At 52.0% G+C, this 57,671-nt stretch carries 45 protein-coding genes and 1 tRNA gene (2 of these 46 cut by a window edge); 14 read left to right on the forward strand and 32 right to left on the reverse strand.

Going from position 1 to position 57,671, the window contains the following annotated elements:
- A protein-coding gene (locus ACYVAM_RS04330) for an alpha-2-macroglobulin family protein (protein WP_461064309.1) crosses the window boundary here: on the forward strand, nucleotides 1-7 show its end. The gene continues 6,455 nt to the left of window position 1, outside the view; the window shows 7 of its 6,462 coding nt (coding positions 6,456-6,462); its start codon lies off the left edge, out of view; the stop codon is at nucleotides 5-7.
- Between the two features lie 15 nt (nucleotides 8-22).
- Here the strand turns inward: ACYVAM_RS04330 and ACYVAM_RS04335 are convergent, their stop codons facing one another.
- From ACYVAM_RS04335 to ACYVAM_RS04420, 18 genes are all read right to left on the reverse strand, one after another.
- Nucleotides 23-397 (reverse strand): RidA family protein, encoded by a 375-nt coding sequence (locus ACYVAM_RS04335; RefSeq protein ID WP_461064311.1) that lies wholly within the window; start codon nucleotides 395-397, stop codon nucleotides 23-25.
- An 85-nt stretch (nucleotides 398-482) separates the two neighbouring features.
- Nucleotides 483-818, reverse strand: a complete 336-nt coding sequence (locus ACYVAM_RS04340) for a phage holin family protein (RefSeq protein ID WP_461064313.1) — start codon at nucleotides 816-818, stop codon at nucleotides 483-485.
- A gap of 96 nt (nucleotides 819-914) precedes the next feature.
- Nucleotides 915-1,523, reverse strand: coding sequence for a bifunctional phosphoribosyl-AMP cyclohydrolase/phosphoribosyl-ATP diphosphatase HisIE (gene hisIE, locus ACYVAM_RS04345; protein WP_461064315.1), 609 nt, complete (start codon nucleotides 1,521-1,523; stop codon nucleotides 915-917).
- Between the two features lie 16 nt (nucleotides 1,524-1,539).
- Entirely contained in the window at nucleotides 1,540-2,379 is an 840-nt protein-coding gene (gene trpA, locus ACYVAM_RS04350) for a tryptophan synthase subunit alpha (protein WP_461064317.1), read from the reverse strand.
- A 118-nt stretch (nucleotides 2,380-2,497) separates the two neighbouring features.
- Nucleotides 2,498-3,697, reverse strand: a complete 1,200-nt coding sequence (gene trpB / locus ACYVAM_RS04355) for a tryptophan synthase subunit beta (protein WP_461064319.1) — start codon at nucleotides 3,695-3,697, stop codon at nucleotides 2,498-2,500.
- Between the two features lie 79 nt (nucleotides 3,698-3,776).
- Nucleotides 3,777-3,965 carry a hypothetical protein gene (locus ACYVAM_RS04360; RefSeq protein WP_461064321.1) on the reverse strand — a complete coding sequence of 63 codons (189 nt, stop codon included), beginning with the start codon at nucleotides 3,963-3,965 and terminating at the stop codon, nucleotides 3,777-3,779.
- A gap of 223 nt (nucleotides 3,966-4,188) precedes the next feature.
- Nucleotides 4,189-4,320 carry a hypothetical protein gene (locus ACYVAM_RS04365; RefSeq protein ID WP_461064323.1) on the reverse strand — a complete coding sequence of 44 codons (132 nt, stop codon included), beginning with the start codon at nucleotides 4,318-4,320 and terminating at the stop codon, nucleotides 4,189-4,191.
- A gap of 52 nt (nucleotides 4,321-4,372) precedes the next feature.
- Nucleotides 4,373-5,014 (reverse strand): phosphoribosylanthranilate isomerase, encoded by a 642-nt coding sequence (locus ACYVAM_RS04370; protein WP_461064324.1) that lies wholly within the window; start codon nucleotides 5,012-5,014, stop codon nucleotides 4,373-4,375.
- Nucleotides 5,015-5,025: 11 nt separating this feature from the next.
- On the reverse strand, nucleotides 5,026-5,835 hold the full coding sequence (trpC, locus tag ACYVAM_RS04375) for an indole-3-glycerol phosphate synthase TrpC (protein WP_461064326.1): 810 nt from the start codon (nucleotides 5,833-5,835) through the stop codon (nucleotides 5,026-5,028).
- Nucleotides 5,832-6,818 carry an anthranilate phosphoribosyltransferase gene (gene trpD, locus ACYVAM_RS04380; RefSeq protein ID WP_461064328.1) on the reverse strand — a complete coding sequence of 329 codons (987 nt, stop codon included), beginning with the start codon at nucleotides 6,816-6,818 and terminating at the stop codon, nucleotides 5,832-5,834. The genes trpC and trpD overlap by 4 nt, the downstream gene beginning before the upstream one ends.
- Before the next feature lie 81 nt (nucleotides 6,819-6,899).
- Entirely contained in the window at nucleotides 6,900-7,466 is a 567-nt protein-coding gene (locus ACYVAM_RS04385) for an anthranilate synthase component II (protein WP_461064330.1), read from the reverse strand.
- Between the two features lie 89 nt (nucleotides 7,467-7,555).
- On the reverse strand, nucleotides 7,556-8,989 hold the full coding sequence (locus ACYVAM_RS04390) for an anthranilate synthase component I family protein (RefSeq protein ID WP_461064332.1): 1,434 nt from the start codon (nucleotides 8,987-8,989) through the stop codon (nucleotides 7,556-7,558).
- A gap of 213 nt (nucleotides 8,990-9,202) precedes the next feature.
- Nucleotides 9,203-9,276, reverse strand: a tRNA-Pro gene (locus ACYVAM_RS04395).
- Between the two features lie 8 nt (nucleotides 9,277-9,284).
- Nucleotides 9,285-10,088 (reverse strand): alpha/beta fold hydrolase, encoded by an 804-nt coding sequence (locus tag ACYVAM_RS04400; RefSeq protein ID WP_461064334.1) that lies wholly within the window; start codon nucleotides 10,086-10,088, stop codon nucleotides 9,285-9,287.
- A complete protein-coding gene (locus tag ACYVAM_RS04405) occupies nucleotides 10,088-11,419 on the reverse strand; it encodes a family 1 glycosylhydrolase (RefSeq protein WP_461064336.1) in 1,332 nt (443 codons plus the stop codon). Before ACYVAM_RS04405 ends, ACYVAM_RS04400 begins: the two co-directional genes overlap by 1 nt.
- A gap of 71 nt (nucleotides 11,420-11,490) precedes the next feature.
- Nucleotides 11,491-13,077: a GMC family oxidoreductase gene (locus tag ACYVAM_RS04410; protein WP_461064338.1), complete on the reverse strand. Its 1,587-nt coding sequence runs from the start codon at nucleotides 13,075-13,077 to the stop codon at nucleotides 11,491-11,493.
- Nucleotides 13,078-13,154: 77 nt separating this feature from the next.
- Nucleotides 13,155-13,751, reverse strand: coding sequence for a gluconate 2-dehydrogenase subunit 3 family protein (locus ACYVAM_RS04415; RefSeq protein WP_461064340.1), 597 nt, complete (start codon nucleotides 13,749-13,751; stop codon nucleotides 13,155-13,157).
- A 74-nt stretch (nucleotides 13,752-13,825) separates the two neighbouring features.
- Nucleotides 13,826-14,692: an SDR family oxidoreductase gene (locus ACYVAM_RS04420; protein WP_461064342.1), complete on the reverse strand. Its 867-nt coding sequence runs from the start codon at nucleotides 14,690-14,692 to the stop codon at nucleotides 13,826-13,828.
- A 396-nt stretch (nucleotides 14,693-15,088) separates the two neighbouring features.
- Here ACYVAM_RS04420 and ACYVAM_RS04425 point away from each other — a divergent pair, with 396 nt between their 5' ends.
- Nucleotides 15,089-18,652, forward strand: a complete 3,564-nt coding sequence (locus ACYVAM_RS04425) for an SNF2-related protein (protein WP_461064344.1) — start codon at nucleotides 15,089-15,091, stop codon at nucleotides 18,650-18,652.
- 149 nt (nucleotides 18,653-18,801) lie between these two features.
- Here ACYVAM_RS04425 and ACYVAM_RS04430 read toward each other — a convergent pair whose 3' ends face one another.
- From ACYVAM_RS04430 to ACYVAM_RS04445, 4 genes are all read right to left on the reverse strand, one after another.
- On the reverse strand, nucleotides 18,802-20,178 hold the full coding sequence (locus ACYVAM_RS04430) for a Gfo/Idh/MocA family protein (protein ID WP_461064346.1): 1,377 nt from the start codon (nucleotides 20,176-20,178) through the stop codon (nucleotides 18,802-18,804).
- Nucleotides 20,179-20,316: 138 nt separating this feature from the next.
- Entirely contained in the window at nucleotides 20,317-21,483 is a 1,167-nt protein-coding gene (locus tag ACYVAM_RS04435) for an alpha/beta hydrolase family protein (protein WP_461064348.1), read from the reverse strand.
- 34 nt (nucleotides 21,484-21,517) lie between these two features.
- Entirely contained in the window at nucleotides 21,518-23,857 is a 2,340-nt protein-coding gene (locus ACYVAM_RS04440) for a DUF7133 domain-containing protein (protein WP_461064350.1), read from the reverse strand.
- A gap of 258 nt (nucleotides 23,858-24,115) precedes the next feature.
- Nucleotides 24,116-25,162 carry a LacI family DNA-binding transcriptional regulator gene (locus ACYVAM_RS04445; protein ID WP_461064352.1) on the reverse strand — a complete coding sequence of 349 codons (1,047 nt, stop codon included), beginning with the start codon at nucleotides 25,160-25,162 and terminating at the stop codon, nucleotides 24,116-24,118.
- A gap of 343 nt (nucleotides 25,163-25,505) precedes the next feature.
- Between ACYVAM_RS04445 and ACYVAM_RS04450 the strand changes: the two genes are divergently transcribed.
- From ACYVAM_RS04450 to ACYVAM_RS04475, 6 genes are all read left to right on the forward strand, one after another.
- On the forward strand, nucleotides 25,506-28,559 hold the full coding sequence (locus ACYVAM_RS04450) for a SusC/RagA family TonB-linked outer membrane protein (RefSeq protein WP_461064354.1): 3,054 nt from the start codon (nucleotides 25,506-25,508) through the stop codon (nucleotides 28,557-28,559).
- Between the two features lie 116 nt (nucleotides 28,560-28,675).
- Nucleotides 28,676-30,154, forward strand: coding sequence for a RagB/SusD family nutrient uptake outer membrane protein (locus ACYVAM_RS04455; RefSeq protein ID WP_461064356.1), 1,479 nt, complete (start codon nucleotides 28,676-28,678; stop codon nucleotides 30,152-30,154).
- Nucleotides 30,155-30,239: 85 nt separating this feature from the next.
- Nucleotides 30,240-32,813 (forward strand): glycoside hydrolase family protein, encoded by a 2,574-nt coding sequence (locus ACYVAM_RS04460; protein ID WP_461064358.1) that lies wholly within the window; start codon nucleotides 30,240-30,242, stop codon nucleotides 32,811-32,813.
- A gap of 216 nt (nucleotides 32,814-33,029) precedes the next feature.
- Nucleotides 33,030-34,757 carry a sodium:solute symporter family protein gene (locus ACYVAM_RS04465; protein WP_461064360.1) on the forward strand — a complete coding sequence of 576 codons (1,728 nt, stop codon included), beginning with the start codon at nucleotides 33,030-33,032 and terminating at the stop codon, nucleotides 34,755-34,757.
- A gap of 77 nt (nucleotides 34,758-34,834) precedes the next feature.
- Nucleotides 34,835-36,898, forward strand: a complete 2,064-nt coding sequence (locus ACYVAM_RS04470; protein WP_461064362.1) for a glycoside hydrolase family 2 protein — start codon at nucleotides 34,835-34,837, stop codon at nucleotides 36,896-36,898.
- The gene (locus ACYVAM_RS04475; RefSeq protein ID WP_461064364.1) at nucleotides 36,873-39,167 is read left to right on the forward strand and encodes an FAD-dependent oxidoreductase; all 2,295 of its coding nucleotides are present in this window, start codon (nucleotides 36,873-36,875) and stop codon (nucleotides 39,165-39,167) included. Before ACYVAM_RS04470 ends, ACYVAM_RS04475 begins: the two co-directional genes overlap by 26 nt.
- A gap of 12 nt (nucleotides 39,168-39,179) precedes the next feature.
- Here ACYVAM_RS04475 and ACYVAM_RS04480 read toward each other — a convergent pair whose 3' ends face one another.
- Both ACYVAM_RS04480 and msrB read right to left on the reverse strand, forming a co-directional pair.
- Nucleotides 39,180-41,819: a T9SS type A sorting domain-containing protein gene (locus ACYVAM_RS04480; protein WP_461064366.1), complete on the reverse strand. Its 2,640-nt coding sequence runs from the start codon at nucleotides 41,817-41,819 to the stop codon at nucleotides 39,180-39,182.
- 243 nt (nucleotides 41,820-42,062) lie between these two features.
- Complete coding sequence (gene msrB / locus ACYVAM_RS04485) at nucleotides 42,063-42,470, reverse strand: peptide-methionine (R)-S-oxide reductase MsrB (RefSeq protein WP_461064368.1); 408 nt, start codon at nucleotides 42,468-42,470, stop codon at nucleotides 42,063-42,065.
- 242 nt (nucleotides 42,471-42,712) lie between these two features.
- Between msrB and ACYVAM_RS04490 the strand changes: the two genes are divergently transcribed.
- Nucleotides 42,713-44,641 carry a RecQ family ATP-dependent DNA helicase gene (locus tag ACYVAM_RS04490; protein ID WP_461064370.1) on the forward strand — a complete coding sequence of 643 codons (1,929 nt, stop codon included), beginning with the start codon at nucleotides 42,713-42,715 and terminating at the stop codon, nucleotides 44,639-44,641.
- A 75-nt stretch (nucleotides 44,642-44,716) separates the two neighbouring features.
- On the opposite strand, the gene ACYVAM_RS04495 is transcribed toward ACYVAM_RS04490, so the two are convergent.
- Complete coding sequence (locus tag ACYVAM_RS04495) at nucleotides 44,717-44,866, reverse strand: hypothetical protein (RefSeq protein WP_461064372.1); 150 nt, start codon at nucleotides 44,864-44,866, stop codon at nucleotides 44,717-44,719.
- Nucleotides 44,867-44,981: 115 nt separating this feature from the next.
- Here ACYVAM_RS04495 and ACYVAM_RS04500 point away from each other — a divergent pair, with 115 nt between their 5' ends.
- The 3 genes from ACYVAM_RS04500 to ACYVAM_RS04510 all read left to right on the forward strand — a co-directional run bounded on the left by ACYVAM_RS04500 (nucleotide 44,982) and on the right by ACYVAM_RS04510 (nucleotide 48,153).
- Entirely contained in the window at nucleotides 44,982-46,241 is a 1,260-nt protein-coding gene (locus tag ACYVAM_RS04500) for an anthranilate phosphoribosyltransferase (protein ID WP_461064374.1), read from the forward strand.
- A 129-nt stretch (nucleotides 46,242-46,370) separates the two neighbouring features.
- Complete coding sequence (gene lhgO, locus ACYVAM_RS04505) at nucleotides 46,371-47,567, forward strand: L-2-hydroxyglutarate oxidase (protein WP_461065670.1); 1,197 nt, start codon at nucleotides 46,371-46,373, stop codon at nucleotides 47,565-47,567.
- Nucleotides 47,568-47,646: 79 nt separating this feature from the next.
- Complete coding sequence (locus tag ACYVAM_RS04510) at nucleotides 47,647-48,153, forward strand: Dps family protein (RefSeq protein WP_461064376.1); 507 nt, start codon at nucleotides 47,647-47,649, stop codon at nucleotides 48,151-48,153.
- A gap of 84 nt (nucleotides 48,154-48,237) precedes the next feature.
- Here ACYVAM_RS04510 and serS read toward each other — a convergent pair whose 3' ends face one another.
- From serS to ACYVAM_RS04535, 5 genes are all read right to left on the reverse strand, one after another.
- Entirely contained in the window at nucleotides 48,238-49,509 is a 1,272-nt protein-coding gene (gene serS / locus ACYVAM_RS04515; protein ID WP_461064377.1) for a serine--tRNA ligase, read from the reverse strand.
- A gap of 140 nt (nucleotides 49,510-49,649) precedes the next feature.
- The gene (locus tag ACYVAM_RS04520; protein ID WP_461064379.1) at nucleotides 49,650-50,975 is read right to left on the reverse strand and encodes an aspartate kinase; all 1,326 of its coding nucleotides are present in this window, start codon (nucleotides 50,973-50,975) and stop codon (nucleotides 49,650-49,652) included.
- Between the two features lie 98 nt (nucleotides 50,976-51,073).
- Entirely contained in the window at nucleotides 51,074-51,574 is a 501-nt protein-coding gene (ribH, locus tag ACYVAM_RS04525) for a 6,7-dimethyl-8-ribityllumazine synthase (RefSeq protein WP_461064381.1), read from the reverse strand.
- A gap of 230 nt (nucleotides 51,575-51,804) precedes the next feature.
- Nucleotides 51,805-52,500: a tetratricopeptide repeat protein gene (locus ACYVAM_RS04530; RefSeq protein WP_461064383.1), complete on the reverse strand. Its 696-nt coding sequence runs from the start codon at nucleotides 52,498-52,500 to the stop codon at nucleotides 51,805-51,807.
- A gap of 79 nt (nucleotides 52,501-52,579) precedes the next feature.
- Nucleotides 52,580-52,810, reverse strand: coding sequence for a DUF4926 domain-containing protein (locus ACYVAM_RS04535; RefSeq protein ID WP_461064385.1), 231 nt, complete (start codon nucleotides 52,808-52,810; stop codon nucleotides 52,580-52,582).
- 252 nt (nucleotides 52,811-53,062) lie between these two features.
- Here ACYVAM_RS04535 and ACYVAM_RS04540 point away from each other — a divergent pair, with 252 nt between their 5' ends.
- On the forward strand, nucleotides 53,063-55,444 hold the full coding sequence (locus ACYVAM_RS04540; protein WP_461064387.1) for a TonB-dependent receptor: 2,382 nt from the start codon (nucleotides 53,063-53,065) through the stop codon (nucleotides 55,442-55,444).
- 179 nt (nucleotides 55,445-55,623) lie between these two features.
- Here ACYVAM_RS04540 and ACYVAM_RS04545 read toward each other — a convergent pair whose 3' ends face one another.
- Complete coding sequence (locus tag ACYVAM_RS04545; RefSeq protein WP_461064389.1) at nucleotides 55,624-56,763, reverse strand: cystathionine gamma-synthase; 1,140 nt, start codon at nucleotides 56,761-56,763, stop codon at nucleotides 55,624-55,626.
- 87 nt (nucleotides 56,764-56,850) lie between these two features.
- Between ACYVAM_RS04545 and ACYVAM_RS04550 the strand changes: the two genes are divergently transcribed.
- On the forward strand, nucleotides 56,851-57,522 hold the full coding sequence (locus ACYVAM_RS04550; RefSeq protein WP_461064391.1) for a TVP38/TMEM64 family protein: 672 nt from the start codon (nucleotides 56,851-56,853) through the stop codon (nucleotides 57,520-57,522).
- 20 nt (nucleotides 57,523-57,542) lie between these two features.
- Here the strand turns inward: ACYVAM_RS04550 and ACYVAM_RS04555 are convergent, their stop codons facing one another.
- Nucleotides 57,543-57,671: the 3' portion of an alpha/beta hydrolase gene (locus tag ACYVAM_RS04555; RefSeq protein WP_461064393.1), read on the reverse strand. The gene runs 672 nt beyond the window's last position; only the last 129 of its 801 coding nucleotides appear in the window; its start codon lies off the right edge, out of view; it ends in the stop codon at nucleotides 57,543-57,545.

Genomic DNA, 57,671 nt, shown 5'->3' on the forward strand with positions numbered 1-57,671 from the left:
GAAGTAAGACAGACCGTTTGTGCTACACAACCGCAATGGCTTCCAGCTCAATGCCAAAGCCATAGTGTAGTGGTGAGCAGGGCACGACAGAGCGGGCAGGCTGGTGGTCGCCAAAGAATCGGGCATAGACTTGATTGACCGTACTCCAGGCCGAAATATCGGAAATGAAAACGGTTACTTTCAGGACCTTGTCGCGTTGACTACCGGCCGCCTGTAGAATAGCGTCGAGATTGGCCAGAATCTGTTCTGTTTGTTCGGCAATGGTGGCAGTGCTTAGTTTTTCGCCGGTTGGTGTAATGGGCAAAATACCCGACAGATAAATTTGTCCATTATGAACAACGGCTTGCGAATAATGGCCACCCGGTACGGGCGCATTCGGGGTATCGATGAATGTCATGGGCGTTTAGTTATGATATGCGTAAAACGACAAACGCTATATCCTGAGATACAGCGTTTGTTGATTCTGGATAAATATGTCTGTCTTAGACAATGGCATCGATCAGAGCCGTTACCACGGAAACGACGATACTGAAAAGCAAGGCGGCAATAAAGCCACTGACGTGAAAGTTAGGAATCAGATAAGCTGTCAGATAAACCATTAATACGTTAAGAACCAGCAGGAACAGGCCGAGCGTAATAATGGTAATCGGAATGGTCAGAACCGTAAGAATGGGCTTGATAAAGGCGTTTAAAAAGCCTAACACAATGGCCACGATGATATAGGTACCGGCTCCGCCCGAGACAGACACGCCCGGAATGAAATACGCGGCTACCCAAACGGCCACTGCACTGATAAGAATACGGATAATAAGTCCCATAAATGATAGGTTTAAATGGTCAATGATGAATGCTACCTGTGGCAGAACAGCCTGCGTTTAACAGAGAACACGGAATCTTGAACATGAAACCCGATTCTATTGTTTGACGTGGCGTGTCTGCAACACGGCGACAATATCGTCTAAATTCATATTTTTCTGTTCCAGCAGGACCAAAAAATGGAACAATAGATCAGCGGCTTCTCCTTTGAACAGATCGTCGTTATCATCTTTGGCTTCGATCACCAGCTCAACGGCTTCTTCGCCAACTTTCTGCGCAATTTTGTTCACACCCCGCTCAAATAGGCTTGTGGTATATGATTTGTCAGATGGATTTACGCGCCGGTCGTGAATGATACCTTGCAGGTAGTTCAGAAACTGCCCCTTGCCCGTATTGACTTCATCAAAGCAGGTATCAGCACCCGTATGGCAGGTTGGACCGGCGGGTGCCGATTTGATCAGGAGCGTGTCGCCGTCGCAGTCGATCAGAATTTCCCGAACGTGCAGGAAATTATTGGACGTTTCGCCCTTGGTCCAGAGCCGTTGTTTGCTTCGGCTAAAAAACGTGACCACGTTTTCGGCAACGGTTTTGTCGTAAGCCTGGCGGTTCATATACCCCAGCATCAGGACTTTACCGGTTTCGGCATCCTGAATTACCGCCGGAATGAGGCCGTCGGGGGACTTATCAAAGTTAATCTCGGAATTCATGCCGCAAAGGTAGTCGTTACGACCGAATCGTTTCTACAAAGGCGCGAATGCTCTCAGGCGATGTGCCTTTTTCGGACAAATGCCGGATAAACGCACTACCGACAATAGCCCCGTTGGCAAATTGACTGGCCGTATCGAAGGTCTCGTGATTGTTGATACCGAAGCCAATCAGCCGCGGATTACGCAGGTTCATGGCCTGAATACGCTCGAAATAGGCTTTCATGGTGTCATTGACGCCCGTTACCGAGCCGGTGATACTGGCTGACGAGACCATATAAATAAAGCCATCGGACTCGGTATCGATAAATCGAATGCGTTCTTCGGTGGTCTGGGGCGTAATGAGATGAACATTCAGAATGCCGTATTTACGGAAGGTCGGCGCGTATTCTTCCAGGAACAAATCCAGCGGAAGGTCAGGCAGAATCACACCATCAACACCCACTTCCTGACATTTCTGGCAGAAGTTCTCCACGCCAAACTGCAGGACGGGATTGATGTAGCCCATCAGCAGAATGGGCACCGTAATGGGTTCGCCGTGCGTAGCGTTCCGGCAATCGGCCAGTTGGGCGAAAAGCGTTTTGATCGACATGCCATTGTCCAGCGCGACACCGTTGCTTTGCTGAATGGTTTCGCCATCGGCAACGGGGTCGGAGTAGGGCATACCAATTTCAACGATGTCAACCCCGGCCGCTTGTAGCCCCCGCAGAATGGTTGTAGTATCGTTCAGGCTCGGATATCCGGCAGTAAAATAAACGTTCAGCAACCGCTCGCTTTTATGCGCGAACAGGCTGGTGATGCGGTTTGCAGTAGCCTCAACCATCTCGGTTGGCTCTTGCTGGGTTAAGGATTGTGTCATTTAATAGATTCGCAGCAAGCCAAGTAGTACCGCTCCGGCGGCCATCCCGGTCGGCTGCTAATGGATGATTTCCTGGACAATTATACAAGTAGCAGCCGACCGGGACGCCGGAGCGGCACTACAAAAACTTCGAATACGTGCTTAAGTCTTTATCGCCACGGCCGGAGAGGCAAACCACTACGACATCGTCGGCGTTGAGGTTCATTTTCTCCAGTGCGGCCAGCGCATGGGCTGTTTCCAGTGCCGGAATGATGCCTTCGAGCTTGCTGAGCTGGAAACCAGCCTGCAGGGCTTCGTCGTCGGTAATGGCATAGAAGTCGCCACGGCCCGATTCGAACAAGTGAGCGTGGAGCGGACCAATGCCCGGATAATCCAGACCCGCCGAGATGGAATAGGGCTCCGTTACCTGGCCATCTTCCGTCTGCATCAGAATCGTGCGGCTACCGTGCAGCACACCGGGTTTACCCAGCGCCGTGGTGGCGGCCGAATGCCCCGTGCTGATACCCTGACCAGCGGCTTCGGCCGCTACCAGCCGTACAGAAGGTTCGTTCAGGTAATGATAGAATGCACCAGCGGCATTGCTGCCTCCGCCCACGCAGGCGACCATATAATCAGGATTTTCGCTGCCTGTTTTGGCGAACAATTGCTTCTTCACTTCTTCGGAAATAACCGACTGGAACCGCGCCACCATATCCGGGTAGGGGTGAGGCCCCACTACCGAACCGATGATGTAGTGTGTATCTACAGGGTTGTTGATCCAGTGGCGCATAGCTTCGTTGGTGGCGTCCTTTAGCGTCTGGCTACCCGACGTAGCCGGAACAACTTTGGCCCCCAGCATCCGCATTCGGTCGACGTTAGGCTTTTGCCGCTCCATGTCGATGCTGCCCATGTAGACAATGCATTCCAGTCCCATCAGGGCGCAAACCGTCGCCGTCGCCACGCCATGCTGACCGGCGCCCGTTTCGGCCACAATCCGTTTCTTACCCAGCCGTTGCGCGACCAGAATCTGCCCGATGGTGTTGTTGATCTTGTGGGCGCCCGTATGGCAAAGGTCTTCGCGCTTCAGGTAAATCGTAGCACCGATATGAGCCGACAGGCGTTTAGCCAGAAATAACGGCGTGGGTCGGCCGACATACTCTTCGAGCAACTGCCAAAACTCGGCCTGGAAAGCAGGATCGGCAATAATGTTCAGGTAATTCTGTCGTAATTCTTCGACGTTAGGGTAGAGCATTTCAGGAATGAATGCTCCACCAAAGTGGCCGTAAAAGCCTTTATTAGATACCTCGAACGAGGTTTGTGGGTCAAGAGTGGTTTGCATGATACTCAATGCTTTACTAAGCGTAAGCCGATGGTCGGCAGGTGATCGAAATCGTTGTCAGTTGTGTGTAACTCCATATCTAAATATAGAGCGGTAGCTGCAATCGCGACGGCGAACCGCCAAATATCATTTTTGCCCAGTTTCGGGCAGACGAGTTCAGTAGTGCCGTTTGTAACTTGCCCTGACTAAAGGCGTCAATTTGAGCATACAACTGCGTGATAGGTAGCGTAATGTCGGCAATAGGATAGTCACCAAACAAATGTTTCATCCTGTAAACCTTCTGCACTCCCCAGTCCGATTTTAAAGAAAATCCTCTAGTTCTCCAACCGCAATGATCGGGATGACTAAGCGGTTTGAAATGCTTGAATCTTTGCGTATGGCGTTAATTAGAAGGTTAGTGTCGAATATCGTTTACGATTCCTTTCTTCTTCTAAAATTTCATCCATCCGGCGATTCTCTTCTTCTGTAAAATCAATACCAAATTGAAAAGGCTATTTTGGTGAAACAGCATCTAAAAAACGCTCAACGCCCCAGCGTTTACTATCTTCAGGCTTATATACATTTGACCCTTGTTCCTTAATGGTAGGGATATGTTCTAATTCTTGTTCTTTCGTCGTTTCCATCAGCCTTGTCGTTTAAGCATGTAACAAGATTTTACTTCTGGCCGTTACCGACTTATTCTACTTCCTCCTCAACAGGCCGGAGCCGGGTGATGAGTTCTTTTACTTTGGCGACATCTTTCAGGCCGGGCGACAGTTCGACCTGGCTGTTTACGTCTACGCCATACAACTTCATGCCTTTCAACGCGGCCAACTGATCGAGGTTGTCAAGGCCAATGCCGCCACTGATGAAAAATGGTTTCTCGTTATCATACCGGCTCAAAATGCTCCAGTCGAAGGTATGGCCGTTACCACCGGGTTGTTCACCTTTGGCGTCGAACAGGAAAAAGTCGCACTGGGCTTTGAAATTGTTCAGCATCGAAAAATTAAACGACTCATCGACCCGAAACGCCTTAATGATATTGATACCCCGATTGCGCAGGCTCCGGCAATATTCCGGCGTTTCGCTGCCGTGTAACTGCACGTATTGAAAATCATATTTCTTGACAGAGCGAAGAATCAAATCCGGGCTGGCGTTGACAAACACGCCCACTTTTCGAATGGAGCGAGGCAACCCTTTTACCACTTCAGCATCTAACTCGTCGCCAACAAAGCGGGGTGACTGATCGTAGAAGATGAACCCAACGAAGTCAGGACCAAGGGCGGCAATCTCTTGCAGGTTGTTGGCATCACGCAGACCGCACACTTTGATTTTCATGGCTGTACAAGTTAAATTGATAGCGTATTATTGATGGAGTATTGAGTAACTAAGTTGGCCAGCGCTTTCGCCGGATCGTCCGTTTTCATAAACGCTTCGCCAATGAGAAAGCCGTCGAAACCCGCCCGGAAGAGCGTCAACATCGTATCAGCATTGTGCAGGCCACTTTCGGTAATCTTGGCAAAGCTGTCCGGAATCTTTTCTACCAGCCGCAGCGACGTATCGATAGAGGTCGTGAAGGTTTTAAGGTCACGGTTATTGACACCAACCAGGTCGATATTGTACGATAACGAACGGTCTAGTTCCGCTTCGTCGTGTACTTCGAGCAATACCTGCAGGCTCAAATCGTGGGCCTGAAGACTGAGTTCAGCGATTTCCTCAGGCGTCAGACAGGTGGCAATGAGTAAAACCAGATCGGCGCCCCAGGCTTTGGCTTCGATCAACTGATACCGGTCAATGACAAAGTCTTTGCGCAGAATAGGCGTTCCGGGATTTGCCAGCCGGGCGGCCTGTAGATCGGCGGGGGTTCCACCGAAAAACGGCTCATCGGTCAGGATGGACAGCACGGCGGCACCCGACTTTACATAACCCTGGGTCGTCGCGACAATGTCGGCCTGGTCGTTGATGATCCCTTTGGATGGAGACTTTCGCTTGAATTCGGCAATGATGCCTGTTGAATGTAAATCCTGCACCGCATCCCGCGATGACAGACATATGCGTTTAAAATCGGGGAGTTGTTCCAGCACCGACACGGGTGTTTCGGCTTTACGCTGTTCAACTTCAATGCGCTTTTGGGCAATTATTTCGTCGAGAATCGTCATGCTATCAACTTCTTAAAACACGCTAACGCCCGTTTGCTTTCCAAGGACTCGCGCGCCATGGCAACGGCTTCTTCGCGAGTTTCGGCCTTACCGGCAGCCAGTAGCGCCATTGCTGAGTTGGCTAAAACTGCCTGCTTTTGGGCCGTCGTGGATTCGTCATTCAACACGTTCAAAAATATCTGCGCCGACTCATCCAGCGTGTGTCCGCCAGCCAGTGATTCAGGGGTTAGTATATCCATCCCTAAGTGCTCTGGTTCAAGGACTTGCTCGCTCGTATTGCTGATAACCTTGAACGCGCCCGTCAGTGAAATTTCATCGTACCCATCCAGGGCATGCAGAATCATAAACCGCTTATCGGTTTGCTGATAAAGGTACGCATATAATCGCGCCAATTCAAGATTAAACACGCCAACAAGCTGTTTAGCAGGCTTTGCCGGGTTGATCATTGGGCCGAGAACATTGAAAAAAGTTTTCACTCCCAAATCGCGCCGAATGGGAGCTACGTTTTTCATGGCCGGATGAAACAGGGGCGCGTGGAGAAAACAGATGCCTGCGGTATCCATTTTTCGCTGTAACTCGCCAACATCGTTGGTAAATTGATACCCAAGCCGTTCCATAACCGTCGATGATCCGACCAGCGACGAGACACCATGGTTCCCATGTTTGGCAACGCACTGACCGGCGCCAGCCACCACGAAAGACGACAGCGTCGAAATATTAAAGGTATCTTTTCCATCGCCCCCCGTACCGCAGAGGTCCATTGGGTCGTAGGCATCCAGATCAACCGGTAAACAAAGTTCAAGCATCGCATCCCGGAAGCCTTCGAGTTCTTCCAAACGCAAACTCCGCATCATATAAACCGTCAGGAATGAGGCAATTTGCGCCGGGTTATACTCGCCCCGGCCAATACCCAGCAAGACTTCCCGCGACTGGTCTTTGGTGAGGTGTTTGTACTCAAATAAGTGGTTTAGAATGGCTTTCATCAGATTCTGTCTGGGCCAAGCTCCAGCTTGGCCCGTGTAAAATTTCCCATTCAGTGGCCAAGCTGGAGCTTGGCTCAGACATTAAATTTTCAACCAGTTTTCTAACATCTTCACACCATTCTCCGTTAAAACGGATTCTGGGTGAAATTGCAGGCCTTTTACATCAAAGCGCGTATGAGCCAGCGCCATAACACGGCCATGTTCATCCACGGCCGTTGTGCGTAAATCGGCGGGCATCGAATCGGCAACGACCGTCCAGGAGTGATACCGGCCAACGGTCAGTTCGTCGGGAATGTCGGCAAAAATGGCTTCCGAACGATCCAGAATGGCGGCTTTGTGCGCCACTCCGTGTAGCACATCACCCAGGTTTTCGAGGGTTGCGCCGTATACTTCGCCAATGCCCTGATGGCCCAGGCAAATGCCTAATATGCTTTTCGTGGGACCATACTCACGTACTAAATCCTGCATGATACCCGCTTCGGAAGGGATACCTGGCCCCGGCGAAAGCATGATTTTGTCGTATTGGCCAACCGCATCGAGAGCGATTTTGTCATTTCTGACGACATCGGGCCGATGCCCCAACTCCCGCAGAATATATACGAGGTTGTAGGTGAATGAATCGTAGTTATCTAAGACTAGCAGTTTCATCTTTTTGTGGGTTTCGATTTATGGTATTCAGTTTACGGAAGACTGACGATCCAGACGTCAGCACACCATAAACCGAAAACCATAAACCATTATATAGTTTTCGCTTGTTCAATAGCCGTTCTCAGCGCAGCCAGCTTGTTGTGAACTTCCTGTAATTCGCTTTCAACGACCGACTTCGCCACGACACCAGCGCCTGCCTGGTAGTAGAGCGTATTGTCTTTGCTCATAAACGTGCGGATCATGATGCAATGGTTGAACTCGCCATCGAAACCCATGTAGCCGATGCTGCCCGCGTAGAAACTACGGCTTATGTTTTCGTACCGGTCGATCAGTTGCATGGCATTGTGCTTGGGCGCTCCCGAAAGCGTTCCGGCGGGGAATGTTTCGGCCACGATCTGAAGCGGGTCCGCCGTTTCGGTCAACTCACCGACAACTTTCGAGACGAGGTGAATAACATGCGAATAATACTGCACTTCTTTGAACGTCTCCACTTTTACTACATCGCAATTCCGGCTCAGGTCGTTGCGGGCAAGGTCGACCAGCATAACGTGTTCAGCCGATTCTTTCGGGTCGTCATATAGTTTCTGAGCAAGTTCGGCGTCCCGAATATCGTCGCCCGTACGGCGGAAGGTACCCGCAATAGGGTAGATGGTCGCCTGCCGATTCTTGACAACGATCTGTGATTCGGGCGAAGAGCCGAATAGTTTATAGTTGCCATAATCGAAGTAGAACAGATAAGGGGAGGGGTTCAGGGAACGTAAGGCCCGATACACGTTGAATTCATCACCAACGAAGGGTGTAGAAAACCGACGTGACAGAACGATCTGAAATACATCGCCCCGCTGGCAGTGGTCTTTCCCTTTCTGGATGACGCCCCGAAATTCATCATCCGTGAAATTAGATTCCTCTGGCCCCGCCGGACTGAACGAGTAAGTCGGGTAATTACGACCCGTAATTAGGTCGCTGATATAGTCTAACGTACTGTCGGATTGTGTTTCGCCATCGCGCAGGTAGCTGTGCTCAAATAAGTACAGTTCATCTTTAAAGTGGTTGATTGCCAGTACGTACCGATAAACCGTAAAGACAGCCGCCGGGATCTGGTTTTCGGTGGGAACGGGCGCGTGGAGTGTAATGTCTTCGAAACTCTGCACTGCCTGGTAACCGAAGTAGCCGAATAAGCCGTTGGTGATGAACGGGAATGGCGCTTTTTCGTGCTGGAAACTATCTTTAAACTGTTGCAGCGCGTCCAGCATAGACTGTTCGTCCAGCGTACTTGTTTGCTCGTTATCACCTGGCATTCGGGTGGTCAGTAGTCTGGCTTCATAAGAGAAGCTGGCCACAGGGTCGAAGGCGATATACGAAAAACTATTGTCGTTGCCGTGGTAGTCAGAGCTTTCGAGCAAAATACTGTTCAGGAAACGGTCGCGGATTCGCAGATAGATACTGACCGGGGTGATGATGTCGGCCAGCATCCGTTTGTGGCGGCTGACAACGCGGTAGGTGGTTGGCTGGGTTGTGATCATGTTTTTGTTAGGCTGGAATGCTGGAAAAAATGGGCAAAAAAATAAGGCTCCCCGGGATGCGGTGAGCCTTTGTATATATGTTGGTAAACAACAATAGCGGCAACCTCATCCCTGTTGAGAAGAGTGCCACCACCAAATCATGTTGTTAACCGAATTATTCATGTTTTCTCCTATTGTTACAATGTAACGTCAATGCGCTTGCTGAAACTTGTGTCGGGGTGGCGGGATTCGAACCCACGACCTCTACGTCCCGAACGTAGCACGCTACCAGGCTGCGCTACACCCCGCCTTGCGGCTACAAAGATAAAACGTTTGTTTTGTCTTGAACAAGTGTATCTAATTTTTTCTGAATAAATAAAGCTAGTTTATCCGGCACTTCCCAAGGCAGCAGGTGGCCTGCTTTCTCAATGGTGTCGAATGAAGCAGTCTTCAGATAAGGTAATACCATTCGATGTTGTACATCAGGCGGCAAGGCCCGATCGTCGGTGCCGACGATGATATGAACCGGGACGCTGATCGCCGACATACGGTCCGAAATATCTTCTTTGCTACCCGCCAGCAGCCACGCATCCCAGGCCGGTTTGGCCGTTCGTAAATCGTCTGCAATGATTTGCTCTCGAACTGCTTTCGACACGGGCGCTTCCGTGATATTCTTGAGCGTTTGTTCCGCGGCTGATCGCTGGCCATAGCCTTGCAACAGTTTTTGCCGTTCGTCGTCCGGAATTGGCTCCGGTACAGGGGGCGATGGCGAAACAAGGATCAATGCCTGAAGGCTCTCTGGTTGTCGGGAAGCTAACGCCAATGCCACTTTTCCACTCATCGAATGACCCACCAGCACAAATTTATTTAGGTTAAACGTGTTAAGTAGCGTAATAACATCATCCAACATATCATCGACGGAATAGCCCGTTAACGGGGCGTCTGAATCGCCATAACCGCGCAAATCGATGGCCAGACAGCGATATTGATCCGAAAGCTGGCTCATGACCGCTTGCCATTCGAGTGACGAGCCGCCAAAATAATGCAGGAAAATAAGTGTTGTCGAACCGCTGCCTTGCTCCAGTACGTTCAGATTAACACCGTTAACGTTATGTTTCATCAGACCTGGACCTTTAGGCGGGCGGGTCGATCGGTCAATTCGAGGACTTCGCCGTGGGGTACGATGGTAATCTGGCCAAACTCATTGAGCAAGTCCTTGTAGGCCTGCGCTACCGGACGCGGCTTGCGATCGAGGTCATACAGGCCGCACTCGTTCACATTGTTGTTCAACTCACCCAGTTGCGAATCCCAGTCAATCTGATCGATCAGGCTATACCAGGTGAATCCCATAACGGGAACGCCATCCCGACGCATTTTCATCACACCAACCCATTGTTTGTTGAGCCATATAGATGCCTGATCTGCATCGAAAACGTTAGTTTCTGTGTGCATGACCGGCATACGATAGCGCTCGTAATAGTCCTTGGTGATTTCATACCAACCCAGCACATCCATTGATGTCTGAATGGTCCCATCGGCCAGTCGAATGCGCTCGTTCCGACCATAATAATCATTGCCCATGATCTGATAGCCCGGTGGTTTTCCGGCCATAAACCAGTCGTATTCCTTGCGAGTCATGCCATTGTCCAGTAAGTACATACCTACCGTAGCCGATGGCGGATTAGCGTATAGAAGATCCAGCGATAAGAAGCGCAGTTCATTCTCCAGCGTTATCTGGGGCGAAGGCTTTGCGTATAGCTCATGCGTAAACTCGGCGCTTTCGCTCTGCACAATCACACAGTCATTCCGGCGTTTGGCAATTTGCTGATTCGCCATGATACTGGCGGCTGCACAGTGCTTTATGGCCGTCACGAACCCCTTATCGGTTTTGAGCTGCTCGTTCCAGACACCGTCTTTGGCGCTGATTCGGGCTGTCACGTAAATCTCGTTGACGGGCGTGTAGAAGCGGACCCACGGATAGCGTTCGGCGACGGCCGCGGCATAATCGGCAAAGTGAATCGGTAACTCAGGATTCTGAAAATTCTCGATCCAGTCCGGAACCCCGAAGTGCATCAGGTCAAGAATGGGGATGATGCCCAGGCGTTTGATTTCACCCATGACTTCATCGGCGAAACTCCAGTCATATTTGCCCGGGGCCTTGTGGATGCTATAGTAAGGAAGGCCGTAACGCAGGACGTTCAGGCCCATTTCTTTAACCAACCCTAAATCCTCTTTCCAGCGATCATAATGTCCACACTCGCGCAATAAGTCCCGGCGGACTTTACCCTTCTGAATAGTAGGGTAGGAGCACTCGATGCCCGTGGCAAACATAAAATTCGACGGGTTATTTTCCGGCGAACCGCTGCCATCGTGGCCACCGGCTCCCCCAAACTGATCGCCGTCAAAATTGCCGTCGCCATATTTTTTTTCGATAATAGTCAGAAAGCTCATAGGTGGTAAAGAGCAAAAAGTAAACGACCGGCCCGTCGGAACGGTAAATCAGTGAAAGAAATGTAGGTAAATCAGTGAATGGCGTCTGACCTGGTTTTTGCGCCTTCGTTCGCCAAAAAACGGTCGGCTGTTCGAAGGGCCAGTGCCATAATTGTCAGGGCTGGATTGACACTCAGCGCACTGGGGAAAGTTGAATTGTCACTGATGTATAAGTTCGGAATGTCGAATGACTGCCCATCAGCATTGACAACGGCCGTTTCGGGGTTGTTGCCCATTCGGCAGGTGCCGATAACGTGCGCATTGCGCTGGAAAGCCCAAACGTTTCTGGCACCTGCCGCGGCCCAGATGTCCCGCATGAGTTTGTCCGCATGGGCGGTCATGCGCTTTTCGTTATCGCCGTTGGAGAAGTAGATACGAGGTTTTGGAACGCCCCGGTTATCTTTCTCTTCCGATAATTCCAGATAGTTGTGTTCATGGGGCAGGCAGTCGCCCAAAATATTGATCCCCGCCACATGATTATAGGCCAGGGCCGCCTGTTTCAGGGCGTTGCCCCATAATCCACGGCTCCGTGCCAGTTGGGTCATGTACGTAACCGGCATCACTCCAATCGATTGAAGCAGATAGCCACCTGCAAAATCAACCGGTCCGCCGTTGCGATTTTTCGGGCGGTGGGTATCTTCCGAAATCAACGCACCAGGAATGCCCTTGTAGGGGCGAATGTCTTCGTCGAACTCGCCCCAAATTTGCAATCCGGGGTGCGCCATCACATTCCGGCCAACCTGACCGCTGCTGTTTGCCAGGTCATTGAGGAGCAAGAGCCGGGCCGTTTCTATGGTACCCGCGCAGAGGAACACATACCGGCAACGCTGGCGTTCTTCCTGCCCGTTGCGGATATACACCACTTCGGTCAGTTTGCCGGATGCATCTTTGGGCAACTGCGTCACAAAGCATTCCGGCCGGATTTCGGCCCCATACTGGATCGCCAGCGGAATGTACGTAACGTCCATACTAGCCTTGGCACCGATGTTACAACCCGACTGGCAAAATCCCCGATTGGTACAGGCCGGACGATACCCCACACCTTCCTGATAGTAAGGCGCGGACAAAGCGGCATTGGCTGCCGGGGATGTTTTAATTCCCAGCTCTTTACAACCCCGTTCCATTAGCAGACCGGCTCCGTTAACCGGGAGTGGTCCCAGCGCGTAGCCCTGTTTTCGGGCGGGCCCCCACGGATAGGCCGCTGGGCCCGAAACACCCAGAAACTGTTCGACCTCTTCATAGTAGGGCTCAAGCTGATCAAACCCGATTGGCCAGTCCTGGCCCACCCCAAAATCGGTACGGATCTGAAAATCGTCGGGCTGGGCCCGGGGTGTATAAGCGGTGTAGTGGAGCGTAGAGCCGCCAACACCCGTGCCGGAATTGTTGCTTCCGAATGGTAAAGGGTCGTTACCGGCGCTCAGTCGCTCATCATTCCAGAAGAGCTTTTCCTGTGCTTTTTCGTCGGTGGCAAAATCACGGGCGGGGTTCCAGTGGGTACCGGCTTCGAGAGCAACGACGCGTAAGCCTGCTCTGGCAAGGCGGGCTAGCAAGGGCGCGCCCCCTGCTCCCGTGCCAATAATGACCGCGTCAACGATTTCTGTAGTTGAGTAAGTTTGCATAGTAATTGGGTCAAAGGACATAGAGCGAGGTGTTTTTGATACATTCAGCGGTTTTGCCAACCGCTGCCCCAGGCCCTTTACCCGATGCGTTTAGGTTCGCGGTCTTCCAACAGATTCAGGCCAATACGGTGCCAGCCCGGAACATCGGCCATACCGACATAGCCAATTTCTTCCTGTGCCAATGGGTGACTATAATAGTTTTCAGTCGCTTCAGTCAACAGTTCTTCAAAAAACCGGTCGGCGCGAAGGTTTTTCCAGGTGTCGCCCGGTGCTTCCATGCGCTGAACGGCGTTTAGAATAAAGTCCTGTTGTTCAGCAGAAATGTTTCGAAATCCCTGTTGAAAGGTCAATTGAGCGCTTTCGTCAATACCCCGCAAGCCAAGTTTGTAGGCATCTTCGTCGGCAGGCATTGTATCGTAACGCCAGCCATCACATTTTTTCTCGCTCAATCGTTTGTCGATGTTACTCGCCATATCAATCCAGCCAGAGGAATTATCCTGCGGAATCAGGCGATTGCAAACGGCTTGTAGTAGCGTAAACTCGCTGGCTGAAAAGAAAGTAGGCTGATGAGGGGACAGTTGAAGGCGTTCGATAAGCGCCTGTCGTGTGGCATCGGTTACCTGATCGGTATCGAGCAATGCACGAACCGTGTTCGGTGGGTAGTGAGGGTGCATGGTGGAGTGTATTTGGTAGGGTATGTAGGGTGTATGATATGGAAGCACCTGCATTCCATATCATACACAAATGATTATCCCAGCTTGCCGCCGGTTACTTCAATGATGCTGCCCGTCATGAAGCTCCCCTCGCTGGAGGCTAATAAGACATAAGCAGGGGCTAGTTCTTCGGGTTGTCCGGGCCGGGCGAGGGCCACTTCATGGCCGAAGTTTTTGACTTCATCCTCGGGCATTGTTGCCGGAATATTGGGTGTCCAGACGGGGCCCGGTGCAACGCAGTTTACCCGGATATTCCGTTTGCCTAACTGAATGGCCAGCGATTTTGTAAACGAGTGAATCGCCCCTTTGGTCGCGGTATAGTCGACCAGAATTGGGTTGCCCACAATACCAACTATACTGCCGGTATTAACAATGGCGTCGCCTTCGTGCAAATGTGGCAGCGCGGCCTGAGCCATAAAGAAATAAGCGAGAATGTTGGTATCGAACGTACGCCGGAGCTGCTCTTCGGTTATGTCTTCCAGTGTTGACTGGGCCATTTGAAAGGCTGCGTTGTTAACCAGAATATTCAATTTGCCGTAGTGATCCACCGTTTGTTGAACGGCATCTTTACACGCGGCCGAACTCCGAACATCGGCCTGAATGACCAGACACGACCGTCCTTTGCTTTCAACAAGTCTTTTTGTGTATTTAGCGTCGTCGGTGTTTTCGTTGTATACAATGGCGACGTCGGCCCCTTCCATCGCAAACGCAATAGCTACGGCGCGTCCGATTCCGGAATCGGCACCGGTAATGATGGCAATCTTGTCAGTGAGTTTACCGGCTGGTTTGTAATTCGATAGGTCGCTATCGGGGGCCGGGTTCATGTCCGACTGCCGGGCCGGGTAGGGGAGTTGCTGAGCAGGGATCTCCTCCGATGTTGGGCGAAATTCAGTTGTTTCCATGTCGTTGTTGAGCAAGTGCCCGTTAAGTCAATTCACTGACCGGACCAGGCACGTAGACAAGAACAGCTGTTCAACGCTTTTGTTATAGCCAGTGAAGAGGAGTCTCTTCACCACCGGGAGTTTCGCTGGTCTTTGTCTTCTGCTAGCGCATATATGCCTCTTCCGGGTTTATTTTTGGCGGGCTCATCTGGCGAATAGGGCTTACGTAATTGCCCGTTTGGGCGGCTGGATTGATTCATCGATTTTCTTTTTTTGTGGATAATCGACTTGCGTTCGTTCAATTACTATCGAAAAGTGCCTGATGCCAGGATGTCCTATAGGTTCACCAACGGAACCCATATCCTACGCTAACGGGTTAATCAATTATTTTTACGGCGGAATTTTCAATTGGGTATCATGGCGGAACGAATCACCTATGGCAAAACATGGTGGGGACAACAGTGGCTCAATGCGCTAACGAGCATTGACATGGCCAACCGATTGCCACGCGGGAAGACCTACGCGAATAAAGGGGCCGTGCAGGGGTTGTCTATTTCTCAGAATCAGATTAGTGCTTCGATCAAAGGGACAGCGCCACGCCCTTACAAGTCCAAGTTATCGGTGCCCCTCTTTACAGAGAAAGAAAAGACGGCGTTACTTACCGAAATAAATGAAAATCCGGCTACGCTGGCCCAGCTTCTTAACCGACAGTTGCCGCCTGAGTTGACGGAGTTTGCCGACAAACGCAACATTCGCTTATTTCCCCGCTCTTTCCGGGATTTGACAATGGGCTGCTCCTGCCCCGATGAGGCCATTCCCTGTAAGCACCTGGCGGCTGTTATTTATACGATCGCGAATGAAATTGACCGAAATCCATTTTTGGTTTTTCAATTGAAAGGGCTGGATATACTGGCCGAAATACAAAAAAGTCAGGTCGATGGAATCGCCAGCACATTGGATACCGTGTTGTCGTTCAGAGACATTGGTACCGATGAACTGCCCGATGAAGATGAAGACTGGCATCCGGATGAAACCATTCGGGCCAGCCTGGACTTTGCGACCATTCCACCCCTGGCCGACCAGCTTTTAGGGCTGCTCTCCACCGACGTTACCTTTACCAAAGGCGATTTTCATAAATCGTTGAGCAGAGCGTATAAATTATTCAGCAAGCCAATTGAGAAAGAGTTGGTTGCTGACGAAAAGCTTCGCCCCATTGGCCCTGCCTTTAGCGACAGCATTGAGCTGCAACTCGATGAGCTAATGACGGTCAAGAAAATAAGCATGTTCAGCGAACATGGTGAACCCCGGTCGATCAGCGGATTCGACATGAGCGATCTGATCAACTGGCTCGATACCCTCACCGAAGCCGACTGGCCCGAAATGAGCGATTCCGTTCGGGCTCTCTACCTGACGCAGCAATTTTCGGCTGCGCTCCTGCGCCGGGGGGCTGTTGTGCCACAACTGCTGCGGGTCGGTCCTACCGAAGAACACTATCGGGTACGGTGGCTTCCGGCAACACTTAACGAGACGGTCAAACGCCTGACCGATCAACTGGCTACCCAGCTTCCGCCCACGCTGCTTACTGTCCGCTGGCAAAAAGAATGGCTCGCTCTGCCCGATGAGCAACAGATTTTAACCTTATGCTCACTATTTCTGCGTCGTGTTATCAAACCCACCACCGTTGAACTGTGGGAGCGGTGGCCCCTCGAAGATGCTGACCGGCTATTTTTTGGGGTCGAAACCGTCCGGTTTGAAGGCTTCGGCCGAAAAGAAATGCCGCTGGCCATGCAGCTGTGGGTCAATGATTTCTTTTTGACCCACAAACGATTCGTGCCTATTCTGGCCGTTGAAGACAGCGAGTTGGGCGACGAATTCCGGCTAAGTCTATTGATCCGCGACCGCGAAGGCCCTCTGGTAAACGGCACGCCAACCGCGCCTATTCCATTACCTGATCTACTGGACAAGAAAGCGCGCGGGCTGGATCCATACGAGCGCATCCGAATGGATGTGCTTCAGGACCTGCTGATTCTGGCGCGGCACTTTCCTGACCTGGCAAAGCTGACGAAAACCGGCGGACCGGCTTACCTGACCTATTCGCCCGAGCAGTTTGTGAAGATTCTGCTCGATACACTGCCCCGCATGCAACTGCTTGGCATTGCGCTCTGGTTACCTAAATCGCTCCGGCATTGGGTGCGTCCGCAGGCAGGTGGGCGGCTCAAGGCCAAAGTGACAGCCAGCAACGCCTTTATGCGGCTGGATGAAATGCTGACCTTCGACTGGCAAGTGGCGCTCGGGAACGAAATGGTGAGCGTACGGGAATTTCAGAAATTGGTGGGCCGAAATACGGGTCTGGTCAAAATTAAAGACCAATACGTGCTGGTCGACCCGAGTGATCTGACCAAGCTCTACAAGCAGCTCGAAAGTCCACCCGAACTGACCGGAACGGAGTTACTGCGGGCCGCCTTGGCCGAAGAGTTTAGAGGCAACCGGTTAGGCTTGTCGGCCGAAGTACGGGAGTTGGTTCAGCAGTTCACTGAAAGTGCGTCTCAACCTTTGCCCGAATCGCTGGACGCGACCCTCCGACCCTACCAGCAACGAGGATACGACTGGCTTGTTAAAAATACGGCTCTGGGCATGGGCAGTCTGCTTGCTGATGATATGGGATTGGGTAAAACCTTGCAAATCATTGCCTTATTGCTCAAATTTCGGCAGGAGGGCCGGTTCAAGAAACAGAAAGGACTGGTTGTTTTGCCAACTACGCTGTTAACGAACTGGCAGAAGGAAATAGCCCGTTTTGCCCCCGAGTTGCAAGCCCGCATTTACCACGGTTCGAACCGGAAACTCCCCGCCGAGCGCGGTGACGACTACGACCTGTTGTTGACAACCTACGGCGTTATTCGAAGCGATCTGGAAAAGTTCAAGAAGACGACTTGGGCCGTGGTGGTTATCGATGAAGCGCAGAACATCAAGAATGCCGATACCGAGCAGACGAAAGCGGTTAAATCGCTAAAATCGCCCATTCGGATCGCCTTGAGCGGTACGCCCGTCGAGAACAGGTTATCGGAGTTCTGGAGTATTATGGACTTCGTCAACAAGGGCTATCTGGGTGGATTGACCAAGTTCAATGAAGAGTTTGGCAAACCGATTCAGCAGGAGCGCGACCGCCAGAAACTGGATCAGTTCCGGCGCATAACGAGTCCGTTTCTGCTGCGTCGTGTCAAAACCGACCGGAGTATCATTACCGACCTCCCCGACAAAATTGAAAATAATCAGTTTTGTACGCTCACACCCGAGCAGGCGGCCTTGTACCAGAGCGTGGTGCAGGAGAGTTTGCGGGCTATTGAAGAGAAAGACGGTATTGCCCGCCGGGGCCTTGTGCTAAAACTCATGACGGCCCTCAAGCAGATTGGCAATCACCCACGGCAGTATCTCAAGCGTGGGTCGGACCTCCCGGCTCTATCAGGTAAGACGGTCTTGCTGCTCAATCTGCTCGAAACAATATATGCTAACCACGAGAAAGTGCTGATTTTCACGCAGTACAAAGAAATGGGTGAGCTACTGGCCCAGTTTATTGAGCAGGCTTTCGGTACACAACCTCTGTTTCTGCATGGCGGCACTTCCCGCTCCCAACGCGATGAGATGGTGGAGCAATTTCAACGGAACCGCAGCGATCATACGTTTATTCTGTCGCTCAAAGCGGGCGGTACGGGTCTGAACCTGACCCAGGCGAACCACGTCATTCATTACGATTTATGGTGGAATCCGGCCGTCGAATCGCAGGCCACGGACCGGGCATTCCGCATCGGTCAAACCAAAAATGTACTGGTGTACCGGCTCATGAATCAGGGCACCCTCGAAGAAAAGATCGACGCAATGATCCGATCCAAACGCGAATTAGCCGACCTCAGCGTGAAAACCGGCGAAACCTGGCTCGGTGATCTGAATGACGATGAACTGAAGGAACTGGTGAGTTTGGGGTAGTGTAATGGCCGATTCTCAAATCGGCCAAGCGAGGTTTTGAGAAACCTCGCCTATCGGTTGTAAGTAACCGACACCGCGGAGATATGCATCGCATAAAAACGGGTGGCCGCTTCAAAAGCGGCCACCCGTTTGTGTAATTTAGTAAATCTCTACACCTTCTTCGGATCGGGATGGGTGTATGGCGAACGGTAATCCCGTGCCAGCATTTTGGTCGCTTCTTTGTCGCCGACTACTTCCCGCTTCACGGGGTCGTAGACCATGGGACGGCCGGTCTTCATGGCCATATTGGCCAGAATACAGCTCGCGGTTGAGATATGCCCCTGCTCGATGTCGGCGACAGGGCGGCTGTTTTTGTCGATGGCGTCCAGGAAATTGAGCATGTGTAAGCGCGTTGCCGGAGCCGCGTTCAGCTCAATTTTAGGGTTCGTATCTTCTGTAACATCTTCGGGGTATTTCTCTTTCTCGTAGACGACATCCAGGTGGATTTTTTCGCCTTTCCCATCCGGAATAAAGTCGCACTGCATGGTGCTGCCCCACAACGTTCCTTTCTCGCCATAAAGCGTGAATGACCAGGGATAATCCGGATTATTGGCCGTTCCCCAGGTTTTGTGATGCCACACACAATTCAGGTCATCATATTCGAACAGAGCCGATTGCGTATCCGAAATATTTGATTTTCCTTCTTTCTGAACATAAATGCCGCCGTGCGAACTGATCCGTTTAGGCCAGCCAAGATTCATCATCCAGCGAACGGTGTCGAACATGTGCACGCACATATCGCCCGTAATACCATTCCCATATTCCATAAATGTCCGCCACCAGCGCACGTGCGGCAACCCGTCATAAGGCCGTAATGGAGCGGGCCCCGTCCACATTTCGTAATCCAGAAAATCGGGAACAGCCTGCAAAGGTGGGTTTCCATTGTTGCGCATATGGAGGTCGCAGGACATCTCTACGTGCGATATCTTACCGAGTAGGCCGGCATCGACGATCTCTTTTTTCGCCCTGATCAGGTGTGGCGTACTTTTGCGCTGCGTACCAACCTGCACCACCTTATTGTATTTCCGCGCTGCCGCAACCATGGCTTCTCCTTCCATGACATCCACACTAATGGGCTTTTGTACGTAGACATGGGAGCCAGCTTTCACGCAATCGATCATTTGCAGCGCGTGCCAGTGGTCGGGCGTGCCGATGAGCACGATATCCATCTGATTCTCGGCCAGCATTTTTTTGTAATCGCCATAGAGCTTGGGCGTCTTACCCGATTTTTGCCGCTGGCTTACCAGTTTCGCGGCACCAGCCAGCATATTTTTATCGACATCACAAAGCGCAACGACTTCTACAGGAGCCACCTGAATGAGCCGGAACAAATCACTTTTACCATACCAGCCCGTACCGATCAGGCCGACCCGATAGGCCTTGGGCGGGTTCATAAGGTCCATTCCCCTCGCCCCAAAGGCCGAAAGAGCAAGTGAGGCAGTGGTGCCCTGAATAAAACGACGACGATTGATATTGAAAATATCCATGCGAATTGAAAGTTTCGGCCGAAAAAGCCGGGTTTAGGGGTACGATTTTTTACGTTTTACAAGCTGTATCTGCGCCCTGATACGAACCTAATCAGGCAGATAGATTACTTCCTGGCCATCTTTCTTCTTTATTAAACCTTACTTCAGCAGCGCAATGACCGCTTCGTCGCCCATAACGGCCCGGGTTGGGCGCGGATGAGCCGCATCGAAAACCAGCAAAGCGGCTGGCTCCAGTAACGTATTGGGACTTTCGTCGATTTCTCCATTTTTAAGTATTCGATTCAAATCCAGCTTCAGCTCTTTAGCCAGAAACCGATAGGCTGCAGCCCGTTTACTTGGTCCGTAATCATGGCCCTCGGCGGGCAAATGCACGTTTTCTACCTGGTTCTTTGCCCCATAGTACCCATAAATAGCCTGGATGTAGGGGAATTCAACGTCGGGCGTATTCTTTGTCCAGTCTTTACCATCGGACACAAGTAACATCGGTCGTGGAGCAGCTAAAGCGGCCAGTTCTACGTTGCTGGTCTGGTGCGTGGGACGCTTGTGAATGGGCATCCCGCTTTCGCAGGTACAGCCTCCAAAAAAGTGAGCCGACACCATAACCACAGGCACCGACACCTTGATCCGTTGATCGAGCGCCGTTAGCAGAAAGGTCTGGGTTCCCCCGCCCGACTCTCCCGACATGGCAATCCGGTTTTTATCTACCTCAGGTAAACTCATCAGGAAATCGAGGGAGCGCATGCCATTCAGGGTTTGCAGTTTCAGTGCTTCGGATAATTTGTGCGATGTCTGCTTTGAATCACCATAACCGATCATGTCGTAGACGAATACAACGGCTCCCAGGCGGGCCATGGTGGCGCATCGCTGCTGGGTCTGTTCCACAAAGCGGGCATCCTCTTTAGGGGTGTGCCCATGTGGACAAAGAACGGCCGGTATTTTTCCGCTGGCATTCAGTGGCTTGTATAGATTACCCGTCACAAAAAAACCGGGTATACTCTCGAAGGCTACATTTTCGACCGTATAGCCATTCTGTTTCTTCAAACTGTGCCGAATGGGTTGAAGAGGGGCAAATTTCGGTTTTTCGGGTAACTGCATTCCATCCCGCAGCCCCTGCCGAATCAGCTTGGCGCGTGCTTCCCAACTGGCGCGGTCATGATGAGTCTGGGCAAACGTCCGTAAGGCAGCAGCTCCTTCCGCTTCCGTGAAATAAGCCCCCTGGCACAAATCAGGCCGTGCCGGGTTCGGTTGGGCAATGGCCATTGTCAGGCCCATGGCATAGCAGGCAATCAGGGCTCGGGCTTTCATAAGCTTTACTATTTTTTATTAACTCTTTCCCTCGTTACTCGCCCACTTTTTCCAGATCGGCCAGTGTCCAGGCTTTCGTACGTCCGGTATTCTGTTCGCGTATGCGCTTCACGTCCTCGGCTTTTACAAACGGCTTGTAACTCCGGCGTTTCACAATCTCCGGGGGTGGGCCGCTGCCCGAAGAACGAGGCCCAGGCGGTGGCGTATAGGGCGGAAAATTACCCGTGTAGCCGAACTCGTAACGGATGTAGCTCAGAACCGAAGCAATCCATTCATCGTCATTAGCCGCCATAGATGGCATAACGTCGGGATAGGTTTTCTCATCGACTGGGCCGGATAAACCATTGAGCAGGATTTTGATCAGCACATCCTTATCACCCACCACCCGTTTGGAGGCAAACAACGGGGGGGCGACCATGCTGCTTCCGCCAACGGCCAGGCCCTTGCCATCGGGTCCGTGACAACTGGCGCAAAGCGTTTTAAAGGTGTTGGCACCGGCCAGAACCATCTTCCGATCTTCGGGTTCGAGCCGCCCCAGACGCAGGCCGTAGGTTTTGACGGCGTCATTTTTCAATAAACTTTTCTGCGCACCGACCAGCATCTCGTTGTTAGCGCTCTGCTCAATGACCTCGCTCGCAAGCGTATTTGCTTTATCGGATTTGCTGGCGTGCAGCGACAACACCAACTGCGTTCTGACATCGTAGCTTGGGTCGTTTTTAAGGGCTTGCAGGCTGGCAATGGCATCGGCGTCATCCTGCTTGATGTATCGCTCGCTGATTAGGACAGCCGCCCGCCGAATCTGTGGATCAGCGTCTTTCATGGCCGTAAAGACAAGGTCTTTATCAATCGCGTCTAACCCTTCCAGCGTCCATAAGGCATGCAGGCGGCCGAGCGCCGAGGGCTGTTTCAGGGGCGAACCGGGCTGACCCAACACAGTCTGCTTCAGTGCGGGAACCACCGACTTATCACCCAGAACAACAAGTTGCTTTTGGGCATTATCGCGCCACCAGCCATTCGGATGGTCGAGGTAGGTAACCAGTTTAGCACTAGATTCATCGAGCATGTGCGGCTTCGGCCCCGGTTTCATGCCATCGTGCACCAGCCGGAAAATACGGCCATGCTGTATGTTTTTGTCCAGCCCCAACCGCTCGATCTGAGGCCGCAGGTAACTTCCTTTCGGTGTCCACTGCGACTCCTGAATAATGCCCCGGTTCATATCCACAATGTACAGGCAACCATCCGGACCCGTATAGGTATTTACGGGCCGGAAGTTCATATCGGTCGACGCAATGAACTCCTGCTGTTTGTAGGCATTTTCCAGCCTTAGCTTACCATTTGTGTTGATTACTTTGGCCCGACGAATGATCCGGGCAACGGGCTCGCCAATCAGATAATCGCCTACCAGATCAGCCGGGAGTCTGTCGCCCCGGAAAATGGACTGTCCGTTGCTGGCCGTAAAGTGGTTCAGCGTACTATCGGGCAACCGGAGCCGGTTCAGGCCACCCTGAATATCGGGAGTGGACATGATTGGCCAAACCGCGTTAAATTCTTCGCTGTATTGATCCGGGAATTCCAGACCTCCATAAACGGGGTTGATCTGAAAACCCGAGGCCGGGATTTCGCCACCCGCCCGCGAGAAGAATAACCGGCCGTAGTTATCGTGGGTAAGGCCCCATTGTCCATTTGAACCACTGGGCAGCGAATCTGCCTTGAGGCCATTTTTGGTATAACGAAAACGCACAGGGTCAACTGTTAGGTAAATCCAGTTGTCCAGATTCCAGTCTAAACCACTGCGCTGGTGTTCCAGATTGCCGGGTGATTTTTTGCCAACCTGATAAACGGATTTTTTCTGATCGGCTACGCCATCGCCGTTGGTATCCTTGTAGCTATAAATATCGTAGGTATCGGTTTCGTTGACCAGCAGTTCATGGTCAACGCACAGAAGCATGCGGGGCAACAGGAGTTTGTCGATAAAAACGGAGCTTTTGTCCATCTTACCGTCGTTATTCGTGTCTTCGAGCAGCATAACCCGACTGATCGGATCATGCTCACCAGAGCCATCAGCATCCTGCATATAGGTATCCATTTCAGCTACATACATTCTGGCGTTCCCATCCCAGGCAATCGCCACTGGCTCCCGGATCATCGGATCGCTGGCGACCAGTTCCATATGATAGCCTTTGGGCACCCGGAAAGCCTTCAGGCTCTGTTCTGGCGTTAGTTGCACAGGCGAAGGATTGGAAACAAAGGCTGGAACGGTGTCTGCTACCGCCGTATTTTTTGCACTATCGGGCGGGGCTTGCTGTACGACTTTACAGGTAACGACCAGCATCGAGAACGAAAGCAAGCCTGGTAACCAGAGCTTATTTTTCATGAGCGTATGTTTAGAACAAAACCAAAAGATAGTTGTACTAAACTCTTACTCCATTCTTTGCTGGCTTATCACGTATTTTTTACACTTTAAGCGGAAATTGGTCGGAAGAGAGCGTACTCCGAGTTAGGCAGCCAAACTGTGGTAAGTTGACCTTTGACAAAACGGGTAACTCTACTAAGCTGGCAACCAGGGCCCCTGCTTTGTCAAAGGTTTCTGTTTGGCTACTTATCAAAGAATGATCTACGCATTCTTTTGCTGCTAAACGGCCGGAAGGCTGGCTGGTATTGCCTTCACGGTTGACCCCCGGACAATCAGGCTCGTCGGTAATATAATTCGCTCCGGTTCAAACTCACCTTCTTTTGCCTGCAACTGCCGAAGCAATAAATTCGCCGTTTGCTGCCCGATCTCGTTGACGGGCTGGGCAACCGTCGTTAAACCCGGCTCAATCAGGGCCGACATTGGATCGTCGCTGAAGCCGATAATAGCCAGATCGTCGGGAACGGATAGGCCCCGGCGTTTCGCGACATTCAGCGCTTCGAGCGCCGTTGGGTCATTCATCGCAAACAGGGCATCCGGTGGATTGGGCAGGTTCAGTAAGTGGTTTACATAAATATTCGCCTTGTCGAGATTCAGATCGTACGCAATCACTAGCTCCGGCTCAATGGGTAGCCCATAGTGCCGGAGGGCGTCCCGATAGCCATTGAGCCGGTTGCGGCTGTTGGCGAGTGTATCAGGACCGGCCAGATGAGCAATCCGGCGTCGGCCCGTTTGAATGAGGTGCTCGACCGCCCGAAAGGCGCCATTATAGTCATCCACCGTTACGTTCGAGACGTTCATGTCCTCACAAACCCGGTTGAAGAATACGACCGGAATTCCCTTCCGCTGGAATACCTTGAAGTGGTCGAAGTTGCGGGTTTCTTTCGTGTGAGATATGATCAGGCCATCAACCCGACTTGCCAGCAAGGCCTTCGCATTGGACACTTCGGTTTCATACGACTCATTTGAGTGGCAGATGACTACGTTATAACCCGATTTGGCCATCTCTTCCTGCGCTCCGATAATGACTTTCGGGAAAAAGAAGCTGATAAATTCCGGCACAATGATGCCTACCGTCCCGGTCCGGTTCGTCAACAGGGAAATGGCGAGTTGATTTCGCTGGTAATCGACTTGAGCAGCCATGTCAAGGATACGCTGCCGTGTCTTTTCATTGACATTTGCATGCCCCGTCAAAGCCCTTGATACAGTCGACTTGGAGACGCCCAACGCACGGGCAATGTCGATAATGGTTGTCTGATGAGTCGCCACTGGATTTTGAAATTATATAACTAATCTAATTTTGGTTTGTTGCCGAAGGCCAGACAGTCGATTGGTCAACGCCTACATCGGGTATTTTATTGGGAATGTTCCCAAAATTTTGGGAACATTCCCAATAAAATAAGTCAAAAAATTCTTTGTAGAATCAAGCTAGGACCGTAATATCAAATAATAATAGCCTAAAGTAGCTATTCGCCCTATAGTGGAGAGCAGGGAGCCACCGATTCATTTCAATTGATTCATCCGGCTACTGTATCTACGAGGTTTACAAATTTTGTACTTTTTTAATTTTGCCATTCCTAAAAACTAAAAGGTAGCCAACGCTGCTTGACCTATGCAATCTATTTTATCATTACGAACAGGAGTCGGCTTGCTGGGTCTACTGCTGGCCACGCTGACAGGGCAGGCGCAGGCACCCCGAGCAACAACCATTACAGGGCGGGTCACCGACTCGGCCACGAATGAAGGATTACCCGGCGCCAACGTCGTCGTGAAGGGTACTCAATTGGGCACGACGACTAATGCGAATGGTCAGTATACGCTGTCGGTAACTGACGGTACGGGTACGCTCACCTTCTCGTCCATCGGCTACGTACCGCAGGAGGTGGCGCTTTCGAACCGGAGCACCATTGACATTGGGCTGAAAGCCGACGATCGGTCGCTGAATGAAGTAGTTGTCGTTGGCTACGGCACGCAACGCAAAATTGAAACGACCGGCTCCATTGCGTCCATTAAGGCATCGGACCTTGTGCAAACGCCCGTGGTCAACGTGGCCCAGGGCATACAGGCGCGGGTGGCGGGGGTCCAGATTGTCCAGAATTCGGGTGCGCCGGGCGGCAACGTCAGCGTCCGGATCCGGGGAACGAACTCCATTAACGGCACATCGGAACCGCTGTATATTGTCGATGGTATCCAGATTTCGAACGGCGGTGGCCTGACGGAGATTAGCCCCCTCTCGACCATCAACCCCAACGATATCGAATCGGTGGAAGTGCTGAAAGATGCTTCGGCAACGGCTATTTACGGCTCGCGGGCGGCCAACGGCGTGGTGCTCATCACAACAAAACGGGGTAAAACGGGTCGAACGAGCGTGAGTTATGAAAGCTATTATGGCGTTCAGAAAGTCTCGAAAACGATCCCCGTTCTGAATGCCGCCCAGTTTGCACAGCTGGAAAACGAAGCCTTCAAGAATAATTATTACGCTGATCCGGCCAGTCTGGGCCAGGGTGTAAACTGGCAGAGCCTCGTTTTCCGGCAGGCACCCATCCAGAATCACCAGCTCACGATCAATGGCGGGTCGGAGAAAACGCAGCTGGCGTTGTCGCTCAACTATTTTAATCAGCAGGGCGTCATCATCAACTCCGGCTTCGAACGGTACTCGCTCCGGCTCAACGTTGACCATCGGGTTAGCGACCGGATTAAAGTTGGTACGAGTATCCTGGGCAGTTACTCCATCAACAAAGGCGTTCCGTACGGTACTACGAGCCTCGGCGATGGCGATTTCATTACCAGCAGCATTTTGGGGGCGGCTCTGGGCGCACCACCGAACCTCCAACCATATCGCCCCGATGGCTCCCTGTTCCCGTTTGGCGAACAGGCAAACGGGCAGTATCGGGAAGTGGCAAACCCGCTGGGGCTGGCCGCTATCAAAAATCAGGTCGGCATTCAACGCACACTAGCGAATCTGTATGGCGAAGTCAATCTGTTTCAGGGCTTAACGTACCGGGCGTCGTTCAATGTCGATTTACAGAACAGCCTTCGGAATACCTACTCGCCCCGCTCCATCGTGAACGCGGCCGACCTCAACGACAACTCCGGCTCGGGGGCTAAAGTGAATGCCAATAGCCTGGTACTGCTTCACGAAAGTATACTGACCTACACCCGAACCATTGCGCAGCATCATACCCTCAAGTTCACGGGCGTATTTGCCACCCAGAGCAACCTCGCCAACAGTAACACCATCAATGCGACAGGTTTCCCCAATGACGCTACCGAAAACGAAGCCCTGCAACTGGCCCTGACCCGGACGGTGAGCAGCAGCCGGACCAAAGAGCGGCTGGATTCGTATTTGGGCCGCATCAATTACGGCTATAAAGACCGCTATTTTCTGGACTTGACCGCCCGCGCCGATGGGTCGAGCAAGTTCGGAGCAAACCACAAGTACGGTTTCTTCCCGGCGGTGTCCGCAGCCTGGCGTATCATCGAAGAACCGTTCCTGAAAAACGTGGGCTGGTTGTCGGACCTGAAGTTGCGGGCCAGCTACGGCCTGACGGGTAATGCGGGCGGAATTTCTCCTTATCAGTCGCTGGCTATAGTCGGGTCGCCAAATCCGAACCCTTCTGATTATCAGTTCAATCATATCTACCTGACGGGGATCAATCCGCTGGGCATTGCCAACCCCGATTTGCGTTGGGAGAAATCGACGCAGGCTAATATTGGTCTGGACATCAGCCTGCTCAACAACCGACTGAGTTTTGTGGTCGATGCCTACAGCAAAAAGACGCGCGATCTGCTCTATATCAAAACCCTGCCCCTCTCGTCGGGTTACGGCAGCATCACGGGCAACTTTGCCTCGCTGGAAAATAAAGGGATTGAACTGGCCGCCAACGCCCGGATTTTGCAGGGACCTCTGCGCTGGGATGTGTCCGCTAACGCGACGATCAACCGTAACGAAGTCCTCGACCTCGACGGCGGCACCACCAACGAGCGATTTGTAACCACGTACAGCATCCTGAGCGTGGGGCAACCGCTGGGCCTTTTCAAAACCTACGTGTTCGACGGCATCAACCAAACGGGCGAAACCATTTTGCCCGGCTACGACGGTCGGTTGGGCGGCCACAAGGTGAAAGACCTCAACGGCGATGGAAAAATTGACGCCAACGACCAGACGGTAACGGGCAACCCAAACCCCAAATTCATCTTCGGATTCTCGACCAACCTGGCCTACAAAAACTTTGACCTGAGCGGTTTCTTTTCCGGCACGCAGGGCAACGACATTTACAACCAGGCCCGATTTGCCTTCGAAACGCCCCTGGGACAGCGCAACCTGTACGCGGGTATGGCCAATCGGTGGTCGCCTACGAATCCAAGTCAGGAGTATGCCAGTGCAGCCCTGGGCAACCGCCTGCCGGTGAGCAACCGATTTGTGGAAGACGGCTCGTACCTGCGCTGCAAAAACGTGACGTTGGGCTACACGCTGCCTAAAGTAAAAGGGGTTCAGCGCATCCGGGTGTATGCCAGCGGCAACAACCTCTTCACGCTCACCAACTACACCGGCTTCGACCCCGAGGTGAACACCTATGCGGGCAGCAACACGGTCATTGGTGTCGATAACTTAGTCTATCCCCCCGCCCGCTCGTTCCTGGGTGGTTTGCAGGTCACTTTTTAATTATGAAAGAGTGAATGATAGAATGAGTGAATAGATCATGGCAACGGTATTCACTGCTACAACTGATTGTTCGCCCTATTATCCATTCTATCATTCACTCATTCTCTCATTGAGCTATGAAAAAGATATTCATTCCTATACTCATCCTCTTCGGTGCCAGCGCTTGCCAGTTGGAGGAAACGATTTATTCGTCCATTTATACCGAAGCCTTTTACAAAACGGCCGCTGATGCCGAAAAAGGGCTCATTGCCGCCTATGATCCGATTGCCGACATGGCCGGGGGGCCTGTGCTGACCATCGTGTCGGACTTGAGCGCCGACCAGTCGTATCCCCGGGCGGTGGTGGGCCGGAACACGCTCACGCTGTTCACCTACGACCCGAACTACACGACCCAGAAAAGCGCCGGTCGGGTGAACGAGTCACCCCAGCAGATCTGGTTGTCATGCTACGATGGCATCGAAAAGGCGAACTGGATTATCGAAAAAGTGCCGGCCGCTAAGATGGACGCTACCCGTCAGAAACAGATCATCGGCGAAGCGTATTTCCTGCGAGCATTTTACCACTGGATGTTGACCAAGAACTTCGGCGATGTGCCGGTCAAAATCAAAGCCAGCAGCAACCAGGTCGAAGCCATTGTCGGCAAGAGTTCGAAAGCTGATGTGTACAAACAGATTTACAGCGATCTTGATCAGGCCACCAACGCCGGGCTGGTATCCGGACCCGGCATCGAGAAGGGTCGTCCGTCGAAAGAAACCGTGGCCGCTCTGTACGCAAAAGTGGCCTTGTACAACGAAGATTGGGCCACGGCGTCGAAGAAAGCGCAGGAAGTTATCAACTCAGGTAAGTATTCGTTGATGCCCGATGTGCGGGACGTGTATCGGTACGACCGGGAAGATGCCGCCCGTGTGGAAAACATGTGGGCATTTGAGTCGGAGGGTGGGTTCAGTCCCAGTCGGGGCAATCAGTTAACGGGCCTTATGGGGCCACCCGCCAGCGCCGGTCCCGAATACGGGAAAACGACGTTCGGATCGATGTTCGCTTACCAGTCATTCTATGATTCGTTCAACCCCGCCGACAAACGCCGGTTGCTAATGGACACGACTTACGTCGACAAGAGCAACAAGGTCGTTTCGCAGCGCAACATTACGCTGATCACGACACAGGGTGTGCTGATCAAGAAATACCAGGACCCCATTTCGACGGTTGGCAACACGCCCAACATTCCCATTCTGCGCCTGGCCGATGTGTATCTGATTGCCGCCGAAGCCGAGGCACGGGTAAATGGACCTAGCCCAGCGGCTTATGGGTTTATCAACGTCGTTCGGAAGCGGGCGGGTCTGGCCGATCTGACGCCCAGTTTGGGAAAAGATGCCTTCATCGATGCGGTGCTTCAGGAGCGGTCGTGGGAGTTATACGGCGAAGGCGACCGCTGGTACGACCTCACCCGGACGGGCAAATTCCTGACGGCGTTGAGTAGGGCCGTGAACAGTGTCTACCCATCGCGCCCGGTTCAGGCCAAGAATAAGTATTTTCCCATCCCTCTGGACGAGATCAACGCCAACCCCAAGCTGGAGCAGAACCCGGATTGGAAGTAGTACCCACGGGTTTTAACCCGTGTTTTCTTAATTGATTTTCAAATAAAACACGGGTTAAAACCCGTGGGTACAAAATCATCACTCAATGCATTCAATCTGGAAAATAGCTCTTTTTAGCATCGTCTGGCTCACAGTTCGGGCACAGTCGAACCCGCCAATTACCCTGGCGAATGAGCGCGTGAAAGTCAGCTGGAAAAATACGCCGAATGGCTGGGCCATCGGGCAGGTAGCCGTTCGGAAAGGCGCAGGCTGGGTAAACATGGCAACGCCCTCTGGTGAGAACACCCTGCTATACGCGGCCGAGAAACCCTCCGACAAGCCTGACACGACGTTTAAGGACATTACAGGCGAGGTGTTTCCCAGCGAAAAATACCACTACCAGCGGAAACAGTGGGCCGAAAGCACTAATCCTGTTTCGCTGAACAAGGCCGGGACAGCTACGTATTTCTTCCCGAAAGAAGCAAAGCAGACGAGCGCGAACAGCCTGTCGTTTCAGCAGGAAACGGATGTGGCCACGGTCAGCACGGTCTGGTCGTTCGACCCGAAATTCCCGTCAGACATTGTCGTGAAGCAGACTATCAAAGCCAAAAAGCCGGGCTATTTCTCGCTGGCCAGCCCAACGCTGGCGCGTGTTGCGGAGCCGAATCTGGCCTGGGCCACCATACCGGGCTATTTTCAAGGCAATAGACTCCAGCCCAACTTTGCATTGGCCTACGCCTATGGGCATGGCATCCCGACGATTCCGGCGGTGTACCGGGAACGGTGTGCCAGTACGCTTTGTCCCATGGTGACGACGAAAAACGGCCTGACGCTTTCGGTCATTCCAGAACCGGGGCTGTCGCGCGATCCCTGGGCAGTGGATAAAAGCACACAGATCGACTGGGAGATTGGCCTGTCGCACATGAACCGCAAGGCGCAGTTGTCGCCAACGCTATACTACCCCGTTTTGGGCGAGCCGAAGTCCAGCCTGCAACCCGGCCAGACCATCAGCTACACCTTTCGCTATAGCCTGACCGACGGCGACTGGTTCAAGGCCCTCAATCATGCAGTATATGGTGTGTATCAATTTAAGGAAGCGCTGGCGTTGCGGCAGTCCACCCAATCGCTGACGGATCGCATTGAGAAAATGCACCACTACCTCACCGACCCCAAAACGTCGCTCTGGAACATTGAAGAGTTTGAAGGAAAAAAACTTGGCGCGCAGTCGTACCTCGGGGGCGTGGTGGGGTCGAATAAAGACGCAATGAAAAATTCGGATTACGGCGCCATGTGGATGCTCGCCAACGCCACTCACGACCCGCTCCTGACCGAAAATGTGCTTCCCTACGCCGAAAACTTCAAACTGGCCCAGCAGGAAACCGGCAACAGTTTCTTCAAAGGCGCGCCCGAAGGGCAGTATTATCTGGCAAAATCCAAGAAGTTCGTGGAGGAATGGGGCTCCGTCGTTGAGCCGATTGGCCTGACGTATTATACCATGCTCGACATTGGCAACATGCTCCTCTTCGACCCCACCAATACCGAACTCAAAGAGCGGCTTCGGCTGGGAGCCGACCGTCTGCTGACCTGGCAGAAACCTGATGGCCGATGGGCGGTAGCCTACGACCGGAACACGGAAAAGGAGATTTTTACCGATATTCAGGATGTGCGCCCTACGTTCTACGGTCTGATTGTCGCCTACCGCATCCTGAAAGATCCAAAATACCTCGCTGCCGCCCGCAAAGGTGCCGACTGGTTTATCAAAAATGCGGTCGAGACGGGTAGTTTTCTGGGCGTCTGTGGCGATGCTCGCTATGCACCCGATTTCGCCACGGGCCAGTCGGCGCAGGCGCTGCTGGATTTATATGATTTGACGAAGGATGCCCGCTACCAGCAATCGGCTATTACAGCGGCCAAGATTTACACAACGTCTATTTATACCCACCCCATTGCCAGCCATAAACCGAAAACGGTATTCGGACTACCGCGCGAAGACTGGGAGATCAGCCAGACGGGCTTGAGCTTCGAGCATGGCGGCATTTTCGGATCGGCTACGCGGCTGGGGCCCATTCAGTTGTGCAGCCACGCGGGTCTGTTCATTAGGATGTACCAACTGACGAAAGAACCGATTTTTGCGGACATGGCTCGGGCGGGAGCTATCGGCCGCGATGCGTTTGTTGAACCCAAAACGAGTGTGGCGTCCTATTACTGGGATCGGATGAACAAAGGATCGGGGCCGTATCCGCACCACGCCTGGTGGCAGATCGGCTGGCTCACCGACTACCTGATGGCCGAAGCCGAACTGCGCTCCAACGGCAAGGTGACGTTCCCGCGCGGTTTCGTGACGCCTAAGGTTGGTCCGCATCAGACGTATGGTTTCAGTGCCGGGATGGTGTACGGGCAACCCGCCAGCCTGCTTATTCAGGAAGGGCTGGTTCAGCCTGGCAGCCCCGTCATCGACTACATCCTGGCTCGCTCTGCCGACCAGAAGAAAGTATACATCGTGTTGCAGAATAATCGGGCACAAGCCACTCAAACAACAGTGAAACTAAACCCGGTCGTTCTACAGAAAGCTATTGCTAGTGCTCGCTGGATACCTACCAATCAGGCCATTTCGGGGAATGATATTGCGCTGGATCTGCCGGGATTCGGGCAGAGCGTGCTAGAGGTGGAATTACGGTAAAAAATTAACCCCACGGGAGCGGCCGACCGTCCCCGGCCGCTCCCCTTGAAAAAAGGGGAGCGGTGACTCTCGCAAATAACCCATCTCTTGGACAGGCTGAAATAGAATTTTAGCTTAGTGAGGTTACAGTTCGACAAAACGGGCTAACGCCACTCGCTTTTAGCCCCTCCCCTTTTTTAGGAGAGGGGTTGGGGTGGGGTAGATTTCTTAAAACATATGAATACAACCATAGATACCGCCGTTATCGTCATTTTTTCGGCTTTTGTGCTTGCCATCGGGATGCTGTTTGCCCGGACGGGGCGCAACCTCAAGTCCTTCTTTGCGGGGGGCGAAGCGGTGCCCTGGTTCATTGGCGGGCTGTCGCTTTTTATGAGCTTCTTCTCGGCAGGAACGTTCGTAGCCTGGGGGTCCATTGCCTACAAACACGGCTGGGTGGCCATCACCATTCAGTGGACCATGTGCATCGGTGCGCTCGTGACGGGCCTGTATCTGGCGCCCCGCTGGAAACAAACGGGTGCCATGACAGCCGCCGAGTTCATTCGGGAACGGCTGGGCGCCACTGTGCAGAAAGTGTATATTTTCATTTTCACGCTGGTATCGCTGTTCATCAAAGGGTCGGTGCTGTACCCGGTGGCAAAACTGGTCAGCGTTTCGCTTAATCTGCCACTGGTGCCCTGTACCATCGGCCTGGGCTTTTTCATGATCGCCTATACAGCCGTCGGAGGGCTTTGGGCGGTGATGGTTACTGATATTTTGCAGTTCGTCGTGCTGTCGGCTGCCGTGTTTATCCTGCTGCCCTTATCGCTGGATCGGGTGGGCGGTTTCGATGGATTCGTGAACGCCGTACCGGACGATTTCTTCAACCTGCTCAACGGCGAATACACCTTTGGATTTGTAGCCGCTTTCGTGATCTATCATATCTGCTACATTGGTGGTAACTGGACGTTCGTGCAGCGGTACACCAGCGTCGACAGTCCGAAGTCGGCGAAAAAGGTGGCGTTTCTGTTTGCGGGGCTCTACCTGATCAGCCCGGTTATCTGGATGCTGCCGCCCATGATTTACAAAGTCATCAACCCCTCGTTGACCGGCCTGGATACCGAGAATGCGTATTTGATGATCTGCAAACTCGTTTTGCCACCAGGTTTGCTGGGACTCATGCTGACGGGCATGTATTTCTCCACGTCGGCGAGTGCCAATACCGCCTTAAACGTCGTTTCGGCCGTTTTTACCAACGATATCTACAAAGGATTAATCAATCCGACTGCCTCGGATAAGCAGTTGATTCGGGTGGCGCGGGGTTCGTCCTGGCTATTTGGGTTGGGAATGATCGCCATTGCCCTGATGGTTCCGGCAGCGGGCGGCATCGTGGAAGTTGTTCTGAGCATTTCGTCTATTTCGGGCGGGCCGCTGCTGGCTCCCCCGCTTTGGGCACTGTTCTCCAAACGCCTGACCAGCCGGGCTACGCTCTGGATCACCGGCATCAGCTTAAGCGCGAATCTATTCTTCAAAATTCTGGCTCCTCTGTTGCTCAATTTTAAGCTGACGCGCGCCGAAGAAACGATGATTGGTGTTGGCTTTCCGTTCCTGATGTTGCTCGGCTACGAGCTATGGGCACGGTCGAAGGAAAGCATCGCTCAAGAATATTACCAATACCTGATTGCCCGTCAGCAAAAACGGGATGATGCCCAGGCCGAATCGCCCGAGGAAGCGCTGGCCGTACGAAAGCAGAACCGGTTTGGCCTGCGTGTCATTGCGGGCTCCCTGGTGTTCACGGCGCTGATGCTGTGTGGCCTGAGCTTCCTGACGACGGAAGGCGCGGGCATAACGGCGACGATTTCGGGGGTGGTTCTGGTGCTTGCGCTGATTCCATGGCGGGCCGCTCAGCGGGTGCAATTGTCATCAGGCCCGGAGCAAATTGAGAAACTCATCAATACGAATCTATAGTCCACCCGACATTACAAGGTATTCAGGATTGCCAAAAAGGTATGATTTACAGTAAAACAAGCCTTAAAGAAATTTCAATGATACAAGTACGCTGGTTATTAAGTCTATTCGTTTACACAGGTCTGACGCTTTCTGGTTTTGCCCAATACACCATCCGGGACCCTAATGCGCTTCCGCTGCATGGGGAGTGGCGTTTTGCCCTCGACCCCATAGACGCGGGTGAGCGCGGTAAATGGTATCAGGAAGATGCCTCCCTGAATCGCTGGGATAAAGTGACAGTGCCGCATTGCTTCTCCGTCGATCCCCGCTACCAGTTTTATACCGGTACAGCCTGGTATCGCCGGACGTTCCCTTTTCAGGTAACGCCCGGGAAACGGGTCATTCTCCATTTCGATGCGGCTTATTATGAAACATCGGTCTGGATAAACAACCAGAAAGTTGGTACCCACGAAGGTGGCTACACGCCGTTTCACTTCGATATTACCAACTACTTGAAAACTGATCTGGCCAATGGGGCCGTGAATACTATCGCGATCTCGGTGAATAACAACACCTGGAAAACGACGACCATACCAGGCGCAAAAGACAATAACCTGCCCGAATCGTTTCCGGGCTGGATAAACTACGGCGGCCTGATCCGGCCCGTCTACCTGACCGTCGAGCCAGAGGTATATGTCGAAAACATCAAGACGGAAACCATGCCGGATTTGGTGAAGGGCACATCCATACTGAAAATTAAAACCCGCGTCCGGAATGCGGGTAAGCAGGCCAGTGCGCCCAAACTCTCGTTTCGGGTAGAGCAAAATGGCAAACCCATAAATCTAACCTGGAAACAGTCGTCGGGTACCGTTGCTGCTGACCAAACGACGGTGCTGGAGGCCGAAACGGTGCTGAAAGCTGCTGATGTTAAGCTGTGGAGCGTCGATCAGCCAGCCTTATACGACCTGCAGGTGATTGCTGCCACTGACACGGTTCGGTCTCATTTTGGTATTCGGAAAGTAGAGGTTCGAAATGCGCAACTGCTGCTGAATGGGCAACCGATCAAAGTTGCGGGGGGTAACCGTGTAGTCGATTATACCGGCTTAGGTTCGCTCGAACCCGATTGGCTGGTTGAAAAAGACATGCGGCTGATGAAAGAAGCGGGCATGGAACTCCAGCGTCTTACGCACTACACACCATCCGAAACTGTCTACGATTGGGCCGATCGCAACGGCATGCTCATCATCAGCGAAGCGGGCAACTGGCAGCTCACACCCCGCCAAATGGACAATGATACTATGCGTACCAAGTTCCGGCAGCAGTTTCGCGAGATGGCCGAACGCGACTGGAATCACCCGGCTGTGATTGCCTATAGCGTTGGTAATGAGTATCTCTCTGAACAACCGGCGGGTCAGCGGTGGACGAAAGACATGATTGCCTACGCCCGCGAACTCGACCCGACCCGGCTCTATACGTTCGCATCCATGCGGCTGAATATATTGCCAAAGAAACCGGAAGATGAAGCGAGTCAGTACTGCGATTTCGTTTCCACCAACACCTACGGCAATCACACGAATGTGCTGAAACATATCCATGCGCTCTATCCGGATAAACCAATCTTTATCAGCGAATACGGTACGCGGGCCGATGGCAAGGATAGCGAAGCGGGTCAGGTTACGCATATCGAAAAGTTTCTGACGGATATTCGGCAGTTGCCCTACGTGGTGGGCGCGTCCTGGTGGTCGTTCAATGACTATTTAAGTCGGCACGACGGCACCAATCCGGACGGTACTCGCCCGTGGGGGCTGGTTCGGGGAGATCGATCGAAACGCCCTCTGTACAAAGCCCACCAAACGGGTATGGCACCCGTCACCATCGAAAAAGTAAGTTGGTTGCCAGGTACTGGAGGAGTCTATACGGTAACTCTACGGGTGACGGCCCGGAACGATTTCCCGGCCTATGCCATCAAAAAGTATCAATTAAAAACAGGTAGCACAACGCGGCTCATTCCTGATCTGCAACCGGGCCAAAGCGCCAACATTACCTTTCCCGTGCGTGGTTTCGACAAATCGCTCACTGTAGAGGTTATCAAACCAACCGGCTTTTCAATTCTTACCCAAACCATTGACTCAACGAATGATACGCGAACAAGCAACCGATAAACGAACACTAAAAACCGTTCGACACGAGGCCGACCTGATTGTGGTGGGTGGCGGACTGTCGGGCGTTTGCTGCGCCATTACAGCGGCTCGGGCGGGCACGCAGGTATTGCTGATACAAGATCGCCCGGTGCTGGGCGGAAACTCGTCGTCCGAAGTGCGGCTATGGGTGCTGGGGGCCACCTCGCACATGGGCAATAATAACCGCTGGGCGCGGGAAGGGGGCGTTATCGATGAGTTGCTGCTCGAAAACCTCTACCGAAATCGGGAAGGTAATCCTCTGATTTTTGACACCATTTTGCTTGAAAAAGTGGTCCTGGAACCTAATATCAAGCTCTTACTCAATACGGCGGTCTATGAAGTTGAAAAATCCGATGCCGATACGATTAGCGGATTGAAAGCCTATTGCAGCCAGAATAGTACCCGGTACGAGCTGGTAGCGCCACTTTTTTGCGATGCCTCGGGCGACGGAATCGTTGGTTTTCAGGCCGGTGCCGCCTTCCGAATGGGGGCCGAAAGCCGGGAAGAATTCGGCGAGAAGTTTGCACCAACCGCTGAATACGGTGAATTGCTGGGGCATTCGCTCTACTTCTACACCAAAGACACAGGCCGACCGGTTCGCTTCGTGCCGCCTGCTTATGCGCTGGACGACATCACCAAAATTCCGCGCTACAAACGCTTCAACGCACAGGAATATGGCTGTCAGTTGTGGTGGATCGAATACGGCGGTCGGCTCGACACGGTTCACGATACCGAAGCCATCAAATGGGAACTCTGGAAAGTGGTGTACGGCGTCTGGAATTACATCAAAAACTCCGGTCAGTTTCCCGAAGCCGAAACGATGACGCTGGAATGGGTCGGGCAAATTCCCGGCAAACGCGAAAGTCGTCGGTTCGAAGGCGATTATATGCTCACCCAGCAGGACGTAGTCGAGCAGCGAACGCATCCCGATGCTGTTGCCTTTGGCGGCTGGTCGATCGATCTGCACCCCGCCGACGGTATTTTTTCGGAGAAACCGGGTTGCAACCAGTGGCACAGCAAGGGCATGTATCAGATTCCGTATCGCTGCCTCTACAGCCGAAACATCACGAATCTATTTCTCGCTGGCCGCATCATTAGTGCCTCCCATGTCGCGTTTGGCTCCTCGCGGGTGATGGCGACGGGCGCTCACGTTGGGCAGGCCGTGGGTATGGCGGCCGCCCTATGCACTCAAACTGGATTGATGCCCCGCAACCTGACCGAACCCGTACAAATTCAGCAGCTACAGCAGCAACTGCTCAAAACGGGTCAGCATATTCCCGGCCTTTCGCTCCGCGACCAGGATGACCTGACTCATAGCGCCAACCTGTCGGCATCCAGCGAATTCATATTGAACCAGCTTCCTCCGGATGGGCCCTTACAACCGCTGACCTATTCGGCGGCTCAGATGCTTCCCCTTCCGGCGGGTATCGTTCCTCCAATGACCGCCTTCGTCACCGCCGATCAGGCCACAACGTTGACCGTCGATTTACGGCGCAGTAGCAAGTCGTTGAATCATACGCCCGATGTAACGCTGGAGACATTAACCATTCCGCTATCGAAGGGCAAACAGACCATAGAGCTGCCCTTTACCAGCCGGATGGATGAGCCGGGATACGTGTTTGTCATGTTTATGAAAAACGAACACGTGCAGTTGCAATACAGCCAGTTGCGCGTGACGGGCGTTTTGTCGGTGTTTAATAAAATCAACCCGGCCGTTTCAAATTATGGGAAACAGGAGCCAACAGACGATATTGGCGTCGATACATTTGAGTTCTGGTGTCCCGAACGTCGGCCAGCGGGGCAAAACATTGCGCTGACCATTAGCGGAGGCATTCCGCTATTCGGAGCCGAAAACAGTCGAAATGGGCTTCAGCGGCCAACCAGCCAGCCTAATGCCTGGGTGGCAGCCGCCGATGATCCGAATCCAACGCTTACCCTTTCCTGGCCGACAAGGCAACGAATTAGCCGGGTTGAACTCCGTTTCGATACCGACTTCGACCATCCACTCGAAACCGTTATCATGATCCACCCGGAAACCGTTTCGCCATTTTGCGTAGACGAATTCGAGTTATGTAATGACCGTCAGGAACGCATTTTTCACCAGACCAATAACCACCAGAGTAACCGCACCATTCGGTTTGAGCAACCTATAGAAACGAACAACCTGACCATTCATCTAAAGAAAAATAGCGGCTTTGGGGAGGGTAATTCGGTTCCGGCTTCCCTTATGGAAATCAGATGTTACGAGTAGTACGCTTTAGCTTTACTTCGAGAGGACGATTTTTCTTGTCAGGATGGAGTCGCCAACGGCCAGGTGGAGGAAATACAGGCCCGACGGCAGTTGGCTGAGGTCGAGTTGCTGGTTTATGGCCTTGTTTTTAACGGGCACTGTTTGCTGGCGCAGCAACTGGCCACCCGGCCCGGCAATACTCAGTTGAACGCTGGTAACGGAGGTTGTCAGGTCTGCCTTTAACTGGACAATCCCATTGGTCACCGGGTTCGGGTAAATCTGAAGTGTACCATTCGTCGTTGGCTCATTTGCCAGGACGAGTGGCGCGGGTGGTGCCTGAATGCGCAGGTTATCGATTGCCCAGCCCCAGCCGTGCGACAGTTGATCGGCCAGCAACCGGAAGCGAACCAGAATCTGGTCGCCCGCCCGAAACAGGCTTTTCTGGTTCAGAAGGGGTATATCGCGGTGGCGGTACAAAGCCGGCACGCCTACCGTTGTCGAGTTTTGTTCCCCTGCCGGACTCAGTACTACACCAATGGTATACGCCTTTAGCCAATCGGGGTTGTCGGCCGAGCTATACGCATCCAGCAAGGGCCGCCAGGTTGACCCATTATCGCTGGAACCTTCTACAACGACATAATCAAAGAAATTTTTATCCCCAAGACGACTTCCTACGCTCCCTGGCTCGACCAGCACCACTTCATCGAACCGAATTACGGCGCTATCCGGATTTGCTTTAATCCGGATGGGTGACAGCAGTACATAGTCGTAACTACTCTGGCTTTTGAAATCGGAGCCGTTTCGGTACGGGTGTTCTGAATGAAGGGCCGGATTCCCAAACCCGGCCGGAGTCGACAAACTGAAGCCATTGCCCACAAAGTCGCTGGCCGTTGTGGCATCGGTAAACGGATTGATGTATTGATCACGAACCGCCAGCGGAGACACCACCCGGAGTTCATAAAACCCCGTTGCGGGGTTAATGGCCTGGTTTTTCGTTCTTGCCGAGTCCCGGGCGATAATACGATAGGTAATCTTGTCGCCCGACTTCAGCGAGTTGGCCGGAAAATTGATCCGGTTTATATAGAGGCTATCATACGTAATGTTCGCAATGGTCTGGCGGCTATAGCGCAATGGAAGAGTAGGCTGCGCAACGCCATTGATCTGATACTCGACATAAGCCGCGCTGATCGTACTCCGGTCATCGGCAATACGGGCGTAGATGGGCAAACTGTCCGCCACAGCGGTAGAAAAAATAGTGCTCTTCGCTGGACTATACTGAATGATTGGCGGTGTGTTGTCGGGCCCAATCCGGACATGATGCCAGGTTTGTGCACCGTTTGAGAGTTTGCCAGGGTTTGAAAACAGACGGCCGCTGGCATCCTGCGCCTGAAAATAATACCAGATGTCGCCCTGGGCTTGCGCGGCCGGAAGCGTATACTGATACGTATCCGTCGTACCGATTCGTACGGGCGATGCCGCCGTTGCGGCCGAATCGCTGACCGTGGGAGCCGTTTTTCGGTAAAACAGCCGAACCGAGTTAGCCACCAGATTGGTATCGCTGACAACCCGAACACTGAAAACAAAGTCCTTCACATCTTCCGAATTCAACACTGGCTCATGAAGAACGGACGTCGTTTTCCACTCCATATCGGCAAAGAGCGCAAGCACCATATAGCCCGGCGAGTGAATCGACTCAGCCCGGCCCAGAAAGGCGCTCATCAACGAGTTGATATCCCCTTTTGGATACGTCTCATCATCCAGATGGTAGATACTCGACGCCCGGTCGAAGATCGCTTTGGCCTGTAGTCGCAGTTTCTGCAAGCTTGTTTGCTTCAGAATTGTGCCATTCAGAAACAGGTCGTTGCCCGTGAGCTGCCGGTTCAGGAGAATCGAGTTATTCGGGTAATCGGTTTGGGAGGTCACCAACCGCTTCCGTTGGCCATTTTCGATGAAGTGATCGTAAATAGACGGTAAATCGGCCAGGTATTGCCCATTACCCTGATCGCCCTTACCGCTTTCGACGTTAAAGAAGCCAATGAAGCCCAGGCCATGCGCCAACTCATGCAGAACCGCCGTAACCAGATCGGCCTGACCGCTTGGCGTTTTCCCATCCGTACCATAATACCAATCGTTGTTTCGGTTAAAATCGGCTACGATGTCGGCCTCCGTAGGGCTGTTTAATTCGCGACGGGCAATTTTTTCGGCCAAAGCGATGGGATAGAAGGCTCTGGCTTTTTGCCCCCCATCGAAACTATATCGGTACGAAGCAGGTCCGGCTGACCCAAGTACATTTGGTTCCTGCGACACCCAGTTGGCTTGTATTCGAATGGGTACCGGCGACACGATCAGCGTCGACCAGATATCGACGGCATACTGAAAAGCCCGTTTAGCATCCGCCGTAAAGTTGTTGTACGTAACAATAAACTGTGCCGTAGGGGCCATCGGGCGGCCATTAGGGCTAATTCGATTCAGGAAACTACTCGGCGCCGGTATGCGTGACATCGCGTCGAGACCCGTTGAATAGTAGGTACATTTAGTGCCTGCCAGCGACAGGCTAACGGGCTTTGCCAGCCCTTCAGCTGAAACTAATCCATTGCTTTTCTGGGCTGATACCCTCGTCGCGCCTAATAGCCCGATGATGATAATCAGTCGGAACACATACCCATAATTCATATAAACGTATAGCGTTTCGGCCAATAGTTGTCGTGTTACTAATTTTGCAAAGGTCACTACTAATCGGCAACTGACAATAATACAAAAGGGCCGTTTAAAAATAAACGACCCTATACTGCCAGGATTTATGATACACCGGGTTGAAACCCGGCGCAGATGATCTAAGTCATGCATTGCGCCGGGTTTCAACCCGGTGTATCATAAATCCTGACTATATGAAATAAATTGACTCCAACGCCGACCTTATACCGTATCGCCTGTTCGCTTCAGTACCAGCGATACGGAGTTCAGACAATAGCGGAGGCCGCCGGGAGGGGGACCGTCATTGAAGACGTGCCCAAGGTGCGCATCACAAATATTGCACAGCACTTCCACCCGGGACATGCCGTAGCTGTTGTCTTTTTCCAGTCGAATCCGCTCCTGTTCAATGGGTTCTGTGAAACTTGGCCAGCCCGTTCCTGACTCGAACTTGGTTTTTGATTCAAATAGCTCCGTGCCACAGCATACACAAGCGTAAAGGCCGGGGTCGTGCGCTTCGCAGTACTCACCCGAAAAGGCGCGCTCAGTACCTTTGCCCCGCGCCACCCGGTATTGTTCCGGCGTCAGTTGCTGCCGCCATTCTTCGTCCGTTTTTATTACTTTTTGAATCATAAGCCATTTGTCGTTTTAGCGTTTGTCGTTTGTGGGAACCAACCGGTGTTACTTTGTTTTGACAGGTAACCACGTTGGCTTACTCAATTCCTGAGTGAACTGTATAAACGTAAACACGTCGGTCTACAAATTTGTCTTTTTAAGGCTGTAAATTTGCACCCAATTCGGTTTATGAGCGAGGTGTGCATCAGCCAGTATAGCAACGGACCGCCACAAATCGTAAACCGTAACCCGAAAGAACATTGACCACCCGGCAGATTTTACAACAATTTTGGGGTTACTCCACCTTCCGGCCCATGCAGGAAGATGTGGTCGATACAGTATTGGCCCGGCAGGATTCACTCGTCCTGATGCCAACCGGGGGCGGGAAATCCATTTGTTTTCAGGTGCCAGCGCTGGCCATGAAGGGCGTTTGTATTGTCGTTACGCCCCTGATTGCTCTGATGAAAGACCAGGTGGAGCAATTGCGCAGGCGAGGCATTCCGGCCGCAGCCATTTATTCGGGGATGCACTACCGCGAGATCGATACGACCCTCGACAACTGCATTTACGGAAATACCAAGTTTTTGTACGTTTCGCCCGAACGACTCCGCACGGAAATCGTTATTGAACGGGTTAAGCAGATGACGGTATGCCTGCTGGCCGTTGATGAAGCCCACTGTATCTCGGCCTGGGGGTACGATTTCCGGCCGCCCTATCTGCAAATCGCTGAGTTCCGCGACCTCATTCCCGATACGCCGATTATTGCCCTGACGGCTTCCGCTACGCCCGATGTTCAGGCGGATATTGTGGAAAAGCTGGCCCTTCGGGCGCCACAGATTTTCCGGCAATCCTTTGCGCGGGCAAACTTGTCTTATTCGGCGGTGCTCGAAGAAAATAAAGATGCCCGGTTGCTTCGTGTTCTCCAGAATGTGCCGGGCTGTGCCATTGTCTACGTTCGAAGCCGGAAGCAGACCCAACATGTAGCGCAGTGGCTTGTACGCCAGGGTATTTCGGCCGACTTTTATCATGCCGGGCTAACAACCCTGCAACGCGCTGAAAAACAGGACGCCTGGATACAGGACAGAACGCGGGTGATGGTGGCCACGAATGCGTTTGGCATGGGCATCGACAAACCCGACGTTCGGGTGGTGGTGCATCTGGACGTACCCGACTCCCTCGAAGCGTATTATCAGGAAGCGGGCCGTGCTGGCCGTGACGGCCAAAAGGCGTATGCCGTCATGCTCTATACCCATAATGATCTGGAGAATTTGCGGTTCCGAACGGAACAGCTTTACCAGCCTGTTGAGATGCTCCGTCGGGTGTATCAGGCCATTGCCAATTATACCGCTGTGCCCATTGGCGGTGGTGAGTTCACCAGCTACGATTTTGACCTGAGTTCGTTTACCAATACGTTTAACCTGCCCCCTCAGGAAACCCATTACGCGCTCAAGCAGCTTCAGTTGGAGGGATTTATTCAACTCAATGAGAATTATTACCATCCTTCCCGGCTGGCCATTGTGCTGGATAACCGCCAGCTATACGAGTTTCAGGTTCTGAATCCACGTTTCGATTCGTTCCTTAAATTACTATTACGGCTGTATGGGGGCGAGTTATTCACCGACTTCATTACCATTTCAGAATCGACACTGGCGCGCGCCTTTCTATTGAATCAACCCGAAATAGAAGAACTGCTTGAGCAGTTGCATCAGCGCAATGTGGTTATCTATGAAAAGCAGAAAGATAAACCCCAGCTTACGTTCCTCACCCCCCGACTCGACGCGCCCTCGCTTCCTGTCAATGTGCAGGAGTTGAACCGCCGGAAAGAGCTGGCGATGCGAAAAGTGCAGGCGGCTATTCTCTACACCGAACATCCAACCCAGTGCCGAACCAGGCTTTTGCAAGCCTATTTTGGCGAAAAACCGGGTGCCGATAGCCTATCAACAGACCGGGCCTGTGGAATTTGCGATAACTGCATAAAGAAGAAAAAGAAAGCGGAGGCTGCTTCATCGGCAGTTCGGGAGCAGGTGCGCGACTATGTCGCCCTGGCGAATGGCCCCGGTGTATCGCCCAAGCAGCTCTCGTATCATTTTGCCCAAACGGATGCAGACACCCTGGCCCAGACGCTAAAGCAAATGCTGGCCGAAGAGGAAATCCAATACAACAAAAGCGGAAACCTGACGCTCAAATAGTCTTTCACACCCCTGGACACTGTCTTCACCTGGCGGATATGCCCATTTGCCAAGTTTTTTCGAGGAATGGCTTCCTTAACGGGACTTTACGTCAGGCAGGTAGTTTAGCGAATGGCGGGTTCGTAACAGGAGTTGGCCCGCCATCCGGACGGTGGTCCGAATGGCCACAGACCACAGAGTAGAATGGAATTGGATAACGCCATTATGCGAAGAGATTATACTCATAAATGAGTTGAGCCAAAGCCTAATACCGTGATTTTGCCTGAATTAGCGGTTAAAAGTCGGGCTTTTTTACTTACTTTACCTATCTCCCTATTTATCAGCTAAACCCGTTAGTCTTATGGTTCAGGACGTACCTGCTACAAGTACCGCGCTTGGTCGGGGCATCAAACACATTGGTATCGGGAAGTACGGCAGCAAGCCACTCACCCCCGAACTGCTGGCTGAGTGCCGGGTAGCGCTGGCTGATCCAACTGCCCATCCGCTACAACGGGGGGCTTTCCTGGGCGCGTTGCTGGCCAAAGGACCCACGCCGGAAGAGCGAACGCTCGAAGACGTAATAGGTAAAGGAGCTTTCGCTCACCCAACTTTTCTGATCAATAAAATCTGCCCTGATTTACCCGAAGGAATGCTCCATATCGCAACGAAACTCGTGCGTGGTGCTAACCTGCAAGTGGCCGAAGCAGAGCAGTTGGGCGACTACCTTTTTGGCAATGGCATCTGCGAGACGTTTCGGGGTCTGGCGGCCAGCATTATGCGGGTTCGGCACGAAACGAATGAAGAATACCAGGGGCTGATGCGGGCGGCTGAACGAACCTTTTCGCCCGGTTTCGGACCCATGAGCTGTGCTGATCGGCCCTTACTGCAACTTGCTGAGCCGTTTGATGGAGTCGAACACAGTTATCTGATTACGCCCTTACTGGCGCAGTTTTTTCAGAAACGGGGTTATGGAGCCATCTCCATGGTTGGCCGTTCGGGTGGACCTAAGTTTACGCTCAATGCCCTTGATTTATACATGAATCTGGGCTGCCGGTTTCTGCAGAGTAACCACGAGTTCGACACGCCCCTGGCCTCCTATGGCTGGGTGCTCGACCAAAAAGCACTCTCTCCGGCGCTCAATCGTTGGGTCGAACGGCGCCATGTGATCATAAAACGGCCGTTTCTGGCGACACTCGAAAAGGTGCTGAATCCCTGCCACGCCCAGATTCTGGTGACGTCGGTGTTTCATATTACTTATCAGATGAAAATGGCTGAACTGGCGATGCTGGCCGGTTACGATGCCGTTATTGTACTGAAACGTGGGCTGGAGGGTACGCTGGCTCCATCCACAAGCCGGGCGACGGGTATTTTATGCGCCGTCCGAACGGCGCAGGGACATTTATTCTTTCAGCACTTTGAGGGTGATGCGCCTGCCTTCGCAGCCTTTCGGACAGAATCGGAGCCTGAATATGAGCAACCGCAGGCGCTCGATAACGCCCGTCTTGTCCGGCAATTCATGACCGATGGCCAAACGGCTAATGCCGACTTCGACAACCGGGTTCGCTTTGCCCATGCACTATACGGCCGGGGCCTGGATTGGATTGAAGGACAGCTTCGGTAATGGCTGATTAGCGTGAAAACTGTACCTTTGCGTCTCAACTAGTTGGCAGAAAAGGTATTCGACAGCATCTTGCTGTCGGGGCTGCCCAACGTAGGTACCACCGATAGCAAGATGCTGTCGAATACATGTATGACGGACGTAGTAATCATTGGCGGAGGAATCGTAGGATTAGCCACCGCGCTTCAGTTAAAACAGCAACGGCCTGCTCTAAAGGTTATTTTGATTGAGAAAGAGGCTTCCGTTGCTCGCCACCAAACGGGCCACAATAGCGGGGTCATTCACTCGGGCCTGTATTATAAACCCGGTAGCCTCAAAGCTACGAATTGCATCCGTGGCTATCACATGCTCATCGACTTCTGCAAGGCGGAAGGCATATCCTATGACCTTTGCGGAAAAATTGTGGTAGCGACCAAGCCGGAAGAGCTACCGCAGTTGGACGTCTTATACGAACGGGGCCAGTTGAACGGGCTTGGCGGATTGAAAAAACTAACGCTGGCTGAGATGCGCGAGATTGAGCCGCACGTAACGGGCGTGGCGGGTATGTTTGTCCCACAAACCGGCATCGTTGATTATAAGGAGGTATCCGATAAATACGCTCAGAAATTTTTGTCCATTGGGGGCGACATACGGCTTAGTGAACGTGTTGAGCAGGTAACGCCAGGGACGAGTCTGAGTATTGTGGTTACCAACAAAGATCGGTATGAAGCGAAATTGGTCGTCAATTGCGCGGGCTTGTATTCCGATAAAATTGCTCAATTAACCCAGCGGGAAGCGGTCGATGTTCGGATTGTGCCGTTCCGGGGTGAGTACTTCAAGATTAAAGCGGAGAAACAGTACCTCGTTAAAAACCTCATATATCCGGTCCCAGATCCGAACTTTCCGTTTCTGGGCGTTCACTTTACCCGCATGATTCATGGCGGGGTAGAAGCCGGACCGAACGCCGTGCTGGCGTTTCAACGGGAAGGGTACACGAAGTCGGACATCAATTTGAAGGAAATGTATGAAACGCTCTCATGGCCGGGATTCCAGAAAGTAGCCGCCAAGTACTGGCAAACGGGTCTGGGTGAAATGTATCGTTCCTTCTCAAAAGCGGCTTTTACCAAAGCGTTACAGGCCCTGATTCCCGAAGTGCAGGAGTCTGATCTGGAGCCGGGGGGCGCGGGCGTTCGGGCACAGGCATGTGATCGAACGGGTGGTTTGCTGGACGATTTCGCTATTCTGGAGACCGATAAGGCAATCAACGTTGTCAACGCCCCATCGCCAGCGGCCACGTCTTCCTTGTCGATTGGTAAAACCGTTTCGGAGAAAGTGCTTGCCCGATTTTAAGCCATCTTTAACAAACAATATCAGGTACAGACGGTTTTTTAGTAGAATGAGCTTTTACACGTTCTAACCGATCAACCCTATGAAAGCCGACAATCAAACTGACGTATTAGATACTCCCTCTGATCTCAAAGATAAAGGTATACAGAAGGTGGCCGAGGCTGTTAATGGTCTCGTAGCCGATGCCTTTGCGCTGTATATCAAGACGAAAAACTACCACTGGCACATGTCCGGTCGCCATTTCCGCGACTATCATTTGCTGCTGGATGAGCAGGCCGACCAGATTTTTGCCACGATTGACCCACTCGCTGAACGCGTTCGTAAACTGGGAGAAAACACGATCCGATCCGTAGCGCATATTGCGCAATTACAACGGGTAAAGGACAATGACGAAGATTTCGTTGCCCCAAAAGACATGCTGGTTGATTTGATGAACGAGAATAAAAAAATGGCAAAAGCGATGCGGGACGCCCACAAAGTGGCCGATGATGCCGAAGACGTAGCAACAGCCAGCCTGCTCGAAGTATATATCGACGAAACCGAACGACGCACCTGGTTCCTATTCGAAACGACAAGGGAGCTGAATTAAATGGCCTTTGTTTTACACAGAATGGGCTGAATTCGCTAACGAATTCAGCCCATTCTGTTTTTTTCATCCTGGCAACATCAATTGTTAATCAATCATTTCAAAGCCACAGTAAGGAACCAGCCCCTTCGGAATTCTGATTCCTTCTGGCGTCTGATTATTCTCCAGAATGGAGGCCAGAATACGCGGCAAGGCTAGGGCTGAGCCGTTTAGTGTGTGCATCAACTGCATCTTTCCTTCTAATTTGCTCCGTAGCTTAAGCCGGTTTGCCTGGTACGTCTCGAAATTAGAGACGGAGCTAACCTCCAGCCAACGCTCTTGAGCCGCCGACCAAACTTCCATGTCGTACGTAAGCGCCGATGTAAAGCCCATATCGCCCCCGCAAAGCCGCAGAACCCGGTAAGGAAGTTCCAGCTTTTGCAGCAACGATTGCACATGCAGGCTCATTTCTTCTAAAGCGGCATACGAGTTTTCCGGCTTTTCAATGCGAACGATTTCAACTTTGTCGAACTGGTGCAACCGATTCAATCCCCGAACATGTGCGCCCCACGAGCCCGCTTCCCGCCGGAAACAGGGCGTATAGCCTACGTTCTTAACCGGCAACTGATTTTCGGGCAGAATCACATCGCGGTAAATGTTCGTAATGGGTACTTCCGCCGTTGGAATCAGGTACAACTTATCCTCGGTAGCAAAATACATCTGGCCTTCTTTGTCCGGCAGTTGTCCCGTACCGAAGCCCGAATCTTCGTTGACCAGAATTGGGGGCTGTATTTCAACATAACCCGCGTTGAGGGCTTCGTCGAGAAAAAAATTGATCAGCGCCCGCTGAATACGGGCGCCTTTGCCTTTGTAGACAGGGAAGCCCGCACCGGCGATTTTCACGCCCAACTCGAAATCAATAATATCGTATTTCTTGATCAGCTCCCAGTGCGGTTGGGCGGCATCATGGAGCGTAGGCTTCTCGCCCTGTTCCAGCACAACTTCATTATCCTCGGCGCTACGGCCGGCCGGAACGCTGCTGTGGGGAATATTGGGTATCGTGACAAGAACCGCCTGCAAATCAACTTCCACCTGACGAAGGGCGTCGGCAAGGTCTTTCGAGCGAACTTTTAATTCAGCCGTCTCAGCTTTGGCCGCTTCAGCCGCGGCTTTGTCTCCGGCTTTCATCAATGCCCCAATTTGGCTTGCTTTCGCGTTGGATTGCGCCAGTACATCGTCAAGCTCACGTTGGGTATCGCGCCGTTTCTGGTCGAGCGTCAGTACGTCATCGACCACTGTTTCGGCATTGGCAAAGTTTCGTTTCCCAAGGCCCGCCAACACGGTGTCTTTATTCTCACGGATAAAATTGAGTTGCAGCATACTAGTGGTTAATCAGACGTTCGATGACGTCAATAAATTCTTGATTTCGTGGCACATAGAGAACGATGTCGTCATTGTTCTCTATGTCCTTGGTCCGTGTCCTCACGGACCACTTCAGATAAAGTATGGTGGGGGACGTGTTACACCGAGAATAGTCCGTCGTTCAGCGCATTCAAGGCTTCGGCTTTGTAACGGCCATGAACCAGTAAGGATAAATTGCTTTCGGTTCCACCGTATGAGATCATCCGGATTGGGATGCTTTTCATGGCGTTGAATACCCGTACCGCTACTCCTTCATTATCAGCGCTGAAGTTACCAACAATGCAGATAATTGTTTGATCGTGATCCGGTTCTTCGAGCGTGCAGAACGTGTTTAACTCGTCCGTAATTTCCTGAAGGCGTTCGGTATTGTCAATCGTTACCGATACCGATACTTCGGACGTTGCCAGCATGTCGACCGGCGTTTTATACTTCTCGAAGATCTCGAAAATACGGCGTAAAAACCCATAAGCGTTCAGCATACGAGTCGAGTGAATATATAGGGCTGTGATACCGTCTTTGGCTGCAATCGCCTTAAATACCTCGCTGGAGGTACGGTCGGCAATGAGTGTGCCGGGAGCAACCGGGTCCATCGTGTTTTTCAACCGCACGGGTACACCGAACATCCGGGCGGGCGTAATGGTGGATGGGTGCAGAATTTTTGCCCCGAAATAAGCCAGCTCAGCGGCTTCATCGAAGGTAAGCTCACGAACAGGGAACGTATTCTTGACAATACGCGGGTCGTTGTTATGCATCCCGTCGATGTCGGTCCAGATCTGAATTTCTTCCGCCCGAATGGCTCCACCAATCAGGGAGGCCGTATAATCCGAGCCACCCCGTTTAAGGTTATCGACTTCGCCACGCGGATTCCGGCAAATGAACCCCTGTGTTACAATAATCTGCTTATCGCTATGAAGGGGCAGTATTTCGGCCAGCTTCTCTTCGGTGTATTGAATTTCAGGCTCGTTATCGGCATCGATACGCATGAACTCCAGCGCCGGCAACAGCGCCGAGCTAACCCCTTCTTCAGCCAGATACGCCTGAAAAATCTGGGTGCTCAGCAACTCGCCCTCGGCAACCAGCTCTTTTTCCTGTTTGAGCGTGAAAGGCTTAATACCCGTCAGTGACCGGATAAACGAAAACTCGCTATCGATAATTTGCTGTCCGGCGGATTTTCCTTCGGTCGTTTTATAAAGTTCGCCGAGGAATTCGTCGTAATGCGCTTTTAGGGTATCGATTTTTGTATTGGCATCGGCGTCATTATTGGCCTTCAGCGATTCGCCAATGGCCAGTAAAGCGTTGGTGGTGCCAGACAAAGCCGACAGAACGACGATTTTGCGGGTGTCGTCATTGGTGATCAGGGTACGGATGGAGTGCATACGCTCGGGCTTCCCGACCGATGTGCCGCCAAATTTCCAGACGTGCATAATGGTGAAAGAGTGAATGAGCGAAAGAGCGGAGGAGTGTCTGGGAGGCTTTCGCTCCGCACCGGGGGCCCGGATTCACTCGTTCGCTCTTTCACTCTTTAAAATTTACTGTATACCTGTTGTTGCAATCCTAACATTTTAATGGCGGTTATAGCCGCTTCGTCGCCTTTGTTACCGTGTTTGCCGCCCGCCCGATCAAGAGCCTGCTGCTGATCGTTCGGGGTGAGAACGCCAAAAATAACGGGTTTGCTGGTTTTCAGGCTAACGTTAGTCAGCCCCTGGGCAACCGCGTGATTGATGTAATCATTGTGCTTGGTTTCTCCCTGAATAACGCAGCCAAGCGCAATAATGGCGTCGATGTCGTCCCGTTGGGCAAACCATAGAGAGGCCAGACTCAATTCGTAACTACCCGGCACATTACCCCGAATAATGTTTTCGGGCTTCGCCCCGTGCTGAAGCAGTGTTTTGTAGGCCCCCTCAAAGAGGGCTTCAGTCACTTCGGTGTTCCATTCCGAGACTAGTATACCAAATCGCCGATCGCTTATATCGGGTAATTCGTCTGTTGAAAAGACGCTGAGATTTTTTAAGTCTGATGCCATCTAAACCGGGATTTATTTGATTTCAATGATTTTCTTGATTGTAATACCTACACAAATGATCCTGCGAGATTTATTGATTTAGGTCTTTCCAGTGAAAGCGGCAGATTTGAATCATGATTAGTCAGAAAAATCATAAAAATCTCGCCGGGCTGCCGATGCGGTTCGGACAATAAAAAAGGACAAAACCGGGTCGGCTTTGTCCTTTGCTGTATTGATTTGTTCAAGTACGCTTATGACTCGCCGACCATTGCTTCAAGCACGGATTTATACTTCTTGGCACTACCTACTTCAGCGGATTGACTGTACTTTTCAATAATTTCGTTGTAAGCCTCAATGGCTTTATCGTTCTGTTTCGCCTGCTCGTAGGCAACGGCTAACTTCAACAGATAGCCGGGCGTGAAGAACTTGTTCGATTTATAGTCAGCCGCTTTACGGTAATAATCGGCCGCTTCGTCAAAGCTTTTCTTTTCCATATAGGCATCGCCAATGAGTGCATAGGCGCGGCCCTGAACCAGCAGATCTGAGGAGCTAAAGCTTTTGAGGTGATCAATCGCTTCATCGTATTTGCCTTCTTTCAGCAAACCAACACCGGCATAAAATTCGGCCAGATTACCACTCGGCGTCGAGCCGTAATTGTCGGCAACAGCTAACAGGCCAGGGCTTTTACCATCGCCATTCAGGGCTTTCTTCAACGAATCTGCTTCCAGTTGGTAAACCGACGGAAACATTTCTACCTGGGCTGTTTCGTCCTGCGTACTTACGTAATACCGATAGCCAAAAAAACCGGCCACCAGCAGAACGATGCCACCAAGAATACCCAGAACAATATTTTTGTTCTGTTGGAAATAATCACCAACGTCTTCTAATCTTCCCTCTAATGCGTCCGGGTCTTCTAAAAAGTCCAGGCCTGGATTCTTCTTGCTCATGCTTTTGCAATTTGGAGTGCAAAATTAGGAATATTTACAATCACGGAAAAGGGTATGCCTCAAAAGTTTACGATTCATTTTATTCCTGCAGCGTCATATCACGTACTGCCAGCACTTCCGACGACCGAACGGGCCTGATTTGATGGGCTAATAGTGTCTCAATGGCTATGGCTTCGCCAGTCAATGTGACAAATTCAACTTCAAAGGCTTGCCCGTCGTTATATACTGTTAAAATCGTGCCAACATCACCAGATTTCAAGCGACCGTCAGCTATATCTTCCTGTAAAACAACTAAATCAAACTCATTCATACGTCAATACACTGGTTCAAAAACAAAAACGACCGATGGCGAAATCTTGTTTTGTTAAAATTAAGTTAACTTTGCCTCGCTAATCTTCTAAGGGGTGCCCTAACCTAACGGGCTGAGATTATACCCATTGAACCTGCGCGGGTAATGCCGCGAAGGGAAATGAATTCACAGATCGTGTCTGTGATGTTTGCAAAAATCATACCTAACTAAAGGTAGGTTTGGCCCCTTGCCTACCGTCAAATTTTTTTCGTGATGAAAAAAACGACGGTCTACATTTATTTTTTCGTGACCCTGTTGTGGTTATCAACGCTGCCCGCCTGGGCTCAACACACCCTTTCTGGCAAAGTCAGCGATGCGGATGGTGGTCCACTACCAGGTGCCGCCGTTACAGTTGAAGGTACGTATAAAGGCACCTTCACCGATGTTAATGGCGCGTTTTCTCTGACTAATCTGAAGCCCACGTCTGTCTCATTGCAAGTATCCATGCTAGGATACGAGACTCATCGACAGCCGATTGACCTATCTAAAAACGATGTGCTTTCAATAAAATTATCGAAAACAGCGGTAGCCGTCGATGAAGTCGTGGTGAGTGCAACCCGAGCCAATCAGAAATCGGCCATCGCCTATACGGATGTGACGCGCCGGGATCTCAATAAACTTAATCTAGGGCAGGACATACCGCAACTACTCAATTTCACGCCGTCCATCGTCACAACCTCCGATGCTGGGGCAGGTGTGGGCTACACGGGAATCCGTATTCGCGGGTCCGATGCCACACGGGTCAACGTGACGCTCAATGGCATCCCTTACAACGATGCCGAGTCACAGGGGACATTTTTTGTCAATATGCCAGACTTCGCGTCGTCGGTCAGCTCGATTCAAATTCAGCGGGGCGTGGGTACATCGACCAATGGGGCAGGGGCTTTTGGGGCGTCGGTCAATATCCAGACCAACAAACTGGAAGAAAAACCGTATGCCGAGGTAAACCTGTCGGGGGGCTCATTTGGAACGCGTAAGGTAAACGTGCTGGCTGGAACGGGTCTGCTGAATAACCACTTTGTGCTGGATGCCCGCTTATCCAAGATTTATTCGGATGGCTATATCGACCGGGCGTTCTCCGATCTGAAGTCGTTTTATCTCTCCGCTGGCTACTACACCAAAAAGAGTTTCTTCCGGCTAAATGTGTTTTCGGGTCAGGAAAAAACATACCAGGCCTGGAATGGCGTGCCGGAGGAGTTCCTGAAAACGAATCGAACCTACAACTCGTTTACCTATGATAACCAGACGGATAACTACCAGCAGGATAATTATCAGCTGATTAGCTCCCACGAACTTAGTAAAAACTGGCGGGCCAACCTGTCGTTCTTCTATACCAAAGGGAAAGGCTATTACGAGGAATTTCGAACGGCTGACAAATTCAGTAACTATGGACTGCCTAACGTCGTCATCGGTGATTCGACCATCCGTCAGACGGATTTGATTCGGCGGCTATGGCTGGACAACGATTTTTATGGGGGTGTTTTTTCATTCGATTACAACAGCTTCGGCAAGTTGACCGCCAACATTGGTGGTGGCTGGAATCAGTATACAGGCATACACTACGGTGAAATTATCTGGTCGCGGGTGGCCGGAAACTCGAATATTCGTGACCGATATTACCAGGACGACGCGACCAAACGGGATTTCAACCTGTATGCAAAAGCGTTCTATCAGTTCACGCCAAAGCTCAACGCCTTTGTCGATGCCCAAATTCGCACCATCGATTACTCGTTTTTGGGGTTCAATAGTCAATTGCAGAACGTTCAGCAGGATGCTAAATTAACGTTCTTTAACCCGAAGGCCGGTTTTACATACACCATCAATGACCGCAGTACCGTCTATGCATCAGTAGGAGTGGGCCAGCGTGAGCCCAACCGAAATGATTACACGCAATCCACACCCGAAAGCCGCCCAAAGGCCGAGAAGCTGGTCGACTACGAAGCGGGGTATAAAGTTCAGAATGAAAATCTGGCGTTTACGGCCAATGCGTACTTCATGAACTATACGAATCAGTTGGTCTTGTCGGGGCAGTTAAATGATGTGGGTGCCTACAATCGGGTAAATATTCCATCTAGTTACCGGGCGGGTATCGAACTGGAAGCCGGGATTCGGTTGGCCCGACAACTTCGCTGGAATGTCAACGCGACGTTTAGCCGCAACCGGGTCAAAAACTTTACGGAGTATCTCGACAATTTTGATAATGGCCAGCAGGAAAGCCGACAATACGGGCAGACGGACATTTCATTTTCGCCGAATGTGATTGCTGGTTCTCAGCTATTGTTTACGCCCGCCAAAGGGCTGGAGTTGGGGTTGCTCTCGAAGTATGTGGGCAAGCAATACATGGATAACACCTCAAACGAAAATCGTAAGTTGAACTCGTATTTCACAAATGACATCCGGGTTATTTATACCCTAAAGCCCAGATTCGCTCAGGAAATCGCGTTTACGTTGTTGTTTAACAACGTGCTTAATGAATTGTATGAGTCCAATGGCTACACCTACGCTTATATCTCGGAAGGCAAAGTGACGGCTGATAACGGGTATTATCCACAAGCCGGCCGGAATTTTCTGGCGGGGGTGAGGATTCGTTTCTAGACTGGTTTTCTGATGGCGCGAGGCTCCGGCCTCGTGCCTACTATTCTGCGGCCTCTGGCCGCTAAGTGACAACAGCTAGCTTAGCGGCCAGAGGCCGCAGAATAGTAGACACGAGGCCGGAGCCTCGCGCCATCAGGAAAAATCACATAAATCCTGCCGGGCCGCCGATGCGGTTCAGATTACCCAATTGCCTGCTCCAGATCCTGGATTAGATCGTCAACATCTTCAATGCCAACGCTGAGCCGGATGAGTGTGTCTTTGAGACCATTCTTGATCCGTTCTTCCTTCGGAATGCTGGCGTGCGTCATGCTGGCCGGGTGCGTACACAATGACTCAACGCCACCCAGCGATTCACCCAGCGAGAACACCTCAAAACTTTCCATAACCCGAACGGCTTCGGGCATTGAATCACCTTTCAGCTCGAATGAAAGCATGCCACCAAAGCCCCGCATTTGCCGTTTGGCCAGATCATGGCCGATGTGCGACTCCAAGCCGGGATAATGCACCTGACTTACTTTAGGGTGTTGTTGTAGGTACTCGGCTACTTTCTGGGCGTTCTCGCAGTGCCGCTGCATCCGGATATGCAGGGTTTTGATGCCGCGTAACACCAGAAAACAATCCTGTGGGCCAGGTACAGCCCCGCAGGCATTTTGAATAAACGCCAGGCGCTGGGCTGTTTCGTCGTCGTTCAGGACAATGGCACCCATCACCGTGTCGGAGTGGCCGCCGAGGTATTTGGTCACCGAATGCATCACCATGTCGGCCCCCAGGTCGAGCGGATTTTGCAGATAAGGCGACGCAAACGTATTATCGACGACCAACTTAATACCGCGCTGTCTGGTGATGGTAGCAATGGCGGCAATGTCTACCAAACGCAGCAAGGGATTCGTGGGTGTTTCAATCCAGACCATTTTGGTGGCAGGCGTAATGGCTGCTTCCAGTTTATTCGCATCAGATAAGTCGACAAAGTTGAACGTCAACCCGAACTCCTGATAAACCCGCACCATAATGCGATAGGTACCGCCGTAGAGATCGTTGCTGGCAATAATCTCGTCACCTGGTTTAAAAAGCTTTAAGATCGCGTCTGTTGCGCCCAACCCCGACGAGTAGCAAATACCATGTTTGCCGTTTTCGAGGGCAGCCAGGTTGTTTTGCAGCACCGTACGGGTAGGGTTTTGGGTACGGGCGTACTCGTATCCTTTGTGCTTACCCGGCGACTCCTGGACGTAGGTCGATGTTTGATAAATAGGCGTCATGATGGCGCCCGTTGTGGGGTCCGGCTCAATACCGGCATGGATGGCTTTGGTTCCGAATTTCATACTCAAATGTAACGAAGATTATCACGTTGAGTGGTACTCGGGCCAGACAAGTCAAACCACAAGTACCTTTTCCCCGTTTGATAGAGTGTGAAGTTCGCCATTCCTAAATCGCTTACCGGTCCGGCCCTCGCGGGTCTTGCTTTGTCGGTAACACCTATCGTTTTTACATCCCTGCTGACCTACTATGCGGTAGTTCACGAGGCTACTATTGCCAGCTTTACGGGCTGGCAGTGGGCGATTATTACGATTGTTTGTTCAATTACTTCAGCCGGGCTTACTCCGCCCACGATGCTGGCGCTGATATTTGGCTATTTTCTGGGCTGGAACGCGGTATTGCCACTTTTTGTGATCAATTTCGGCGGTATTCTGTTCATCAATCTTCTCGTTCGCTGGCTCGATCATGACCGGTTCCTGGCTTTCCTGAGCCGGAATCCCAAAGCACAATCCGTGCTGGACCGTATTTTGAACAACGAACTGGAGGTTATCTTTTTCGCCAAACTATCGCCCATTCTCCCATTTGGCCTGACCAACCTGCTCTTCGCGCTGTCGGGGGCAAAGCTGAAAAATATCGTACTGGGTGGTTTCCTGGGAATGACGCCCCGCACCCTGATTGCCATCTGGTCTGGACATGAAGCCCGCGAAATTAAAGCGCTACTGGAAAATCCAAATCAAAGTACCTGGACGCAAATCGTTATCATTGGCTTAATTGTTGTCTCCATTGCCGGACTCTGGCAAGTTGTCCAACGGTCTCTCAAATGATAAATCCGGTCGGTTGCCAATCAAAGCTGTTCTGCCATAAACTCAATTAAGCGATTGTGCCCCGTTTTGAACACGGTTAGCTCGTAGTGTCTAAGTTGTTTGGTAAGGGGGAAAAGATACGAGCCGGGAACAATCCGGTCAAAGGCTCC

This window comes from Spirosoma horti (assembly GCF_054776595.1).

Bases quoted from the DNA above. Each gene is read 5' to 3' on its own strand.
- ACYVAM_RS04340 (WP_461064313.1), bottom strand. From the start codon at position 818: ATGGGACTTATTATCCGTATTCTTATCAGTGCAGTGGCCGTTTGGGTA.
- ACYVAM_RS04460 (WP_461064358.1), top strand. From the start codon at position 30,240: ATGCATTCAATCTGGAAAATAGCTCTTTTTAGCATCGTCTGGCTCACA.
- ACYVAM_RS04540 (WP_461064387.1), top strand. From the start codon at position 53,063: ATGAAAAAAACGACGGTCTACATTTATTTTTTCGTGACCCTGTTGTGG.
- msrB (WP_461064368.1), bottom strand. From the start codon at position 42,470: ATGATTCAAAAAGTAATAAAAACGGACGAAGAATGGCGGCAGCAACTG.
- ACYVAM_RS04440 (WP_461064350.1), bottom strand. From the start codon at position 23,857: ATGAAAAATAAGCTCTGGTTACCAGGCTTGCTTTCGTTCTCGATGCTG.
- ACYVAM_RS04390 (WP_461064332.1), bottom strand. From the start codon at position 8,989: ATGATCACAACCCAGCCAACCACCTACCGCGTTGTCAGCCGCCACAAA.
- ACYVAM_RS04450 (WP_461064354.1), top strand. From the start codon at position 25,506: ATGCAATCTATTTTATCATTACGAACAGGAGTCGGCTTGCTGGGTCTA.
- ribH (WP_461064381.1), bottom strand. From the start codon at position 51,574: ATGGCATCAGACTTAAAAAATCTCAGCGTCTTTTCAACAGACGAATTA.
- ACYVAM_RS04415 (WP_461064340.1), bottom strand. From the start codon at position 13,751: ATGCACCCTCACTACCCACCGAACACGGTTCGTGCATTGCTCGATACC.
- ACYVAM_RS04400 (WP_461064334.1), bottom strand. From the start codon at position 10,088: ATGAAACATAACGTTAACGGTGTTAATCTGAACGTACTGGAGCAAGGC.
- ACYVAM_RS04470 (WP_461064362.1), top strand. From the start codon at position 34,835: ATGATACAAGTACGCTGGTTATTAAGTCTATTCGTTTACACAGGTCTG.
- trpC (WP_461064326.1), bottom strand. From the start codon at position 5,835: ATGACGATTCTCGACGAAATAATTGCCCAAAAGCGCATTGAAGTTGAA.
- ACYVAM_RS04535 (WP_461064385.1), bottom strand. From the start codon at position 52,810: ATGAATGAGTTTGATTTAGTTGTTTTACAGGAAGATATAGCTGACGGT.
- hisIE (WP_461064315.1), bottom strand. From the start codon at position 1,523: ATGAATTCCGAGATTAACTTTGATAAGTCCCCCGACGGCCTCATTCCG.
- ACYVAM_RS04480 (WP_461064366.1), bottom strand. From the start codon at position 41,819: ATGAATTATGGGTATGTGTTCCGACTGATTATCATCATCGGGCTATTA.
- ACYVAM_RS04335 (WP_461064311.1), bottom strand. From the start codon at position 397: ATGACATTCATCGATACCCCGAATGCGCCCGTACCGGGTGGCCATTAT.
- trpA (WP_461064317.1), bottom strand. From the start codon at position 2,379: ATGACACAATCCTTAACCCAGCAAGAGCCAACCGAGATGGTTGAGGCT.
- ACYVAM_RS04465 (WP_461064360.1), top strand. From the start codon at position 33,030: ATGAATACAACCATAGATACCGCCGTTATCGTCATTTTTTCGGCTTTT.
- ACYVAM_RS04530 (WP_461064383.1), bottom strand. From the start codon at position 52,500: ATGAGCAAGAAGAATCCAGGCCTGGACTTTTTAGAAGACCCGGACGCA.
- ACYVAM_RS04500 (WP_461064374.1), top strand. From the start codon at position 44,982: ATGGTTCAGGACGTACCTGCTACAAGTACCGCGCTTGGTCGGGGCATC.
- ACYVAM_RS04385 (WP_461064330.1), bottom strand. From the start codon at position 7,466: ATGAAACTGCTAGTCTTAGATAACTACGATTCATTCACCTACAACCTC.
- ACYVAM_RS04495 (WP_461064372.1), bottom strand. From the start codon at position 44,866: ATGAGTATAATCTCTTCGCATAATGGCGTTATCCAATTCCATTCTACT.
- ACYVAM_RS04360 (WP_461064321.1), bottom strand. From the start codon at position 3,965: ATGAAACATTTGTTTGGTGACTATCCTATTGCCGACATTACGCTACCT.
- ACYVAM_RS04365 (WP_461064323.1), bottom strand. From the start codon at position 4,320: ATGGAAACGACGAAAGAACAAGAATTAGAACATATCCCTACCATTAAG.
- ACYVAM_RS04475 (WP_461064364.1), top strand. From the start codon at position 36,873: ATGATACGCGAACAAGCAACCGATAAACGAACACTAAAAACCGTTCGA.
- ACYVAM_RS04370 (WP_461064324.1), bottom strand. From the start codon at position 5,014: ATGAAAATCAAAGTGTGCGGTCTGCGTGATGCCAACAACCTGCAAGAG.
- ACYVAM_RS04435 (WP_461064348.1), bottom strand. From the start codon at position 21,483: ATGAAAGCCCGAGCCCTGATTGCCTGCTATGCCATGGGCCTGACAATG.
- ACYVAM_RS04510 (WP_461064376.1), top strand. From the start codon at position 47,647: ATGAAAGCCGACAATCAAACTGACGTATTAGATACTCCCTCTGATCTC.
- ACYVAM_RS04420 (WP_461064342.1), bottom strand. From the start codon at position 14,692: ATGGAAACAACTGAATTTCGCCCAACATCGGAGGAGATCCCTGCTCAG.
- ACYVAM_RS04405 (WP_461064336.1), bottom strand. From the start codon at position 11,419: ATGAGCTTTCTGACTATTATCGAAAAAAAATATGGCGACGGCAATTTT.
- ACYVAM_RS04520 (WP_461064379.1), bottom strand. From the start codon at position 50,975: ATGCACGTCTGGAAATTTGGCGGCACATCGGTCGGGAAGCCCGAGCGT.
- serS (WP_461064377.1), bottom strand. From the start codon at position 49,509: ATGCTGCAACTCAATTTTATCCGTGAGAATAAAGACACCGTGTTGGCG.
- trpB (WP_461064319.1), bottom strand. From the start codon at position 3,697: ATGCAAACCACTCTTGACCCACAAACCTCGTTCGAGGTATCTAATAAA.
- ACYVAM_RS04430 (WP_461064346.1), bottom strand. From the start codon at position 20,178: ATGGATATTTTCAATATCAATCGTCGTCGTTTTATTCAGGGCACCACT.
- ACYVAM_RS04425 (WP_461064344.1), top strand. From the start codon at position 15,089: ATGGCGGAACGAATCACCTATGGCAAAACATGGTGGGGACAACAGTGG.
- ACYVAM_RS04455 (WP_461064356.1), top strand. From the start codon at position 28,676: ATGAAAAAGATATTCATTCCTATACTCATCCTCTTCGGTGCCAGCGCT.
- ACYVAM_RS04410 (WP_461064338.1), bottom strand. From the start codon at position 13,077: ATGCAAACTTACTCAACTACAGAAATCGTTGACGCGGTCATTATTGGC.
- trpD (WP_461064328.1), bottom strand. From the start codon at position 6,818: ATGAAAGCCATTCTAAACCACTTATTTGAGTACAAACACCTCACCAAA.
- ACYVAM_RS04545 (WP_461064389.1), bottom strand. From the start codon at position 56,763: ATGAAATTCGGAACCAAAGCCATCCATGCCGGTATTGAGCCGGACCCC.
- lhgO (WP_461065670.1), top strand. From the start codon at position 46,371: ATGACGGACGTAGTAATCATTGGCGGAGGAATCGTAGGATTAGCCACC.